52 protein-coding genes (1 of these 52 cut by a window edge) are annotated in these 57,535 nt (G+C 49.7%); 28 read left to right on the plus strand and 24 right to left on the minus strand.

The genetic code is table 11. The features are described from left to right. Window positions 1–86 precede the first annotated feature (86 nt). Window positions 87–1,670 (minus strand): sigma 54-interacting transcriptional regulator, encoded by a 1,584-nt coding sequence (locus tag O4H49_RS18160; protein ID WP_269424862.1) that lies wholly within the window; start codon window positions 1,668–1,670, stop codon window positions 87–89. A gap of 224 nt (window positions 1,671–1,894) precedes the next feature. Between O4H49_RS18160 and O4H49_RS18165 the strand changes: the two genes are divergently transcribed. The 3 genes from O4H49_RS18165 (at window position 1,895) to O4H49_RS18175 (ending at window position 7,039) form a co-directional block, all read left to right on the plus strand. Further along, a complete protein-coding gene (locus O4H49_RS18165) occupies window positions 1,895–3,127 on the plus strand; it encodes a methionine gamma-lyase (protein WP_269424863.1) in 1,233 nt (410 codons plus the stop codon). 67 nt (window positions 3,128–3,194) lie between these two features. Further along, window positions 3,195–5,567, plus strand: a complete 2,373-nt coding sequence (locus O4H49_RS18170) for a transketolase (protein WP_269424864.1) — start codon at window positions 3,195–3,197, stop codon at window positions 5,565–5,567. An 86-nt stretch (window positions 5,568–5,653) separates the two neighbouring features. Beyond that, window positions 5,654–7,039, plus strand: coding sequence for a tetratricopeptide repeat protein (locus O4H49_RS18175; protein ID WP_269424865.1), 1,386 nt, complete (start codon window positions 5,654–5,656; stop codon window positions 7,037–7,039). A gap of 22 nt (window positions 7,040–7,061) precedes the next feature. Here O4H49_RS18175 and eda read toward each other — a convergent pair whose 3' ends face one another. From eda to O4H49_RS18220, 9 genes are all read right to left on the minus strand, one after another. After that, on the minus strand, window positions 7,062–7,709 hold the full coding sequence (gene eda / locus O4H49_RS18180) for a bifunctional 4-hydroxy-2-oxoglutarate aldolase/2-dehydro-3-deoxy-phosphogluconate aldolase (protein WP_269424866.1): 648 nt from the start codon (window positions 7,707–7,709) through the stop codon (window positions 7,062–7,064). A 33-nt stretch (window positions 7,710–7,742) separates the two neighbouring features. Beyond that, the gene (locus tag O4H49_RS18185) at window positions 7,743–8,675 is read right to left on the minus strand and encodes a sugar kinase (protein ID WP_269424867.1); all 933 of its coding nucleotides are present in this window, start codon (window positions 8,673–8,675) and stop codon (window positions 7,743–7,745) included. Window positions 8,676–8,858: 183 nt separating this feature from the next. Beyond that, the gene (locus O4H49_RS18190; RefSeq protein WP_269424868.1) at window positions 8,859–10,649 is read right to left on the minus strand and encodes an IlvD/Edd family dehydratase; all 1,791 of its coding nucleotides are present in this window, start codon (window positions 10,647–10,649) and stop codon (window positions 8,859–8,861) included. A 50-nt stretch (window positions 10,650–10,699) separates the two neighbouring features. After that, window positions 10,700–11,491, minus strand: coding sequence for an SDR family NAD(P)-dependent oxidoreductase (locus tag O4H49_RS18195; protein ID WP_269424869.1), 792 nt, complete (start codon window positions 11,489–11,491; stop codon window positions 10,700–10,702). Between the two features lie 11 nt (window positions 11,492–11,502). Beyond that, on the minus strand, window positions 11,503–12,381 hold the full coding sequence (locus O4H49_RS18200) for an SMP-30/gluconolactonase/LRE family protein (protein WP_269424870.1): 879 nt from the start codon (window positions 12,379–12,381) through the stop codon (window positions 11,503–11,505). Window positions 12,382–12,391: 10 nt separating this feature from the next. Next, window positions 12,392–13,516, minus strand: a complete 1,125-nt coding sequence (locus tag O4H49_RS18205; protein ID WP_269424871.1) for an ABC transporter ATP-binding protein — start codon at window positions 13,514–13,516, stop codon at window positions 12,392–12,394. Window positions 13,517–13,529: 13 nt separating this feature from the next. Beyond that, window positions 13,530–14,417 carry a carbohydrate ABC transporter permease gene (locus O4H49_RS18210; protein ID WP_269424872.1) on the minus strand — a complete coding sequence of 296 codons (888 nt, stop codon included), beginning with the start codon at window positions 14,415–14,417 and terminating at the stop codon, window positions 13,530–13,532. Then, window positions 14,410–15,318 (minus strand): carbohydrate ABC transporter permease, encoded by a 909-nt coding sequence (locus tag O4H49_RS18215; protein WP_419715240.1) that lies wholly within the window; start codon window positions 15,316–15,318, stop codon window positions 14,410–14,412. The genes O4H49_RS18210 and O4H49_RS18215 overlap by 8 nt, the downstream gene beginning before the upstream one ends. A gap of 175 nt (window positions 15,319–15,493) precedes the next feature. Beyond that, complete coding sequence (locus tag O4H49_RS18220) at window positions 15,494–16,756, minus strand: ABC transporter substrate-binding protein (protein ID WP_269424873.1); 1,263 nt, start codon at window positions 16,754–16,756, stop codon at window positions 15,494–15,496. 245 nt (window positions 16,757–17,001) lie between these two features. Here O4H49_RS18220 and O4H49_RS18225 point away from each other — a divergent pair, with 245 nt between their 5' ends. Together O4H49_RS18225 and O4H49_RS18230 are read left to right on the plus strand one after the other, a co-directional pair. After that, entirely contained in the window at window positions 17,002–17,769 is a 768-nt protein-coding gene (locus O4H49_RS18225; protein WP_269424874.1) for a response regulator, read from the plus strand. After that, window positions 17,766–19,292, plus strand: coding sequence for a sensor histidine kinase (locus O4H49_RS18230; protein WP_269424875.1), 1,527 nt, complete (start codon window positions 17,766–17,768; stop codon window positions 19,290–19,292). The genes O4H49_RS18225 and O4H49_RS18230 overlap by 4 nt, the downstream gene beginning before the upstream one ends. A gap of 103 nt (window positions 19,293–19,395) precedes the next feature. Here O4H49_RS18230 and mdoH read toward each other — a convergent pair whose 3' ends face one another. After that, a complete protein-coding gene (gene mdoH / locus O4H49_RS18235; protein WP_269424876.1) occupies window positions 19,396–21,243 on the minus strand; it encodes a glucans biosynthesis glucosyltransferase MdoH in 1,848 nt (615 codons plus the stop codon). 14 nt (window positions 21,244–21,257) lie between these two features. Continuing rightward, window positions 21,258–22,808, minus strand: coding sequence for a glucan biosynthesis protein (locus tag O4H49_RS18240; protein WP_269424877.1), 1,551 nt, complete (start codon window positions 22,806–22,808; stop codon window positions 21,258–21,260). A 308-nt stretch (window positions 22,809–23,116) separates the two neighbouring features. Here O4H49_RS18240 and O4H49_RS18245 point away from each other — a divergent pair, with 308 nt between their 5' ends. From O4H49_RS18245 to O4H49_RS18255, 3 genes are all read left to right on the plus strand, one after another. Beyond that, complete coding sequence (locus O4H49_RS18245) at window positions 23,117–24,379, plus strand: OpgC family protein (protein WP_269424878.1); 1,263 nt, start codon at window positions 23,117–23,119, stop codon at window positions 24,377–24,379. 74 nt (window positions 24,380–24,453) lie between these two features. Next, entirely contained in the window at window positions 24,454–25,371 is a 918-nt protein-coding gene (locus tag O4H49_RS18250) for an alpha/beta hydrolase (RefSeq protein ID WP_269424879.1), read from the plus strand. 196 nt (window positions 25,372–25,567) lie between these two features. Then, window positions 25,568–26,899 (plus strand): NAD(P)/FAD-dependent oxidoreductase, encoded by a 1,332-nt coding sequence (locus O4H49_RS18255; protein WP_269424880.1) that lies wholly within the window; start codon window positions 25,568–25,570, stop codon window positions 26,897–26,899. Between the two features lie 80 nt (window positions 26,900–26,979). Here O4H49_RS18255 and O4H49_RS18260 read toward each other — a convergent pair whose 3' ends face one another. Continuing rightward, the gene (locus tag O4H49_RS18260; protein ID WP_269424881.1) at window positions 26,980–28,317 is read right to left on the minus strand and encodes a tetratricopeptide repeat protein; all 1,338 of its coding nucleotides are present in this window, start codon (window positions 28,315–28,317) and stop codon (window positions 26,980–26,982) included. Between the two features lie 315 nt (window positions 28,318–28,632). On the opposite strand from O4H49_RS18260, the gene O4H49_RS18265 reads away from it, so the two are divergent. Next, window positions 28,633–29,796, plus strand: a complete 1,164-nt coding sequence (locus tag O4H49_RS18265) for a YeeE/YedE family protein (protein WP_269424882.1) — start codon at window positions 28,633–28,635, stop codon at window positions 29,794–29,796. A gap of 27 nt (window positions 29,797–29,823) precedes the next feature. Here O4H49_RS18265 and O4H49_RS18270 read toward each other — a convergent pair whose 3' ends face one another. Then, window positions 29,824–30,789 carry a lipid II:glycine glycyltransferase FemX gene (locus O4H49_RS18270; protein WP_269424883.1) on the minus strand — a complete coding sequence of 322 codons (966 nt, stop codon included), beginning with the start codon at window positions 30,787–30,789 and terminating at the stop codon, window positions 29,824–29,826. Window positions 30,790–30,922: 133 nt separating this feature from the next. On the opposite strand from O4H49_RS18270, the gene O4H49_RS18275 reads away from it, so the two are divergent. Continuing rightward, entirely contained in the window at window positions 30,923–31,342 is a 420-nt protein-coding gene (locus tag O4H49_RS18275) for a PilZ domain-containing protein (protein ID WP_269424884.1), read from the plus strand. A gap of 37 nt (window positions 31,343–31,379) precedes the next feature. On the opposite strand, the gene O4H49_RS18280 is transcribed toward O4H49_RS18275, so the two are convergent. Both O4H49_RS18280 and O4H49_RS18285 read right to left on the minus strand, forming a co-directional pair. After that, window positions 31,380–33,380 (minus strand): hydantoinase/oxoprolinase family protein, encoded by a 2,001-nt coding sequence (locus O4H49_RS18280; protein WP_269424885.1) that lies wholly within the window; start codon window positions 33,378–33,380, stop codon window positions 31,380–31,382. A 124-nt stretch (window positions 33,381–33,504) separates the two neighbouring features. Next, window positions 33,505–34,410 (minus strand): DMT family transporter, encoded by a 906-nt coding sequence (locus O4H49_RS18285; protein ID WP_269424886.1) that lies wholly within the window; start codon window positions 34,408–34,410, stop codon window positions 33,505–33,507. Between the two features lie 154 nt (window positions 34,411–34,564). Here O4H49_RS18285 and O4H49_RS18290 point away from each other — a divergent pair, with 154 nt between their 5' ends. Beyond that, window positions 34,565–35,026 (plus strand): Lrp/AsnC family transcriptional regulator, encoded by a 462-nt coding sequence (locus tag O4H49_RS18290; protein WP_269424887.1) that lies wholly within the window; start codon window positions 34,565–34,567, stop codon window positions 35,024–35,026. Between the two features lie 60 nt (window positions 35,027–35,086). Here O4H49_RS18290 and O4H49_RS18295 read toward each other — a convergent pair whose 3' ends face one another. From O4H49_RS18295 to eutB, 5 genes are all read right to left on the minus strand, one after another. Continuing rightward, the gene (locus O4H49_RS18295; protein ID WP_269424888.1) at window positions 35,087–35,725 is read right to left on the minus strand and encodes a GDSL-type esterase/lipase family protein; all 639 of its coding nucleotides are present in this window, start codon (window positions 35,723–35,725) and stop codon (window positions 35,087–35,089) included. 266 nt (window positions 35,726–35,991) lie between these two features. Next, entirely contained in the window at window positions 35,992–36,762 is a 771-nt protein-coding gene (locus tag O4H49_RS18300) for a class I SAM-dependent methyltransferase (RefSeq protein ID WP_269424889.1), read from the minus strand. Next, complete coding sequence (locus tag O4H49_RS18305) at window positions 36,759–37,781, minus strand: D-cysteine desulfhydrase family protein (protein WP_269424890.1); 1,023 nt, start codon at window positions 37,779–37,781, stop codon at window positions 36,759–36,761. Before O4H49_RS18305 ends, O4H49_RS18300 begins: the two co-directional genes overlap by 4 nt. Window positions 37,782–37,936: 155 nt before the next feature. After that, window positions 37,937–38,461 carry an inorganic diphosphatase gene (gene ppa, locus O4H49_RS18310; protein WP_020593863.1) on the minus strand — a complete coding sequence of 175 codons (525 nt, stop codon included), beginning with the start codon at window positions 38,459–38,461 and terminating at the stop codon, window positions 37,937–37,939. Between the two features lie 201 nt (window positions 38,462–38,662). Then, entirely contained in the window at window positions 38,663–39,694 is a 1,032-nt protein-coding gene (gene eutB / locus O4H49_RS18315; RefSeq protein ID WP_269424891.1) for a hydroxyectoine utilization dehydratase EutB, read from the minus strand. A 187-nt stretch (window positions 39,695–39,881) separates the two neighbouring features. Here eutB and O4H49_RS18320 point away from each other — a divergent pair, with 187 nt between their 5' ends. Genes O4H49_RS18320 through O4H49_RS18330 form a run of 3 tightly spaced genes read left to right on the plus strand, consistent with a single transcriptional unit; the run spans window position 39,882 to window position 42,679 of the window. Next, on the plus strand, window positions 39,882–41,000 hold the full coding sequence (locus O4H49_RS18320) for an aminotransferase class I/II-fold pyridoxal phosphate-dependent enzyme (RefSeq protein WP_269424892.1): 1,119 nt from the start codon (window positions 39,882–39,884) through the stop codon (window positions 40,998–41,000). A gap of 42 nt (window positions 41,001–41,042) precedes the next feature. Continuing rightward, window positions 41,043–41,666, plus strand: a complete 624-nt coding sequence (locus tag O4H49_RS18325) for a helix-turn-helix transcriptional regulator (RefSeq protein ID WP_269424893.1) — start codon at window positions 41,043–41,045, stop codon at window positions 41,664–41,666. 53 nt (window positions 41,667–41,719) lie between these two features. Further along, window positions 41,720–42,679 carry an ornithine cyclodeaminase family protein gene (locus O4H49_RS18330; protein WP_269424894.1) on the plus strand — a complete coding sequence of 320 codons (960 nt, stop codon included), beginning with the start codon at window positions 41,720–41,722 and terminating at the stop codon, window positions 42,677–42,679. A gap of 2 nt (window positions 42,680–42,681) precedes the next feature. Here the strand turns inward: O4H49_RS18330 and O4H49_RS18335 are convergent, their stop codons facing one another. Beyond that, the gene (locus tag O4H49_RS18335; RefSeq protein ID WP_269424895.1) at window positions 42,682–43,368 is read right to left on the minus strand and encodes a cupin domain-containing protein; all 687 of its coding nucleotides are present in this window, start codon (window positions 43,366–43,368) and stop codon (window positions 42,682–42,684) included. Window positions 43,369–43,493: 125 nt separating this feature from the next. On the opposite strand from O4H49_RS18335, the gene O4H49_RS18340 reads away from it, so the two are divergent. The 8 genes from O4H49_RS18340 (at window position 43,494) to O4H49_RS18375 (ending at window position 51,470) form a co-directional block, all read left to right on the plus strand. Then, window positions 43,494–44,045 carry a TetR/AcrR family transcriptional regulator gene (locus tag O4H49_RS18340; protein ID WP_269424896.1) on the plus strand — a complete coding sequence of 184 codons (552 nt, stop codon included), beginning with the start codon at window positions 43,494–43,496 and terminating at the stop codon, window positions 44,043–44,045. 320 nt (window positions 44,046–44,365) lie between these two features. Beyond that, window positions 44,366–45,007, plus strand: a complete 642-nt coding sequence (locus O4H49_RS18345; RefSeq protein WP_269424897.1) for a hypothetical protein — start codon at window positions 44,366–44,368, stop codon at window positions 45,005–45,007. Then, on the plus strand, window positions 45,000–46,259 hold the full coding sequence (locus O4H49_RS18350) for a DUF4350 domain-containing protein (RefSeq protein WP_269424898.1): 1,260 nt from the start codon (window positions 45,000–45,002) through the stop codon (window positions 46,257–46,259). Before O4H49_RS18345 ends, O4H49_RS18350 begins: the two co-directional genes overlap by 8 nt. After that, window positions 46,246–47,202: an AAA family ATPase gene (locus tag O4H49_RS18355; RefSeq protein ID WP_269424899.1), complete on the plus strand. Its 957-nt coding sequence runs from the start codon at window positions 46,246–46,248 to the stop codon at window positions 47,200–47,202. Before O4H49_RS18350 ends, O4H49_RS18355 begins: the two co-directional genes overlap by 14 nt. Continuing rightward, entirely contained in the window at window positions 47,202–48,518 is a 1,317-nt protein-coding gene (locus tag O4H49_RS18360) for a DUF58 domain-containing protein (RefSeq protein ID WP_269424900.1), read from the plus strand. Before O4H49_RS18355 ends, O4H49_RS18360 begins: the two co-directional genes overlap by 1 nt. Window positions 48,519–48,536: 18 nt before the next feature. Then, on the plus strand, window positions 48,537–49,544 hold the full coding sequence (locus tag O4H49_RS18365) for a stage II sporulation protein M (protein WP_269424901.1): 1,008 nt from the start codon (window positions 48,537–48,539) through the stop codon (window positions 49,542–49,544). Beyond that, a complete protein-coding gene (locus O4H49_RS18370) occupies window positions 49,529–50,569 on the plus strand; it encodes an RDD family protein (RefSeq protein ID WP_269424902.1) in 1,041 nt (346 codons plus the stop codon). The genes O4H49_RS18365 and O4H49_RS18370 overlap by 16 nt, the downstream gene beginning before the upstream one ends. 130 nt (window positions 50,570–50,699) lie before the next feature. Then, window positions 50,700–51,470 (plus strand): hypothetical protein, encoded by a 771-nt coding sequence (locus tag O4H49_RS18375; protein ID WP_269424903.1) that lies wholly within the window; start codon window positions 50,700–50,702, stop codon window positions 51,468–51,470. A 61-nt stretch (window positions 51,471–51,531) separates the two neighbouring features. Here the strand turns inward: O4H49_RS18375 and O4H49_RS18380 are convergent, their stop codons facing one another. Both O4H49_RS18380 and O4H49_RS18385 read right to left on the minus strand, forming a co-directional pair. After that, window positions 51,532–51,960 (minus strand): DUF1801 domain-containing protein, encoded by a 429-nt coding sequence (locus tag O4H49_RS18380; RefSeq protein WP_269424904.1) that lies wholly within the window; start codon window positions 51,958–51,960, stop codon window positions 51,532–51,534. A gap of 67 nt (window positions 51,961–52,027) precedes the next feature. Beyond that, window positions 52,028–52,771, minus strand: a complete 744-nt coding sequence (locus tag O4H49_RS18385; protein ID WP_269424905.1) for a pyridoxine 5'-phosphate synthase — start codon at window positions 52,769–52,771, stop codon at window positions 52,028–52,030. A 104-nt stretch (window positions 52,772–52,875) separates the two neighbouring features. Between O4H49_RS18385 and O4H49_RS18390 the strand changes: the two genes are divergently transcribed. The 6 genes from O4H49_RS18390 to O4H49_RS18415 form a co-directional block, all read left to right on the plus strand. Further along, the gene (locus tag O4H49_RS18390) at window positions 52,876–54,252 is read left to right on the plus strand and encodes a PLP-dependent aminotransferase family protein (RefSeq protein WP_269424906.1); all 1,377 of its coding nucleotides are present in this window, start codon (window positions 52,876–52,878) and stop codon (window positions 54,250–54,252) included. Between the two features lie 94 nt (window positions 54,253–54,346). Further along, window positions 54,347–54,961, plus strand: coding sequence for an HD domain-containing protein (locus O4H49_RS18395; RefSeq protein ID WP_269424907.1), 615 nt, complete (start codon window positions 54,347–54,349; stop codon window positions 54,959–54,961). A gap of 62 nt (window positions 54,962–55,023) precedes the next feature. Next, a complete protein-coding gene (locus O4H49_RS18400; protein WP_269424908.1) occupies window positions 55,024–55,476 on the plus strand; it encodes an ArsR/SmtB family transcription factor in 453 nt (150 codons plus the stop codon). Beyond that, window positions 55,477–55,983 carry an SRPBCC family protein gene (locus O4H49_RS18405; protein ID WP_269424909.1) on the plus strand — a complete coding sequence of 169 codons (507 nt, stop codon included), beginning with the start codon at window positions 55,477–55,479 and terminating at the stop codon, window positions 55,981–55,983. 85 nt (window positions 55,984–56,068) lie between these two features. Continuing rightward, window positions 56,069–56,986: a LysR substrate-binding domain-containing protein gene (locus O4H49_RS18410; RefSeq protein ID WP_269424910.1), complete on the plus strand. Its 918-nt coding sequence runs from the start codon at window positions 56,069–56,071 to the stop codon at window positions 56,984–56,986. A gap of 244 nt (window positions 56,987–57,230) precedes the next feature. Beyond that, window positions 57,231–57,535, plus strand: the start of a protein-coding gene (locus O4H49_RS18415) for a substrate-binding periplasmic protein (protein ID WP_269424911.1). The gene runs 445 nt beyond the window's last position; the window shows 305 of its 750 coding nt (coding positions 1–305); it begins with the start codon at window positions 57,231–57,233; its stop codon lies beyond the right edge, outside the window.

Consider the following 57,535-nt stretch of genomic DNA (forward strand, 5'->3'; position numbering starts at 1 on the left):
CCCATGAAACACCTCCTCCCGAAAGTGAATCATAGAATACCGCTTTTGGGAATCCCGAAACCGATTCAGATCAAAAGCAAAACGCTTTAATTCCGTGAAAGATCGGTTTGTATCCCGTATTTTCTCAATTTATCAGCAACTGTCGTGTGGGAAACTCCGAGGGCGCGTGCAAGCTTGCGGCTGCTTGGGTAACGCGGATAAAGTTCAGTAAAAAGATGTTTTTCAAAGTTTTCCAAAGCCAGCTTATAGCTGGTGCCAAGCTGCATGTGAGGGCCTTGTGCAAGCGAAGGCGGTGAGGGAATTTGTAGCGGCAGTTCCAGATCAACAGCTGACAGATGTTCTTTTTCACAAAGCGATACTGCCCTGAACAGGGCGTTTTCCATCTGCCTGATATTCCCGGGCCAGGAATAGGCACGAAGCTGATCCATTAGCGATAGCGATAAAGCCGGTGTCCGACAACCGATCTGGCGGGAAGCGCGTTTAGTAAAGTGGCTGGCAAGCAGGGGGATATCACCAGCCCGATCACGTAACGGCGGGAGGGTGATTGACAGCACATTGAGACGATAATACAGGTCCTCACGGAAAGTGCCCTTTGTAACCATCTCTTCCAGATTGCGGTTTGTTGCACTGATGGTCCGGACATCAACCTTGATTTCTTTCGTACCTCCAACACGCATAAAACTGCCGTCTTGCAGGAACCGCAACAGTTTGGCCTGAAGATAAGGGGTAAGTTCTCCTATTTCATCCAGAAAAACTGTTCCAGTGTGGGCAAGTTCCAACAGTCCGGGCTTGCCGCCTTTTGTTGCAGAGGTGAAAGCACCCGGAGCATAGCCAAACAGCTCGCTTTCGGCCAGATTTTCAGGCAAGGCAGCACAGTTTAGGGCAAGAAAGGAATTCCTGTTTCGAAGACTTGATTCATGGCAGGCCCGGGCAAAAAGTTCTTTTCCGGTTCCGGTTTCTCCAAGAATCAATAAGGGTGCATCAACTTTGGACAGTCGTACAGCCCGATCCTTGATATGGAGGAATGCAGGTGTTTCTCCGAGTATAGCCGAAAAATCTTTAACAGCCTGCTTGGTATCAAGGGCACTGAAGGTTCGACCCAATCTGGCAGGTCGCTGAAAAACCAGAACACTTCCAGATATCTGGATATTCTGGTTTTCCTGGGCTTTGATTGGCTCTGCATGGAGCAGGAAATTTTCACCACCCAGCTGCATTTCGATCTCAGCTATTTGAAAAGCTGATTTTTGCAACAGATGAGCGAGAGGTTGCGAGAGAAGTTGATCCAGAGGCCTGCCTCTCAGATCCAGTTCTGTTTTATTGACTATCTTTTGGGCTGCATCATTGGCCTGGGTTATCTCGCCCTTTGTGTCGATGGCAATAACCGGGTCTGGCAAACTGGAAAGTACGGCGTGCAATTGTAAACGGCGGCGCTCAGTCGGCAGAAGATCAATCGGCATGATCTGGTGGACACCAGGGACAGCCGTTATTGCCGTTGCTAATTCAGGTGGCAAGGATGATGAAGGGTGTGTCCGGTCAAGGGATGGCAAATCTATATATATATGGTTCGTTGTGACTTCAAGATTACGTAAATCCAGACCTTGGGCAACAAGGACAGAGAGAACTTCCTGAGTGATTCCCAAACGATTATCGGTTCGTATTTCTATTCGCATGTAAATATATCCTTACGTACGTAATTATTTACATCATGTTATTCTCTGAAATTCAATAGATTTATTGCCAGATACGAATTGGTCACCACAGCACATGTAAGTTAAATCTTACATCAAAATCTCTATTTTTGTTTTATCTATTTGATTTTAAATAATAAATTATCTGGCATGGTTGTTGCTTTCGAAAGGGGCAAAAGACACTTCACTCTGGGAGCCAAATTCAAATGACTGATCTTAAAGGCAAAAAAGGTTTTGCGACACGCGCCATCCACCATGGTTATAATCCGCTGGACCACCAGGGGGCGTTGAACCCTCCGGTTTATATGACCTCGACTTTTGCCTTTGAGTCTGCGGCCCAGGGTGGCCGGCGTTTTGCCGAAGAAGAAGCCGGCTATATCTATTCGCGCATTTCCAACCCGACATTGGCTCTGCTGGAAGAGCGCATGGCTATTTTAGAGGGGGGCGAGGCAGCTCTTGTAACCTCTTCGGGTATGGGGGCGATCACTTCTGTGTTCTGGACTCTGGTCAAGCCTGGCGATGAAATCATTGTTGATCGTACGCTCTACGGCTGTACTTTTTCCTATTTCCGTCATGGGCTCGAACGCTTTGGCGTGACGACCCGTCATGTTGATCTGACTGATCCTGCCAAACTGGCGGTTGCAATCAGTGACAAGACCCGGATTGTCTATTTTGAAACCCCAGCGAACCCGAACATGCGGGTTGTGGATATTGCCGCGATTTCTGAAATTGCTCACAGCAAATCAGCAACGGTGGTTGTTGACAACACCTATTGCAGTCCTTATCTGCAGCGCCCGCTAGAGCTGGGGGCTGACCTTGTGGTGCATTCTGCGACCAAATATCTTGGAGGCCATGGTGATCTGACGGCGGGTGCTGTTGTGGGTACTGCAGAAGCCATGCACGACATCAGACTGATTGGCCTCAAGGATATGACGGGCGCTGTGTTGTCACCTCAGGATGCCCAGCTAATCCTGCGCGGGATCAAGACGCTTAATCTGCGGATGGATAGACACTGTGCCAGCGCTATGACGGTCGCTCGCTATCTGGAAGCTCACCCTCTGGTCAGCCGGGTGTTCTATCCTGGCCTGAAAAGTTTTGAGCAATATGATATTGCGCAAAAACAGATGGAAAAATCTGGCGGTATGATTGCCTTTGAACTCAACGGTGGTCTGGAAACCGGTCGTAAAATGATCGACGGATGCCAGATGATTGTGCGTGCCGTCAGTCTTGGAGATGCGGAAACCCTGATCCAGCATCCTGCCACGATGACCCATTCAACCTACACGGCCGAAGAACGGCAGGAATACGATATCACTGATAGCCTTGTCCGGTTGTCAGTTGGTCTGGAAGAAGTCGAGGACATTCTTGCTGATCTGGAAATGGCACTTGATGTAGCTGGTGGAAGCAACAAAGTCAGCATGATGGCGCGGAGTGCCTGATTGCAGACAGGTTTGATGCTGTTCGTCAGCATAACCAAACAGGATATAAAAAAACAGGGGCAGGATAATGCAGGCTGTATTGGCAGAAAACCAGACGATGCTTGAAGACACTTTGGATGGTGAAAACAAGCAGATACTGGCACTTCAGGAAATAGAAAAGAAAATCCGCTGGCTCGCCAGCTGGATGATCCATCATGCCAATCACCTGCGGCAAAGCCGCGATGGCCTGAAAGTGGGAGGGCATCAGGCGAGTTGTGCATCAATCACCACGATTATGACGGCCCTGTACATGCACGAGCTGCGGACCCAGGACCGCGTGGCTGTGAAGCCTCATGCCAGCCCGGTACTGCATGCGATCCAGTATCTTCTTGGTAATCAGACCCGCGAGAAGATGGAAAATTTCCGCGCTTTTGCCGGCGCACAGTCCTATCCTTCACGGACCAAAGACGGAAGCATGATCGATTTTTCTACCGGGTCGGTTGGCCTGGGAGCCGCGATCACCAACTTTGCCGCCCTGACCCAGGACTATCTGCGGTACAAGGATATTATCCCTTCGAACGAAGCACCGGGAAGGATGATTGCCCTGGTTGGTGACGCAGAGCTGGATGAGGGAAATATTTACGAAGCCCTGCTGGATACCTGGAAACATGACATCCGCAATATCTGGTGGATCATTGACTACAACCGCCAAAGCCTTGATGGCATGGTCAATGAAGACCTGTTTCGTATTATCGGACGTTTTTTCCGCGCTGCAGGCTGGAACGTGATTACTCTGAAATATGGAAAGCTTCAGAGAGCTGCTTTTACACGCCCCGGCGGCAAGGCGCTTCGCCGGTGGATCAATGCCTGTCCAAACGATATCTATTCTGCTCTGACATTTCAGGGGGCAGCCGCCTGGCGTAAACAGATCATGCAGGATCTGCCTGACGAGACTGATCTACAACAGTTGATCGCCAGTTATCCTGATGCAGATCTGGAGCGGTTGATGACCAATCTGGGTGGACACTGTATGGAAACGTTGCTCGAAGCGTTTCAGTCGGTTCCTGATGACAAACCGACAACTTTTGTCTGCTATACTGTCAAGGGTTATGGATTGCCGCTGCAAGGGCACAAAGACAATCATGCAGGCCTGATGAACCTTCCTCAGTTCGCTGAATTCCAGAAATCCTGTGGTGTTGCTTCGGGGCAGGAGTGGGACCATTTTGCTGGTTTGAGCGGTGATCTTGAGATTATCAGGCAGATCATTGAGGACGCGTCTCTTGTAAGTGACGGATCGCGTCATAAAAGTGCCCGCAAAGTACAACTGCCTGAAACACTGCCTTTTACGGCGGCCGAGAAAGCCTCAACTCAGGAAACCTTTGGCCGTATTCTCAATGATCTGGCCAAGGCAGGTGGTGACCTTGCTGACCGGATTGTTACGACATCACCGGATGTGACTGTATCCACCAACCTTGGTGGCTGGGTAAACCAGCGCGGGCTTTTTGGCCGGAAACAGAAGAACGATGCTTTCCGGGCCAATAAGGTTCCTTCAATGCAGAAATGGGATCGGCATCAGGCTGGTCAGCATGTGGAACTCGGGATCGCCGAGAATAATCTTTTCCTCAATCTGGCGGCTCTTGGCCTTTCCGGCAGTTTGTTTGGTGAACGCCTTCTGCCAATAGGAACACTTTACGATCCCTTTATCTCTCGTGGGCTAGATGCCCTTAACTATGCCTGTTATCAGGATGCCCGTTTTATGCTTGTGGCCACCCCATCGGGGATTACGCTGGCACCTGAGGGCGGAGCACATCAGTCTATTTCAACACCGATGATCGGGATGGGCCAACCGGGATTGACGTCGTTTGAACCGGCCTTTGCTGATGAAGTTGCCGAAATTATGGGATGGAGCTTTGCCCATATGCAGGATGAGGCAAATGGCGGTTCGGTTTATCTTCGTCTGTCGACCCGGCAGATTGAACAGCCCACGCGAACGCTGGATGATGAAACTCGCAAAGCGATTGTCAGTGGTGGTTATTGGCTGGTCCCCCCGGCAAAAGGGTCAGGCAAGGCACTGGTCTATACAGGTGCTCTGGCTCCGGAGGCGCTCAAGGCCTTTGAGGCATTGAAGACAGATTTTCCGGAAATGGGATTGCTTTCCGTGACCTCGACAGATCGTCTGTATAATGAATGGCAGGATCTCGAGCGGTTGCGTTTGAAAGGTGAAGACGAAGGTCGGATGGCCCATATCGAAAATCTGCTTGAACCTCTGGCCTCTGATGCACGTCTGGTTACAGTGATCGATGGCCACCCGGCGGCACTGGCCTGGATGGGCGGGGTACGGGGGCATGCTGTAGCCCCCTTGGGGATCAACTCGTTTGGTCAGTGCGGGGATCTGATTGATCTGTTCGATCATTACCAGATTGATGACAACTGGATCAGCAAAGCAGCACGGCGCCACTAACCCGACACAATTGATTGTTAGGTAAAAGCGAAAACGGATTTGATGTAAACGCAGACCCGAATGTCAGGCAAACAAGAGAGAAAACGATGTCATTGAGTGATTGCAGAGGTATTCCCGTTTCCTATGGAAATCCGGATGCGATAAAGGCTTTGGAAGAGGCGCACCTCTGTACCATGACGTTCTTCGGTGATCCTATTTCCATGATCACCAAAACCCTTGAAGAGCATCCTGATTTTGTCATGGGGCATTGTTTCAAGGCAGCTTGGCTGACACAAACGCTGGAAACCCGGATCTATCGACGGATGTTGTCCTCTCTCGAAGCTGCCGAGGCCCTCTGGGACAAGGCAAATGAGCGTGAGCGCGGACATATAAAGGCGGTCCGTGCCTGGGTTGATGGTGATTTTTTTGCTGCAGTTCAGCATTGGGAAGCCGTTCTGACCCGGTATCCTCTTGATCTTCTTGCTCTACAGCTGGTTCATCTGGCAGATGTCCTTTTGGGTGATGTCGTTGGACAACGCGATTGTGTTGCCCGCGTCTTTGCCCTCTGGGATGAAGATATGCCTGGCTATGAGTTCGTGCTGGGCTTCTATTCTTTCGGACTGGAAGAAAACAGCGACTACCTCCAGGCAGAGGAAATGGGGCGACTGTCCCTGGCGATCCGTCCTGACAATCCTTATGCAGTGCATTCTGTCTCCCACGTTATGGAGATGCAGGGGCGACAGGCTGGCGGGATCAGCTTTATGCGAGAGAGGGCACCGAGCTGGTCACGCAGTCATTTTGCCAACCATCTCTGGTGGCATCTGTCCCTGTTTCATCTGGATGTGGGGCAGGTCGACCGGGTGCTTGATATCTATGATAACAATCTGCGGACACAAAACCAGACAGCAGACAAATACGAAGAGCTAGATGCTGCAGCCCTGTTGTGGCGGCTCAAGCTTCTTGGCGTGGATGTGGGGGACCGCTGGACTTCACTTGCTGACAAGTGGGAACCGAGTGCTGAAGATACGCTTTATGCCTTTAATGACGTTCATGCGATGATGACCTTTGTATCTGATGGTCGAACTGAGGCCGCACAGAGGTTGCTCAATGCCAATGAGCGTTACATTGGTCATGCGACAGATGCCAATGTGGCAATGAGCAGGGAAATTGGTTTGCCGTTCTGTCTGGCTTTGCAGGATTTTGAACAGGAAAACTATGGCAGTTGTGTCGATCGCCTTCTGGCGGTTCGCTATATGACCCATCGTCTTGGCGGCAGTCATGCCCAGAGGGATATTATCGGCTGGACCTTGCTTGAGGCTGCTTTGCGGGCCAGGCGTTTTGATCTGGCACTTGCCCTGGCAAATGAGCGCTGTGCGTTGAAGAAAACCTCGGTACAGAACTGGACCTATGTGGCCCGGGCCCACAAGGGGCTGGGACATGTCAACCGGGCTGCACGCGCCGAAGCACGCGCTCTGTCCCTGACAACGGGGTAGTAGGGGGACAACAGGCTGAAGATCAGCTGTTTGCTTTGCTCAGACTGCTTTCGACCAGTTTCGTGATCTCATCCCATTTTTTATCTGCGACCAGATTTTTTGGAGCCAGCCAGCTGCCGCCAACACAGATAACATTGGGTTGGGACAAAAATGTTTGCAGGTTATCCAGAGACACACCGCCAGTAGGACAGAAGCGGACATCTGAAATCGGTGCATGCAGGGATTTCAGCATGTCGATCCCGCCAACGACTGTGGCGGGGAAAAGTTTCTGAATTTTGAAACCCTGCTCCCGCAACACAAGAACTTCAGAAGGGGTGGCTGCTGCCGGAACATAGGGCAGATCAGCATCTATAGCTGCCTGGCTCAGGCGCGGGGTGGTGCCCGGGCTCAGAGCATAGCTTGCCCCGGCGCTTTTGACCTGTTCAAATTGGGCTGGTTCCAGCAGAGTTCCCGCCCCAAGGGCAAGCTCGGGTAAAGCCCTGGCAATTTTTTCTATCGCGGAAAGAGCCGCCTGACTGCGTAAGGTCACCTCGATTGCGGTGCATCCTCCGGCGAAAAGGGCCTGGGCAAGCGATACTGCTTCTTCCGAGCTTTCAATGACCAGAACAGGTAGAATAACGGCCTTTTCCAGCGTTGTTGAGAGATAACTGTAGTGGGCTTCATTGGACATTGGACTTGCCTGTTGGTTCGTGCAGATAGAAGATTAGATTGAGGGCACCGTTATAGGAACAATAGCCCCTTGCTGGGCAATGACCTGTCGTGCGATCTCTCCCGCAGTTGCTGCTGAAACACCGATCTCTTTACCTGAGAGCCTGGCCCAGAGATATCCGGCGTTAAAGCTGTCTCCGGCAGCGGTTGTATCTTTTATGACTGACGCTGTTTCAACAGGGAAAATCTGTACATCACCATCAGTATAGATAGTTACGCTTTCAGAGCCGTTTTTGAGAACAATCTCGTGCACCCCCAGTTTTGATATCCGCTGGATTGACTGGTCGGTATTCTCCAGGCCAAAGAGCAGTTTCTCATCGTCATGGGACGGCAAAGCCAGATCACACAGACTATAGGCCTGATTCAATACATACTTTGCTTCATCACTGTCTTGCCACAGCCGGGGGCGGTAATTGCTGTCAAAAGCTATCTTACCACCTTTTGCGCGGAAATCGCGACAAAGCTGGAAGAGTTCTTCTCGGCCTTCCGGATAAAGGATAGCAAGCGTAATGCCAGAAAAACAGAGCCAGTCTTTCTGCATCAACCCGGCTTTAAGCTGCTCGGAGAAGGCTGTCTGAAAAAGCTGCCGGGCTGGAGCCTGTGCCCGCCAGTACAGGAAACTTCGTTCGCCCTTTTCATCCGTCTGGATCATATAGAGACCGGGAACCGCACCTGGAATTTTCTCGATCAGATCAGTACCAACACCGGCTGCAGCGAAGGTGTCGATCATCTCGCAGCTAAGCGAATCATCGCCAAGGGCGGTGATGTAGCTGACTTCCATATTTCCCCTGGCACACTGAGCCAGATAATAGGCGGTATTATAGGTATCTCCACCAAAACGCTTTTTAAAAAGTTCATTTTGTTGAGAAGATTCTTCCGCGCGGAAAAGTTCGACCATACACTCGCCGATAATTCCGATTGATGTCATGGGGACGGGTTCCTTGTTGAAGTCGGCCTGTTTTATTGCTCCGTCCAGGTATTCTTAATATTATCGGGACACAGTTGGTGACAACATTTTGATCTTTTGCACTATTCGGCATGCCTCCAGGAGAGGTTCTTCTGATCAACTCATCAATAATGAAGCAACTGGTGAAGCGGTGGCAAAGATAAGCTAGTGAGAATGCCTGGGCAAGCCCTTGTTATCGATAATGCGCAGGTGTAGGGTGGCTGGTTCAAGGCAGGCTCCGCTGGAAAGCTGACCGACCATAGAGCGATAGATTTCCTGCCATGGGGTCTGGTTATCTAGCTCAGGCAAGACCAGTTCTGCCTGTCGTTTTGCCAGTTCCTCGTCGCTGATCATCATATCGACTTTGCGATTATTCAGATCTACGCGGATACGATCCCCGGTTTTAAGCAGGGCCAGACCACCGCCAACTGCAGCTTCAGGTGACGCGTTGAGGATGGAGGGACTGCCGGATGTACCACTCTGGCGTCCATCACCTGCACAGGGCAAAGAGGTAATGCCCTGTTTTACCAGACTGTCCGGCGGCAGCATGTTGACCACTTCAGCAGAACCGGGATAGCCCACAGGGCCACAGTTTCTTATAAAAAGAATGGAATTGGCTGTAACGCCCAGATCAGGGTCGTTGATTCTGCTGTGATAGTCCTCTGATCCTTCGAACACGATAGCATCGCCCATAAACACATTTGGATGTTCGGGATCTTCGAGATAGCGTTTTCGAAAAGCCCCGTCTATCGCCGATGTTTTCATGACGGCGTTTTCAAACAGGTTGCCACTGAGAACCATAAGACCCGCGGACTGTAACAAGGGCTCATCTGCAGCCCGGATTACTTCACGGTCGTGGGTAAAGGCTTCCCGGCAGTTTTCACCAATGGTCTTTCCGTTGACTGTCAGCGGTTCCTCATGGATCAGACCAGCTGCAATCAATTCGGCCAGGACAGCAGGAACACCACCGGCCTTGTGAAAGCCTTCGCCGAGGAAACGCCCGACGGGCTGACAGTCCACAATCATCGGAACGTTATAGCCAACCCTTTGCCAATCCTCCATATCAAGATCGACACCCATATGGCGGGCAATGGCAATAAGATGTGGCGGGCAGTTGGTTGATGCCCCGAGGGAGGACGCGAGAACAATAGCGTTTTCAAAAGCTTCTTTGGTCATGATCTCGGACGGGGTGAGGTCTTCCCACACCATCTCGACGATCCGTTTTCCGGTGTGATAGGAAATCTGGCCACGTTCACGGTAAGGCGCAGGAATGGAAGCACAGCCAGGCAGGGACATGCCCAGTGCCTCGGCCAGGCAGTTCATGGAAAGCGCCGTTCCCATGGTGTTGCAATGCCCGATAGACGGGGCAGAGGCTGCCGCCAGTTCCATAAATCCTTCGTAATCAAGCTCACCCGCCGCAAGTTGCTGACGGGCCTCCCAGATAATACTGCCAGATCCGACGGTACGACCTTTATGGTATCCATCCAGCATCGGGCCACCGGAAAGGACGATTGCCGGCATGTTTACTGTGGCAGCGGCCATAAGGCAGGCCGGGGTTGTCTTGTCACAGCCCGTGGTCAGAACCACACCATCGAGAGGATAACCGTGAAGAACCTCGACCAGACCAAGATAGGCCAGGTTCCGATCCAGCGCAGCCGTTGGCCTTTTACCGGTTTCCTGGATTGGATGAACCGGAAACTCCAGCGGAATACCTCCGGCATCACGGATGCCTTCTTTGACCCGGATCGCCAGATCCTGATGATGACGGTTACAGGGTGTAAGGTCTGACCCGGTTTGGGCGATGCCTATGATCGGCTTGCCGGATTGCAGCTCTTCACGAGTCAATCCGAAGTTCAGATAACGCTCGAGATAGAGGGCCGACATGCCGGGATCTTCGACATCATCAAACCATTTTTTACTGCGAAGCTGTTCTTTGGTAATCGGATTGCGGGTCATGTCATACTCTGTTTATCGGCGTAGAGGGCTTCGATGTCGGGTTGGTCTGTTTAATTATCAGCAATCCGGTTACGGCCAATCAGGGGATACTGTTCGACCTCCAGTACCGTGCCGGTGACGGGAGCAGATTTGTCTGACAACCAGAAGACGGCATGCTGGGCTACCTGTTCAGGCAAGAGGATCATTCCTGTCGGGGCGGAAAGCGGTGAAAGATCATCCAGCCAGTTTTCCGGGCGGCCTTCTGCCAGTTGCAGTTTGTGTTCGTTTTCTGTGTAAGTCCAGCCGACATTCAGCTGGTTTACCCTGATTTTTTCTGGTCCGAAGGCATCACCGAGATTCCGGGTCATGGTCTGCAGTCCGCCCTTGGAGGTGGAATAGATCAAGAGGTCCGGTTGACCACAGTGTGCGTTGATAGATCCAATATTGACGATACTGCCACAGCCCAGCTTGCGAAAATTTTCCATGCAGGCCTGTATCATCAGCATCGGTGCCCGCAGATTGATTGCCATAACCTGCTCAAAAGCCTCGGCAGTCAGGCTGTCGATGTTGTGTCTGGGGGAAATTCCCGCGTTATTGACCAGACCATCAACTTTGCCAAAACGCTTGAGAGCTGTTGCAACCAGTTTGGCAGGGAAGGCGGGATCGGCTATATCGCCGGACAGGCCTGCGACGCGATCTAGGCCATAGCCCTTACCCAGTTCATCAATCGCTGTTTCAACCAGTTGTTCACGTAAACCATGCAAGAAGACTGACCCACCTTCTTTCAGGATTTCTTCTGCAATCTTTCGCCCAATGCCACTGCTGGATCCGGTTACCAATATACTTTTGTTTTTCAGTATCATATCTGGATTTTCTAATCTTTATAATTAACGGATGTTTCGGGAATTCCTGCAATGTCGAGATCCAGTTTGAACAGGGCTCCGGCATCCGGATTGTGCGATATTTCCTCAGGCGTCAGTCTTGTGGAGGCAGAGGTGATATAAAGTGTTTTAAGGTCCTTACCGCCAAAGCAAACCGAGGTTGGTCGTTGAACCGGCAGCTCCAGCTTGCGCTCGATTGTGCCGTCGGGCTGATAGCGGGTGATCGCCCAGCCATCCCATTGTGCGTTCCATAAGCAGCCTTCGCTATCAATGGTCATGCCATCAGGATATCCGTCGGATTCTGACAGTTGTGCGAAAACTTCGGGTTTGCTGTTGATACCGTATTCTTCATCGTACCTTGCTGTCATGATCCTGCGAGAGGGAGAGTCTGCAAAGTAGATCCGCTCACCCGCGGGGCTAAAGGCGGGGCCATTGAAGACAACGAAAGCTCCATCCTGTTGCAGGATCTGCCCGCGGGTATAGCGCCAACACCTGCCGAGAGGCGACGTTTCCTTGAGGTGTTTGGTTCCGAAAAAGAAATTGCCATAACGATCTGCTTTTCCGTCGTTCATCAGACACTCGGTACTGGCAAGACTTGGCGCAAGCGGTGATACAATCCCGCTGTCCATGTCAATGAGGGAAAGTCCCTGTCCCAGGGCGGCAATAAGTCCCCCATCATCACAAAGAGCGATGGAACCTGCTGGAGCGGGCAAGGCAAGGCTGTGCGTAGTCTTTCCGTCCGCACTTTTACGGTATAGTCTGGCATTTTCGATATCCAGCCAATAGAGGCAATTGTCCCTGAAGTCCCAGAGGGGAGATTCTCCCAGCAGGGCCGGGCCTTCCCAAATTTTTTCAACAGCACAGCTTTGCATTTATCGAGACCTATATCCGCATTTCGCTTTTCGGGTCAAACAAACTGGCTTTGCCCATATCGACCATAAAGGCCATCGTCTCGCCAGGATTTGACGTGTTGTAGGGATTGACACGGGCAATAACCTCCCGGCCACCCAGTTCAATATAGGTTAGCGTATCTGCCCCGGTTGGTTCCAGTACTTCCACCTGACAATCAAATGGCTGAAGCCTTTTGTTCTGGGTCATCTCTGCATCAGAGCGATGGGTCAGGGTTTCCGGGCGAATGCCAAGGATGACCTCTCGTCCGATCCATTCGCCGATACTTTGCAGATCATCCGGAAGAGCAAGGAAAACAGAACTGCGTTCCCCACGGGCTGTCCGTTCAATAGAAACACCAAGACGATCGTTTTCACTGACAACTGTTGCCGGGATAAAGTTCATGGCCGGGGAACCGACAAAACCTGCGACATACATATTTGCCGGGCGTTCATAGACTTCCTGCGGGCTGGCAAATTGCTGGATCTCGCCTTCACGCAGGATGGCAATCCGGCTGGCCAGGGTCATGGCCTCGATCTGGTCGTGGGTAACATAGACCATGGTTGTGCCAAGACGCTGATGCAGCTTTTTGATTTCTGTCCGCATCTCGACCCGCAACTTGGCATCAAGGTTGGAGAGAGGCTCATCAAACAGGAATATTTCGGGTTTACGCACCAATGCACGGCCCATTGCCACACGTTGGCGCTGTCCTCCGGACAGCTGGGCCGGTTTCCGGTCGCGGAGATGATCGATTTGCAACATACGCGCGGCTTCATCGACGCGTCTCTCCCGGTCTTCTTTGGTAACCTTGCGCATTTCCAGACCGAAACCGATGTTCCGTTCAACGGTCATGTTTGGATAGAGCGCATAGCTCTGGAATACCATGGCAATATCACGATCTTTGGGGTGGACGTCGTTGACCACCTTGTTATTGATCAGAATTTCACCGTCTGTAATGGTGTCCAGCCCGGCAATCATGTTCAACAGAGTCGATTTGCCACAGCCGGAAGGGCCGAGGAGAACAAGAAATTCACCGTTTTCCAGTTCCAGATCAATGCCTTTGAGAACATCGACGGCACCATAGGATTTCTTGACGTTTTGAATGGTCAGGGTCGCCATGAGAGTTTTCTCCTTACCCTTTGACTGAACCGGCGGTCAAACCACGAACGAAGTAGCGCCCGGCCAGGACATAGACGGCCAGTGTCGGAGCAGCCGTTATCAGGGCTGCCGCCATATCGACGTTGTAGCGTTTGACACCGGTTGTGGTGTTAACAAGATTGTTGAGAGCAACAGTGACGGGCTGACCACCACCTGTTGTGAAAGAGGCACCAAACAGGAAGTCATTCCAGATCTGGGTAAACTGCCATATGATTGTCACCACTATAATCGGCGGGGAAAGCGGTAGAAGGATGCGCCAGAATATGGTGAAGAAACCAGCACCATCAATGGTCGCCGCTTTGATCAGATCATCGGGAATGCTGACATAGTAGTTTCTGAAAAACAGCACGGTGAAGGGCAGTCCATAGACGATGTGAACGAGAACCAGTCCGGGAACCGTGTTGGCCAACCCCAGAAAACCCAAAGACTGGGCCATGGGCAACAACACCACCTGGAAGGGGATGAAACAGCCAAACAGGATCATGGCAAAGACCATGTTGGCGCCGCGAAACTTGAACTTTGTCAGGGCATAGCCGGTAAGAGCACCAAGAACGGTTGAGATCAGGACCGCAGGAATGGTCATCATGACCGAATTCCAGAAATAGGGTTTCAGACCGGTGCAGCTGACGCCGATACAGGCTTCACTCCAGGCATAGCGCCAGGATTCCAGATTGATTTCGGCCGGCAGGGATAACAAGGTGCCGTTGCGGATCTCGTCCAGATCCTTGAAGGATGTCGAAAGCACGACAATCAGCGGCAGAATGTAATAGGCGCCAAAGCTGATCAGCAAGAAATAGAGGCCAAAGCGGCCAGCGCTGCGCCAGGGGCTGTTGCCGCCGGGCAGGGACGCAATATCAGCCATGTTTCCGCTCCCTCAGTTCTGAATAAAGATAGGGGATGACGATTGCCATTACAGTGGCCAGCATCATCATGGCAGAGGCGGCACCAAGGCCGATCTGGTTGCGGCGAAAGGTCATTTCATACATAAAGTTTGCTGGCATGATCGAGCTGTTCCCCGGACCACCGCCGGTCAGGGCTACAACGAGGTCAAAGCTTTTGACAGCCATATGTGCCAGGATAAAGAAACTGCTGAGAAAAACCGGGCGCAGGGTTGGCAGAATGATCACAAGATAAATGCGTGAAAGGGATGCTCCGTCCAGATAGGCTGCCTTGATGATCTCGCTGTCTACGCCGCGCAAAGCTGCCAGAAACAACGCCATGACAAAACCCGATGATTGCCAGACAGCGGCAATGACAAGGGTGTAGATCGCCATGTCGCTGTTGATCAGCCAGTCAAAGGAAAAACTCTCCCAACCCCAGGAATGAAACATTTTTTCCAGCCCGAGACCCGGGTTGAGGATCCATTTCCAGGCTGTACCGGTGATGATAAAGGAAATCGCCATGGGATAGAGATAAACGGTACGCAGCAGCCCCTCGGCACGAACACGCTGATCCAGCGCAACCGCGAGAAGACACCCCAGTACGATGGCAATCAGGATGAACAGTCCCCCGAAAACCAGCAGGTTTTCCATGGCAACATGCCAGGTCGACATTTTCCAGAGCCGGACATACTGATAGATACCATCAAAGGAATAGGTCGGCAGCATCTTTGACTTGGTAAAAGAGACATATCCGGTCCAGGCAATGAAGCCATAGACAAAAAATATGATCAGGGCAAAGGTTGGTGCGACCACCAGTTTCGCCACATTCCAGCGCAGCCAGTCCGCGAGCGGCCGTTTGGCAGGTAGAGATTTTTCAGTCATGGAGTTTGTCATCATTTCCAGAATATTCACCCGAACCAGGGAAGGAATATTCAATATCTCAGGATCATGCGGCAGAGGGAAGAACAGCCCGTATCAACCGATCCTGTCTTGTCGGGAGAAACTGTAACTGCGAGGCGGTACAGAACAGGTCGTACCGCCTCTGTCCAGCTATAGCTTACTCGGCCAGTTCAATAGCCTCGGCCAGGCGCTCTACGGCAGCCTCTGATGTCATGTCAGAGTTGAAGTGTTCCGTAACAACATCAAGCACAGCCCCGCGAATGGCCCCGGCAGCTGCTATTTCATGAGCGACCGAACCAACAAGCTCGCCACCTTCAGAAGAAGCCTGAAGGTCAATCATGGATTTAACAGCACATTCATCAAATTTATCGCTGTTAACGCCCATCCGGGCTGGAATGGAACCTTTGTAAAGGTTGAAGGTTTCCTGGAACTTCTCTCCAAGGATCAGGCGTGCCAGAAGTTCCTGGCCGGCGTTGTCATCCGCACTGGTTACCTTGAACATGGCAAAGCTGTCAGAGTTCAGAATGTAGCCACCGTTTGAAGGTGTCGGGATGCAGAGGAAGTCAACGCCCGGTTTTTTACCCGCAGCAACAAACTCGCCTTTGGCCCAGTCGCCCATAATCTGCATCGCTGCTTCTCCGCGCATAACCATCCCTGTTGCCAGGTTCCAGTCACGTCCCGGAAAATCGGCATCCACATAACCGCGCATCTTGCGCATCTGGTCAAAGACCTTCTTCATGGTGTCCGATTTCAAGGTTTCCGGGTCTTTTTCCACAAAAGCCTTGTTAAAGAACTCTGCACCGCCCAAACCTAGCGCCACAGTTTCGAATATTGTCGCATCCTGCCAGGGTTGACCGCCGTGAGCGAGCGGCGTAATCCCTGCGGCCATCAGTTTATCAGCAATGGCGTTGAACTCGTCCCAAGTACGCGGGGGTTCAGCATCAACCTTCGCCAGTACTTCAGGATTGGCCCAGATCCAGTCAACACGGTGGATATTGACGGGAACAGCAACGTATTTTCCGTCATATTTTACGATGTCCTGAAGCAGTGGCGGCAGGACATTATCCCATCCTTCTGCCTCGCCTACGGCTGTCAGATCGCCTAACGCGCCTGTTGCAGCCCATTCATGAATGTTTGGTCCCTTGATCTGAACAGCTGCAGGAGGATTGCCGGAAAGAACACGCGAGCGCAAAACAGCAGCCTGGGCATCTCCACCACCGCCAGCAACAGGTGCATCAATCCACTTGCCGCCGTTGGCTTCGAAGTCTTCTTTCAGTGCTTGTACAGCTTTGGCTTCACCACCTGAAGTCCAGTAATGCAGAACTTCTGCCTGTGGCTGGGCATGTGCTGTTGCAGCACCCAGCAGCAATGTACTGACCAGTGCTGTCGTCATAGTCAATTTATGTGTCAATGTTTTCATCCCGATTTCCTCCCCGAGCTTTTGTTGACAAAGAACCGAACTACGTCCCATAGATTATTGTTAGCTGTTCAGGCCGTAGCGGTTTCGATAGTTATAGTTAAACCCCGGGAGTGCCAGTTAAGCGATCTTTTTAGGGTAACAGAAGATTGCAGTCTGAACTGATTGTTACAAACGGATACATTAAGGTAATAAAAAAGTTTTGTTACAGTCTTTTCCCGCACATGCGAAATTAAACAGGACAAAAGATGGAAAAGGTCAAACATCTTCTGATTGTTGATGATGATGCCGAAATCCGGGAGCTCCTAACCGGATTCCTGACCCAGCGGGGTTATCGGGTCTCGGTGGCTGGATCGGGGAACGAGATGCGTCGCGAACTATCCCGCTGGTCGATTGACCTTATTATTCTGGATATCATGCTGCCCGGTGAGGATGGTCTGAGCCTCTGTCGATCTGTGCGGGAAAGCTCGACAGTTCCCATCATCATGCTAACAGCCGTCACAGGGGATGCAGATCGGATTGTCGGACTTGAAGTCGGGGCGGATGATTATCTCGAGAAACCCTTTAATCCCCGAGAGCTTCTCGCCCGGATGAAAGCCATCTTCCGGCGGGTATCCGGAGGAGCCAGTGATGGTGAAGAGGAACTGTCTGGCCCAGTAAAAAATCGACAGTTCAGATTTGCCGGATGGCAACTGCATGAAGGCAAGCGGGAAGTGCGATCCCCTGAAAAGTTTATTGTGCATTTGTCATCTGGGGAATTTGCGCTTCTTGTCGCTTTTCTTGAGCGTCCACAAACCGTCCTGACGAGAGATGATCTGATCAATGCTACAAGGGGAGTGGAGGCTATCGCTTTTGATCGAAGTATTGATATACAAATCAGTAGATTAAGGAGAAAACTTGAAGTTGATTCTGATAAGCCGAGATTAATAAAAACAGTGCGTGGGCAAGGGTACATTTTTGCAGAGCAGGTCAAACAGTCTTCTGAAACTGTTCCCCATCAGGATCAACGGTCTTGAACAATAAATGGCATTGGCTTTTGAACTGGGCGCCAGAGCGGATCAGGGTACGGATACTGCTGTTCGGATTTTTTTGTGGGTTTCTCGCAAGCTCATTTGCTGCAGGTGGTATTGGGGCAATCATTAACAGGAGGGCAGAAATCGCGGAAGCCACCTGGATTGGACCTGTGATCGCCCGCGCGTTTGAAGAATTATCCCGGATGCCTGAAGAACGAAGATCTATAGCGGCTAATAACTTTAACCGCAGCAATTCTGTTCTGTTTAATTATTATTCGCGTGAAAAAATTCCCGATAATAACAGCGAGTATTTTATTGATCTGACCCGGGAATCTATTATATCGCTCTATCCCAATATCCGGCTGGGGATGGATGGGGCACACCCCAGATCAAAACTGTTATTGCCAGATTATCCACCGGAAGACCTCACAGCACATTTAACATTTCTGACCTCAGCGATCGCCCGACATGACCGGCCAGCTTCGTTATATTTACGGCTGTCGAATGGGGATCAACTGGTTGTAAACAGCCCCGTTTACTGGCGTGAACGGGTAACCGAGGTGCAATGGTTGCTGATTTTGCTGGGCGGCATGTCATTTTCGGCAGTGCTCTTTATTCTGGGTATTCGTTATCTGCTTTATTCCTTTCGCTATCTTGGAGCCATCGGGACAGGCAGCAAGATAGGGCGTACAGAGGAAAGCAATATCAATAAGGATAGCCCGCTCTATAATTTCTGGCCTAAAGAAGCCAGAGAGATTGTAGATCAACTGTATAGAGAACAGGAAGAAAAGACCGAAGCAATCGAGGAACGCACCCGAATGCTTACCGCCATTTCTCATGACTTGAGAACGCCAGCAACGCGTCTGCGCTTGAGGGCCGAGTTTATTGAGGAAGAGGACCTGCGCAACAAAATTCTGGCGGACCTGGATCTAATGTTGTCCATGACCAAAGATGCGATTGATTTTCTAAAAGGCGGGCTGGAAGCAGAAGAGCTGGAGCAGTTTGATATTGTATCAATGGTTCAGAGTATTTGTGATGATTTTTCAGATGTGGGCATGCCTGTAACCTTTTTGCCCATAGAATATCCTACCTTGCGAACATCAGGCACTGTTTTCAGTCGACATGAAAAAACTGTATCACTCGACGGACTTCTCAAAGGTTATATGGTCGGACGTCCACGGGCGTTGAAGCGGGCGATAACCAATCTGGTGGCCAATGCAGTAAAGTACGGCTTTCAGGCAAAGGTTGGCTTGACCATTGAACCCGGCCTTATTCTGATTGAGGTGAATGATCGTGGCCCGGGCATCCCCGAAGCAGAGATGGATAATGTCCTCAAGCCTTTTTACAGGCTAGAGAAATCGAGAAACAGAGAAACGGGAGGGAGCGGTCTCGGGTTGAGTATCGTCAAAAGTGTTGCGGACTCACATCGCGGGGAACTCGAGCTTGCAAACCAGCCGGTTCAGGGCCTTTCTGTTAAGCTTTTATTGCCACGTTCTCTTGATCCTGACGTCTCTTTTGCTCCTTGATAATCGGCGAGTAACCAGGGCTTGTTTAACGCATAAAACGAAAGGCCGGGGCACACTGTTGTGTCCCGGCCTTTCGCTGTTCAATTTTCTACTGTCTAAGGTTTTATTCAGCTGCTTTTGGCAAATAACGGGTTTCGTCGACAAGCGGTGATGGCTGGATAAAGCGCGAGAACAGGATAGGCAGTTCTTCCGGTGGACGTGTTTCTTCAGGAATGAGCAACAAGCCCTGGTTCAGGAGGAAAAGACCGATTTTCTCCTGGCCAAAAGCAACTGCCAGCGGAGCACTAATGATCAGCCCCGTCAGGATCGGTGCAAGCCAGGGTAAGAGTTCTGGAGCCTGAAGATAATATACGGCACCAAGTCCCAAGGCAGCCAGAAGATGTGCACTGTGTTGTTTAAAGGCCTCGCTCCAGGGGATATTTCGTCCGCTTCTGCTCTGGGCATTCCACTGTACTGTTTTCCCAAGAAGCAGGGCCGTGATGATACGGACATGGAAAATCATTACAACAGGCGCTGTGATTGCCGAGAAAGTCATTTCCAGCAAACAGCTCAGGGTTAGTCGGATAACACCGCCATAGGCTTTGGCATCACGATAACCGATAATCAAGGCGAAAATCTTTGGCATAAAAAGCATGCCCATCACGACAGCAAAAAGCGAAAGTGGCGTCATAATGTAATTTTGCAGCACTGGCCATTCAAAGGGGAGTTCGATAACAGGGCCCAATGGCATGGTTCTTTCAGCCACCAACAGGGCACTGAGAACCAGCAGAAGCATCCAGAGGTACGAGGAGGCATAACTCATAACACCCATGAGCATATGGAGCCTGCTGATCGGCTTCAGACCTTTGGTACCAAGAAGTCTGGTATGCTGGAAATTACCCTGACACCAGCGTTGGTCGCGAATGATATGATCCAGAATGTTGGTCGGGATCTGTTCGTAACTGCCTTTGCCTTCAGGAAAAATCCAGACGTCGTATCCGGCACGGCGCAACCATGCTGCTTCGACAAAATCGTGGCTCAGGATGTCCCCTGACAAAGGACCTTTGCCGGAAAGTGTTGGCAGATCACAATGTTCTATGAAGGGCTTCAGACGCAGAATTGCATTATGTCCCCAATAGTTTCCGTCATTGAGGGTCCAGTAGCTCAAACCAGTCGAGAAAAGCTCTCCTGTCAGACGGATATTGAACTGGGTCAGACGACCAAACAGGGTTTTTTGCCCCATAGCGCGCGGTTGTGCCTGTATCAGGCCTGCATTTGGATTGTTATCCAACATTCTGGTCAGGTTGAGAATGGTCTCTCCCGACATGATACTGTCCGCATCAAGAACCAGCATATAATCATAGTCTGCCCCCCAACGATCACAAAAATCCTTGAGATTGCCGACTTTTCTGTGAGTGTTTTTTTCACGACGGCGATAATGGAACCTGCCTTGCAGGGCGTAACGATGCAGAAGTTCCTGGGCCAGAACGTTTTCCTGTTCGGCAATCTCGTCTTTGGTTGTGTCACTGAGGATAAAAAAATTGTAATTGTTGCCATGACCTGTGGCGAGAACCGAACGCAGTGTCTGCTCCATACCTTGAAAAACCATTTCGGGATCTTCATTGTAGATCGGCATGACAATCGCGGTTCGACCGACAGGGCATGCTTTTGTATCAAGCCCGGCAGCTACCGGTGAGACTTTCCTTGCTGCATTGCCTGGAAAGAAAAGGCGAAAGGCAAATCCGATTGTCGACGTCCAGAAGGACTGGGCAATCCAGATAAAAGCGATTGTAGAAAGGAGAATATAGCCCCCTTCCAGCAGACTCAGCCCGTTTTCGAACAGATTGATCGTCAGGTTTGTACTGAGAATACCAACCGTCAAAAAGAGCAGGGCGACAAGAAACAACCGTCTTCTCACCCGCATGGCCGAGAGGTTTTTGTCATCAGATATAGCGATATCTTCGGGGTTCATTATTGTATCCTGCATCAGACGGGTTTGCCTGTATAAAGGTAAGTCCAGGTTTCGGTTAGTGCTCTGTCACCCAGCTTGAGATACCCTCTGATGTCGCAAGGACGATTTTCAGGGGGGCTCAGATTAAAAGAAACCCGCCATTGATTATTAACAGGGTTCTTCTGGCACTGCATGTCGTATATTTTACCATCTTGACAGGTGAAAATGGCTTCTATTGGGCTGTCTGCAGCAAGAGTGTCGAGGTCCGCTCCTTCAAACTCTACAATAAAGTATCGCGCTTCTTCATGGTTCCCATAAGAAAAGCCTGGACGGTTGGCCGGGCCTTCTCGTGTGCTCAGGGTCCGACCAACTGGAGGCCACTGGGGCGAGTCAAGAAAACTTGTCAGTCGATAGGAATACTGATGGGATTGACCAGCTTTGAGCCGGGTATCTGATACCCAGTAACAAACGATATTATCGGTTGTCTCCAGGTCCGAATTAATTTCAACCAGTTCGACATGTCCTTTGCCCCAATCGCCTTTGGGTTCAATCCAGATACTTGGTCGTAACTGATATCTTGAATCCAGGTCATGATAGCTATCGTAGGAGCGATCGCGTTGACAAAGACCAAACCCTTTGGTTCCGGCATCTAAAAAGGACGAGATTGTTGGGCTGCGTCTACGGGCGAGGGGGCGCCACAACCATTCATTTTGGCTGTTGTGAATCATCAGGCCGTCTGAATCATGAACCTCTGGTCGATAATCATCCAGTTTTCTGGAATTCTCACCATATAAATACATGCTGGTTAATGGCGCGAGGCCAAGCTTGTTGATGTCTTTTCTGGCAAAAAGGGAAACTTCAACATCGATAGTTGTCTCATCGCCTGGAGTAACAACAAAGCGATAGGCTCCGGTGATACTTGGACTATCCAGCAATGCCATGATAACCAGTTCATTCGAACCTGATACTGGCTTTTCAATCCAGAATCCGCGAAAATCAGGAAACTCTTCCCCCGATTTTTCCGCTGTATCGATCGCAAGTCCTCGAATAGACAGGCCATATTGTTGCCCGCGCCCAAGTACCCGAAAGTAATTAGAACCCAGAAAAGAAATCAGTTCGTCATAATATTCGCTGTTCAACTGGTGATGGACACGAAATCCGGCGAAGTGAAGATTGTCAAAATCCTTGGCTGTCGGCTGTTCACCTTCGTACCAGAACATCCCCGGCTGAAGGGTTTGATCTTTTTCCTTGCCGTTTTCCTGAAGCGTAATATTCACAGTGTGATGAAACCAGGGTCCCCCTGGATGAAAGAACTGCATCTGGAAGGGACCACCATCGTTCCACAATGGCGCCTTTGGGTTGTAATAGATTTTCGAAAACTGTTCGACAGACATTTTCTTCCAAAAATCACTGATGCGATCATCAGGTTTTTCATAGGTCGATTTTGCCAGAGTCGCAGCTTTTTCCTGTATATCCGAAAAACGGGTAAGGCCAGCTGCCCCCGCCGCGCTCTCAGCAAGAATTCCAGGCAAAAATCCCGTACAAGTCAGGGCCATAGTTGATAGAAGAAAATCTCTGCGTTTCATCTGTTACAGTACTTCAGGAAAGTTAGAATTCGACATCGTTTGTCGTCGAACAGGAATTTGCTCTAAAGTAGAAAATCTTCAAGGGGAATCTTTGTGTCATCTCACTTTTATTTCACTTTTTTGTCTTTTTATGCGGTACGTAAAAACAAACCCGGTCTTGACAGTACTTTTAACTGTTTAAAGTGAGCGGGAATAAACAAGACTCATCACAAGTTCGCGAACAGGTTTTACTATAGATTCCATTGCTCAAATGACATTTTAGCTATAGAGGAGTGGAACAATTATTAAGGAAACCGGGTTACCAGCGCATGTCACAAGAAATATCCGATAAAATCAGGCCTGAACTGCTTGGAGTTCTTCCCAGCGGAAAAAGAGAGCGAGATCCGCGACTCGACTTCTTTCGCGGACTGGCAATGCTTTTCATATTCATTGCCCATATCCCGGAAAACTATTGGTCACGTTTTATACCCGGCAGGTTTGGACCAAGTGATGCCACAGAGATGTTTGTCTTCTGTTCCGGTTTTGCTGCAGCGATCGCTTTTGGTGGAACATTCCGCCGATCCGGATTTGGAACCGGAACCGCACGTATCATTATCCGGTGTGTTCAGATTTTCTTTGCCCACCTGGGTCTGTTCTTCGCCGTAGCAGCCGTTAGCGCTTATGGCGACGCCGAGATATTTGGGGGCGATTACATCAACAAGATGAACCTGGGGTTTTTCTTTGATCATACGGGTGAGGCTTTAATCGGACTTTTCACACTGACATATGTTCCCAACTATTTTGACATCATGCCGATGTACATTGGCGTGCTGGCCATGGTGCCGATTGTTATGTTCCTTGCCCGGTTCAACCCGTGGCTCGCAGCAGCGTTTTCGCTCGGCCTATATATTGCGACCTGGATCTGGGATCTTGGTTTCTCAGCCGAACCATTTTCAGACCGGGAATGGTTCTTTAATCCTCTGGCCTGGCAAGTTCTGTTCTTTTCCGGATTTGCGATTTCTTCTGGCTGGGTAAAAACTCCGAAACCAAATAAAGTATTACTTACTGTCTGTGTGGTTTTTATATTGGTCCTGGTACCCTTCAGTAACTGGTCGATTATCTATGGATTTCCTGATCTGATCTCCAGCAACCCGGATTTCAGTATGGATAAAATCCGCCTGGAACATTTACGGGTTGGTTATGCCAAAACCAATTTTGGCCTGTTGCGGTGGGCACAGTTCTTTGCCCTGGCCTACATTTGCGCCTCTATGCTCAAAGGACGGGAACATATTCTGAAAAGCCGCTATCTGCGTCCCATCATCGTAACAGGACAACAGGCTCTACCCGTTTTTATTTTGAGCATGACCCTGTCCTGGATCGGTGGGATGGTTCTGGACCTTGTTGGTCGTGATGCAGTGGGGCTGCCTTTGGTAAATATCTCGGGGTTGATTATACTAATTGTCTTTGCTTATGCCATGTCCTGGATCAAAGCAGCCCCCTGGACAAAAAAAACTGCACCCGTTGCAGTCGATAATTCTCAGGAAACTGTTTCCACAAGCAGTCGAGTTGAGAAAACATTGGCCGCGCATTAATCTGCGGATAAGGCAAGCGACCTTGTTTTGGAGTAGGTGTTCGATCTGGAATCTGGGGGAAGGGGGAGAGTAATATGAATATCTCGTTTAACAGGATGTTATTGCTCTCCTTCTGTCTGGCCTTGCTCAAAACTGAAGCTGTGGCACAAGGGCGCGTTGACTATAACAGAACAATTGCTCTTGAATCCCTTGAAACGCCTTTGGATTATTCAATCTATCTGCCAGAAGCCTATTGTAATAACGAAGGGGCTCCCTATCCAGTACTCTATCTTTTACATGGCTATGGCGGCGGACATCACGACTGGCCCAAAGTGGGTAATATTACAAGCACGCTTGACCGATTAATCACTGATCAGATCATCCCGCCTTTAATCGTTATCATGCCTGCTGCTGCGAAATCCTGGTATGTGAATTCCCCTAAGCACGGCAACTATGAAACCGCCATTCTCTATGAGTTACCGGAAGCAATTGAGGCAGAATTTCCTGTGCAGGCGAACAAGGGCGGGCGGGTTGTTGCCGGATTGTCTATGGGTGGATATGGCGCGTTGCGAATGGCCTATCTTGAGCCTGATCGTTTTGCCGCTGTAGCTGCGCTAAGCCCGGCCATCTTTCCAAATGCCACTGGCGACGATGACTTTCGCCCGATCCAGATAAAACTGTTTAGCGGTGTTTTTGGTGATCCCTTTATTGTCGAAAAGTTCAATCAGAAAAATATCTTTTCCCTGATAGAAAACACCCCCAATCCTCCGGCTACTTTTTTAACTGTTGGCGACGATGATTCCTTCGGGCTCTATGATGGAACCTATGCATTCTACAAGTTGATGCGAGAGCAAAAAAAACCGGTAGAGCTCAGAGTGACCGATGGCAATCACAGCTGGAAACTTTGGTCCAGAGAAATTGAAACCGCGCTTTTGTTTCTTTCTAAAAAGCTGGAGAGACAGGATAGTTCTTCATTCGCGTCAGAAAAACCGCTCGATCCATTCTGCCTTTGAATACACTAAAAAAACCATCAATTACATTGCCGTGAAATAAAACATCAAATAAGCGTAAAAATCAGTATAAAAATACTGTTTCAGCGGTTAATAAAACATGTTATTTAATGCAGCCGCTGTGCAATCCTATGAGCCCTGTTGGAAATCATAGAGAGACAGCTTTATTTTTTGTGTGTTTTGGTCTTAAGAAGCAGTGATGGTCGTTACCAATAAAACCCCCGTTACCTATAGGGATAAACTTCCCGATGAAGTAGATGTCGTGGTAATCGGTGCGGGTATTATCGGGATTTCGATTGCCTATTTTCTGGGGCGCCAGGGAAAATCTGTTCTTGTCTGTGAAAAGGGTCGTGTCGCGGGTGAACAGTCCTGCCGGAATTGGGGCTGGGTGCGTCAGCAAGGCCGCGATAGCTCTGAACTTCCCATTATGAAAGAAAGCCTGCAAATATGGAAAAGGCTGTCATCAGAGATTGGTGAAGACCTGGGTTTTCATCAAGGCGGGTGCCTTTATCTGGCAGATAATGATCACCAGCAACATGAAAATGAATCCTGGCTTTCTGTCGCCCGGGAACATGAGCTTGATACACAGCTTTTAACCGCGAATGAAACAGCAAGACTGCTCGGGCAGGAACAGGCCCGATGGAAGGGAGCGCTTTATACACCGAGTGATGGTCGGGCAGAACCTTTTATTGCTGTGCCAAAGCTGGCGCGGGCAGCCAAAAAACTTGGCGTCAGGATCATCGAGAACTGTGCTGTAAGAGCATTGGATATTTCTGCAGGAAAGATTTCAGGCGTGATAACCGAGCAGGGACGGGTGCGTGCAAGACAGGTTGTTTCTGCTGCTGGCGCCTGGTCATCTCTCTTGGCTGGATACCATAATATTGTTTTGCCGCAACTCAGGGTAAAAAACTGTGTTGCCAGAACCTCCCGGGTCGACGGTTTTTTCTCGGGTAATGCCGTGTCTGACAAGATTGCTTTTCGACGGCGGCAAGACGGTGGCTATACAGTCGCCCTAGCCGATCACATGACACACCATATTGTTCCCGATAGCTTCCGGTATCTTCCCAAATTCATTCCGCTGATGAAAAAGTCCCTAAAAGATATCAGCCTGAGAATAGACGAGAGCTTCTTTAGCGATTATGGACGCCGAAAATCCTGGAATGAAGAAAAAATATCACCTTTTGAGCGGAACAGGATCCTCGATCCCAAACCTGATCCGGAATTACACAGAAAGCTAAGACAAAGGCTCAGTGATTACGTCCCTGCTTTGGCCAAGGTAACTTTTCTTGAAAGTTGGGCGGGAATGATCGAGACATCACCAGATGTCCTGCCAATTATTTCAAAGGTAGACAACCTGCTTGGGCTGATTATTGTTGCGGGCTTGAGCGGACATGGCTTTGGTATTGGCCCAGGAATTGGACGGGTTGTCGCAGACATGGCAGCAGATCGCCCCACGGGGCATGATTTAACACGCTTTAGATTGAGCCGGTTTCATGATGGTTCCCCCATTATCCCCGGGCCATCTCTTTAGTTCTTTTCCACGTAAAAAAGGAAGAGATGCCTGTTTCAGGAAGTCATTTCCATGACTTTATTCTGGTGGTAATCCCTGGATTATATTTCGGCAAAATCTGCTTCTATGCGCGCCGCTCTATTCAGGGCCCATATGTTATCAGGTCTGTCCTGAAGGCGTTTTTCCAAAAGTTCCCGTGCAGTATCATGACGGTTCGAACGTATGGCAGCATCAATGAGCAATCGGTGAAAGACATCTCGCTGGGCATGACTGCCACCGATCTGTTGCAACTGGTCGAATACAGGCAATAAAAGATCCACACACTTCCCGTCCTGCCCGACTTTGCTGGCCTTGATGGCCTTGGCAAGCGGCATGCCGATATGCCGGAAAACGGCCTGTGCTGTTCCGTCACCCTGACTTTTTTGTTCCATTGTTTCGATGAAACTGTCCGCCGCTAGTTTGTTACCAGCACCAAGAATTGCCAGCAGATAATGGGCATCAGCAAAAGCAAGGCTGTGATCATTGACGTGAGTTGCTGATAAACGGGCCATTTCTTCCCATCTATGTCCGACATCAACGCCTTCGAGTTCCAGTCGGTAAAGCAGGGAAACTCCATTGCTGATATCCCTGAAATCATCTGTATGATCCTTGCGTATATAATTATCATAAAGGTGAAGAACCTCGTCTTTATGACCCAGCTCTAGATGAAACAGCGCCATATGCCAGTACATATGAAAGGAAAAATTATTGCAGTTGTCCCAACGATCCTGAAACTGGGAAAGCCAATTCAGGCCCTCTTGAGGGCGAGAAGACATCTCGAGCACGTGACCAACAGCATGCGTTCCCCAGGCATCATCCGGTTCTAACTCGACAGCCTGCTTGCCTATTTTCTCGGCTTCGCTGTAAGCCCCGGTTTCTTCCAGCCCAAAACAGTGACAACCAAGAATAAATCCATAATCCCGGTCATTCTCAGACCAGGCTCTGAGCACTTTTGTTGTTGAGGAACGCATGGCTTTACTTTGGCCGCGAATAAACTGACAGGCATGGGTCAACTTTACCGTCAAGGCATCAAGCGGGTATTTGCAAAGCAGGTTATCCAGCCTGGATATAGAAAGGTCGAGATGACCACTGCACCAATCTTCCAAGGCTTTAAGGAGCTCACTTTCGCGCTGGGTGGCACCTCTTTCGCGCAAGCTCAGTTTTGCTTTAAACAGAGATTCCAGAGCGACAGGATCTGCTGAGGCCTTTGCCAGCATCTTGTAGAAAAAACCTTTGGCAATCAAAGCTATGAGCAGTTGAGGGTCTGTTTCAAGTGTCGTTCCGAGTGCCTCTGGGGTCTTTTTGGAATGTGCCAAAAAGAGAGAAACCGTATTGTCGAATTGGTCTACAGCGAGCTGGCTTAAAGCGGTTACTTCATGACCACGGCAATCAAACAGCACAGGAAACCTCCAGATAAAGCAATGAAATTCTTAAATCTCATATGGCACGAGCTGCCCACTGATTTCCAGTGATGAAAATGTGTTGAGACCCGGCAGAGAGCGGGGTTGTGATCATCGTGATTTGCCTTGCTCACCGCAAACATGAGGATTTCCCGACGATAGTTCCTGAAACTCTGATCTTCGGGTCTAAAGCGGCACACAGCATTCTGACAAGATTGTGAAAGGAGGTTAACCGGTTTTCAGGCTTATAGTGATCAATACGGGCCACTCTTTATAAAAAAGCTCGGTTGTTTATTGTACGGGGAAAGCATGTTTATGCAGAAAAACTCAACACTTGCTTTCAACAGATTCCTACCTCTTGCCTGCTCGCTAGGGGCGGTCGTCTATCTCGGCATTTTCATCAATGAGCGCGCTGGCCTCGCAGCCGGGATCGGGATTGCTTTGGGTATCTGTCTTTATCACGCTGCTTTTGGTTTCACATCGGCTTGGCGACGTTTTCTAACAGAGAGGTGGGGCGCGGGGTTGAAGGCTCAGGTGATAATGTTAGCGGTTGTGGTGACCTTGTTTTTTCCGACACTCGATTCTGGTCATATTTGGGGGCAGAGTGTTTATGGTTTTGTCGCCCCAGCCGGAACCGGTGTCATTGTCGGTGCCTTCCTTTTTGGCATTGGCATGCAAATCGCCAGTGGCTGTGCCAGTGGAACTCTCTTTACTGTGGGCGGCGGCAGCTTGCGGATGGTTGTTACTTTATTCGCCTTTATGATGGGCTCTGTCCTGGCAACACTCAATTTACCGTTCTGGCATGAATTACCCAAACTGGCTCCGATTTCAATGATTTCTCTCTGGGGATGGAAGCTGGCTCTGGCTTTTCATCTCGTGCTTTTTTGGGGACTTTATCAACTCGTGAAAAAAATGGAGAAAAAGGAAGAACCTTCGACCGGTCATCTGGCCGAGCCAGAAACAACTGGATTTTTACAGAGGATTGTTCAGGGACCCTGGCCTCTGGTCCTTGGGGCAGTCGGTCTGGCTGTATTGAACTTTGTTATGCTTGCGACCTTGGGGCACCCTTGGGGAATTACCTCAGGGATTACCTTCTGGGGTGGAAAACTGGTTACCTTTCTTGGCGCGGATTTGTCTTCGGTGCCTTATTGGAGTGGACAGACAGAGGCACTCCAGGGATCTCTGTTTAATAATGATGCATCATCCAGCAATATTGGCATTGTTCTTGGGGCTATGAGCGCGGCTGTACTGGCGGGAAAATTTGGGAAGAACCAGAACTTGTCAGCCCGCGGTATTATTACAGCCCTGATTGGTGGCGTGTTGCTTGGATATGGTGCCCGTCTGGCCTATGGCTGCAATATCGGGGCATTTTTTAGTGGTGTGGCTTCAGGGAGCCTGCATGGCTGGGTCTGGCTGGTCGCTGCTCTTGCCGGAAATATGGTTGGTATCCGGGTCGTTAAGATTTTTTCCTTACGCTGAGCTTATGCCAAAGTCTCTCTTGAAATATCAGGTGTAGCTGCCGACCAGCGTAAATTCTTCTCCTCCGATACCTCTTTTAAACGTGGTGACGCCTGCAGCATCCTGTGGGTTGATCCCCCCCAGATCCAGCCAGTTAACCTGTCGTTTTTTTAGTTCCATTATACTGTGCCAAATAAGAAAATTATGGGCTCTTTTTCCCCGACCTGCCGGGCTGTTCCAGCCAACGAGATAGGTTGCACCGGCTTCGTGTAAAAAAATCAGCACGGCACCAATCGGGGTGTTGCCGTCCAGGGCACGTAACAGCAACATGTCATCACGATCTTTAGTGAAGCGTTTCAGGTGGGCAACCAGTGCCGGGCTTGGTCCCCTGAACTCTTTCAAGAGTTTGTCTGTCTCACTTAATTTCAAGAGCCAGTTGAGATGCTTGCCCTCTGTATCAATTTCAAGAGTCAGTCCTTTTTTCAGAGATTGATTGAGAGGATTGCGCCAGTTCGACTTCAGGTTGGCGCGCAAAACCTCTTCTTCCTGGGAAAGATCGAGCCAGATAGAGCTGTACCCCTCTGTATCGATGCGCTTGAAACCAGCTTCTTCCAGGAGGTGCCGGTTTTCTGACGTATCCGGCAATTCCGGTAAAAAATAGGTAAAACGCCACGGGCGGGCAGGATACCGGGTTCTTATTTCCTTCCAGAAAACCTCATAAACGCAATCGGGCAAAGCTTGTTCCAGCCAGAGTGGTCCACGATAGAGTCGAACCTTCTGGAACAGCCCCATTAGTCTCTGTTCCAGAACCTGACAGATACCGACAATACGGCCTTTATATGAAATGGTGGCAAACTGTCCCGTCATGCGTTCTGTAATGAGGATTGCCTGTGCGTAAGGCCAGCTTTGTAACAGGTTGGATTTTCCTGATTTTCGAACTAGCTCCCGCCATTGCCTGACTGAAATCTTGTTCCATTGTATTTCTACTGAATTTTCTTGGCTGTAATCAGGCATTACTTTTCCGCTATTTACGAGCTTCGCTTTATTATCCATAATAGGTAAGTATGGGATTTGTAAATGATTTCCGAGCGATTTCGTGCTATTCCTATAACTTGACAGATTCAATTATTACAGGGCTTTCAGCGTAATGGCCAAGGTTGTTGCCGTATATAACAAAGAACGAAGACGGGATCACCGTCGCGCTGTAAAAATGGCAGCGATACTGAAGGGATTTGATGCCAGAATCAAAGGTGTCATGGTCACTATTCGGGATATCAGTCCCGGTGGAGTTGGCCTGACGGGAGAAGAGCCAGATCTTTCCGATTTTAATGATATGGATGTTATTCTGAATCAGGCGGGGGAAAAGATTGATCTCAGTACCCTTGATCTGAAAGTTGGTGATATTACCACACTTGAGATCCTTTTGACGACAGATGAGCCTTTTGTCATCGATGTCGAGATCAGACGGGCAGATAACGCTTCAGGTAACCTTGGGGCACGGTTTGTTAATATCGGCAATCGGGCATTTAGTACGCTTGAGAAAATTGTTTTGGGACGCATCCGTTAAGATTATCCCTTTTTATTGTGACTGAGATTACAAGCTATCAGGCCGCCAGAACCGGGCGGCCTTTTGCTATGGCAACGATACGGCTTTCAATGAAAAGCTTGTCACCTCCTGCATCAAGGATGATTTTGTCTTTGCGGGTTATATTGACTTTTACTTCAGCCGCACCACAGGCAAGAGCCAGATCCCGTACTTGCTGATCTGCAGTGTCGGTGGCAAAAGTCGCTGCAAGTTCCAGATCGGTAAAATCTTTCTGGGCGCCGCTAATATGAACGCGATAACGGCCTTTTTCAGGTGACGAAATCAAGGCTTTGACATTTTGAACGACCCCGCCAGCAACGGCACCAACAGCATTGGTTACCTCGGCATGCTCTGGCACCGAGAGCCTGGTGTTGAGGCGTTTGGCAACATCTGGATAATACGTGGCTGCCGGGGCTCCAATGGCGACTATAGGCCGTCCAAGCTGAAGACTGAAGTTGATCAGGGGTGACTTTTTTTCGGCCTGTTTGTCACGCAGAGCATTGTCGATCAGGTTTTGTCCAAGTTGCTGCTCTTTACTGAGAGGTGGATAACCTTCTTCGGACATGGCAGATTCAAGAATGGTTGTTCCCGAACGGGTGACGGTTTTTTCGTAAATTTTTTCGGCCAGTTCTTTTACCGTGACATTCCGGAAAATGTTCTCTCGGTTGGCGAAACGAAGGAAAAGCTGAGCAGAGAGTTCTGCCCCCTTAACGTCCCATGATTGATGACGATTTAACAAATGGCTGGCATCACTGGGGGTTAGGCCCGAATAGATAACCAGCCCACGATCAACAAGCCGCTGTAGGGGCGGGATCATGGCAGGTCTTTCGGCCAATTCATTCAAAGCGACAGGACCATCTTTCAGGAGAGTCCAGATCTCTGCCTCCATGCGGGAGAGGCTGGTTTCGCCCGTGTCGAGCTTGCGAAGGCGCAGAACAAAACGTCCATCTGTCGGACGAATACGGTCTGACTTCAATTGCTTCTGCATGACATCGAGAACTTCTGGACACTGCAGAGCCAGCAAGCTGATCGGTTGAACCCGTCTGGGACCAACAGTAAGCTTGGCCTTGCCCAATTCAAGGGTCACTTCACTGTCACCCCCGAGGCCGAAGGTGTGAACGGCCACAGCCTCGACCATTGTACGCCATCCTCCAACCAGAGCACCCTGATCATTCAAGAGAGGTTGTCCGTCTTCAAGAATTGCAATGTCCGTTGTTGTTCCCCCCATGTCGACCACGAAAACATCTTTTTCCCCCGAGAGAAAATGTGCTCCGACAACAGAGGCGGCGGGACCGGAAAGAATGGTTTCTACTGGTCGGTTAAGCGCAGTTTCAGCTGTAATAAGCGATCCATCCCCCTTGACGACCATTAAAGGTGCTTTGATATTTTTTTGTTCCAGCATGGTGCCAACAGCCAGGATCAACTGTTGAAGCTGAGGAATCAGACGGGCATTGAGAACAGCGGTCAAAGCACGGCGAGGGGCGTCAAGACTGGAGGTGAGTTCATGCGCGCAGGTCACAGGCAATCCTGTTTCTTCGCGAATTAGCGTTCTTACAGTTTCTTCATGGGCTGCATTTCGTACTGAAAAATAACCCGCCACGGCAAAGGCAGCTACCTTTGGGCCTTGTTCCTGTACCGTTTTCCTGACGAGTTCAATATCCAGTGGAGCTTGCTCATCCCCCATAGACGTATGACCGCCCCGAACAAAAACATAAGGATTTTTGCCGATGGCTTCGCCAAGATTGGAGCGCATCAGAGAACCTTCATCGTAACCGATCATGATAAGGCACACGGGACTGCCATGAGATTCAACAATCGCATTGGTGGCCAGGGTTGTCGAAAGGGAAACCATCCGGATTTCCTCACCGCTCCCAGGCAAGATGGCATCTACGGCCTTGCATATACCAATAGAAAGATCGTGTTTTGTTGTCAGGGACTTGGAGGTTTTGAGGACACCGTCTTCTTCAGTGAAAAGAACAGCATCGGTGTAGGTTCCCCCGGTATCAATCCCCAGCAGCATTATCAATCCTTTCACTTGCCCGACAGGTAACGATTCGCATAAAGCAGTGGCAAAGTCCTAGCAAATAACCCGGATAATTACTGTACTAAAAACGACGAGGACCCAAGACGCAGAAAGATAAAAACTATTTTTTCCATTTTATAAGGCCCAGCGCGCCAACCATGCCGATGGTAACAACACAAACCCCGGCAAACTCCAGTACTGAAAGACTTTCGCCAAGGATTGGATAGGCAAGCAGGACAGCTATACCGGGAACCAGTGCGGCAAAGACCGCACCACGGGCGGCCCCCAACAGCGAGACGGCCTTGGTATAGAACAGCAAGGCTAGAAAAGCAGAACCAACACCCTGAAAAAGCGCCTGAAAAATAACCTCGTTTCCCGGAGCGGTAAATATTTTGGGTTCGCCAAGGGTAAAATATAACGGCAGATAGAGAATCATGGAAATGACGGCAACAAGGGCTGTTGCATGCAAAGGGTCAGCCTTGAAATATTTGCTGCCGACGGTGTAACAGGCCCAACAGGCTCCTCCAGCCACAAACAGTAGATCTCCGACCCATTGATCTTGTCTCTGGCTCGAGATCAGGGCCTGTCCTCCCAAAAGCGCAACGCCAAGGATAATCACGATCAGGCCGATAATCCGGGTGCGATCCGGGCGATCACCTAAAATCAGCCAGCTGCCGATTGTCGAGATTGTCATCATAGAGCTGGGGGCGATAATTCCCATGTGGCTGGCCGGAGCATAGGTCATACCAGCAACAGTAATCAGCATGTAGGGAACGCCAGCACCAAAGGCGAGAATGAGTGCACCAATCCAACCGATCCCCCGCACGCCCCGCTTTATAATCAGTGGCAGCAGGAGAACTCCTGCCACGCCAAAACGCAGGGCCGTGATGTCGTAGGCGGTCAAGGTCTGTTCCCTGAGGCCCAGGCTGGACACCACGGGCCAGGCACCCCAGAGAAGTGCGGCAAGCAAACCATAACAGATCCCGGGCACAGCCGGATTGTTTTCGACCTTTAGACTGGCGAACATAGTATTATACCTGAAGTTAGCGGGAAGGGCTTTGCCCAGAGCAGAACAGGAAGTAGGTTAGGATAGATTGATTGAGGATATACTGCATTAGACATCAAGTTCGGGTATAAATTATGCAAAATATCGATATTCTGAGGGTAAAATCGGTGATGCCATGGAAATAGATGGTTTTGATCGTTCTATTTTGCGGTGCCTGCAGCAGAGTACCCGTTTTACCTCTGAGCAAATCGCCGAGAAAGTTGGCCTCTCGGCAACAGCCTGTCAACGCCGGATCAAACGCTTGCGTGATACTGGGGCAATTGAACGGGAAGTCGCTGTATTATCCCCGGGGGCTGTGGGAAATCAACTGACGCTGTTGGTTCAGATTGTTGTCAAACGGGGACGCTCAGATGTTATCGATGCCTTTAAACGCGACATGCAGGCTCTTCCCGAAGTACAGCAATGTTATTATGTGACCGGATCTTTCGACTTTATTATGATTGTGACAGCTTCGGATATTACCGAGTATGAGCATTTCACTCGACGGGCATTTTTTGACAATCCGTGTATTCAGGAATTTACCACGACGGTGGTAATGGAGCGGGTAAAGGTCGGTCTGGAATATCCCGTAAAGTAATTCCTTTACCTTCAGGCCCACTGTTTTTTTGAACATAAAGGTATTCGGGACATATATGGATTACGTCCCCCAAAATTCATTCCACTCGGATGATACTGATAAAACCTTTGCCATTGCCTGATATCCCTTTGCATTGGAATGCAGGCCGTCGTTTTCGTTTAAACCGGCCAGATATTCCGGACTGTTTTGCAAGAGAGAGAACAGGTCGATATAAGGGATTTTTTCTTCAACACAGACGTGTTGATAGCCTTCGGAGCCAGTCGCGAGGGTTTGGTTGTTAAAATAAAACATCATATTTGTCAGAGGCGAGAGTACCGGCATTTTTGTTTCTTCTACCGGTGTTGGCCCCAGAGCCAGAACCGGGGCCACTTCTCTGAGGCGCAGAGCCAACTCGCGGAATTGTTTGAAGGCCCGATGGGGCGGTGTTCTCGGCAGATTGCCATCCAGAGTTGCGAAATCATTTGATCCTGAGGCAAAGACAATCCCGATATCTGTAGAATTGCCAAGCCGTGCCAAACACTCTTCGACCGCCCGTTTTGCGATTTCCCGAATGGTTTGTCCTCTGACACCAAGATTATAATGAATGAAATCCCTGCCCCTTTTGCTTTCCAGTAAAGCGAGGCGGCCGGGCAGCCCCAGCTTTTCACTGTCGCCCATGCCTTCCATAACGGAAGCACCAACAAAACATATCCGCTTCATAAGGTATTCTTCATAGACTTGACACTCGATACGCTTAAATCGCTCATTTCATTTCTCTGCCATAAAAACATAAATATCTCAAAATTTATAACTCACAACAGTAGCTTACAATTTTTTATACATATAAACGGCTGGATCACATCTACACGCATCGTTGAGGCCCTGAGCAAACCACGGAATAACACCTGTGGTTTCGACTTAAATCATTGTGAGATCTTGATCCTTGGTTAGCTCTACCACCTCCACCATTAGAATTTTGGCGACATTTAGAATTTCCAGATCAACAATCTTGTTTTTCGCTGATCATTCAACTGAATGACCTGGTGCGGGGGATGGTCAGGAACATCGAAAGAATTACTGATCAACAAAGCGCCGCTTTTCAATTCACGGGCTGCTTTCTCATATACTCTTGGCATCGGTTCGGGTGAGAGGAAGCAGTAGATGACATCCTGAGATGAAAAATCCATCTGCCAATAGTCCCCATATCGACAGGTGATGTTTGGCGATCTGCTTATCTTTTGCCAAAGCCAGGAGATCACATAGGGGACTGGTGCATTTTCAACACCTGTGAACTGCCCTCGTGGATGTTTCCTGGCCAGATACATGAGCGTACCACCAATGCCACTGCCAATATCGACAAAAGAAAAACCCTCCTTGTCCGGCAACAGCTCTGAAAGTCCTTCCCAGGTTTTTCTATTGGTCAGGTAGAGGGGAACGCGCTCGCTGCCCACATTCCAGAACACAGCCAGACAAAGGATAAAGGCAACAAGATATACCCAGGCAGGAAGGGCTAATCCACTGGCGATAAAAAGAGCCAGGGGGAAGAAAAAATTGATAAAACTCCACCAGACGGGCAGTGAAAAAAGACCCACTCCCAAAATAGCGGCAAGCGTTCCCCAAAGAACCGGAAGCAGCCATAATCCCACGCCTGTTTGCGTCAGAAGTGGAACGGTTTTCCAGAAAAAAAGAGCGAGCCCGGCTGCAACAATCTGGGTTAATAATGCTTTTGGAGCTGGCTTTCGGAAGAAGGCTCTCATAGGTTCTGTTCTGTGGCTCGGGGCGTAAAGAGCGAAGGATAAGCTCCAATTGCCTGTGCACCGCCTGTGTGAAGAAAAATCACGTTATCCGATTTTTGGAAACGCTTTTGGCGGATATGATCAATAAGGCCGGCAAAGGCTTTGGCACTATAGACCGGATCCAGCAAAATGCCTTCTGTCCGTGCCAGAAGTTCCATGGCCTCCTGTCCTGCCTGAGTAGGCAAGCCATAGCTTGTGCCACCATAGCCTGTAATCACCTCAAGATCATGATCAGGATCCCAGCGTTCAAAACGGCCCAGTTTTTCCAAAACTCTGGGGACGATTCCCTTTATTGCTTCGGTTACAGGTCCGGCTTTGCCATCAACTTCAATCCCGATAACGGGGAAGGGACGCTTGGCGCTGATCAATCCGGCGATCAGACCTGCCTGTGTTCCGCCGCTCGAAGTCGCATGATAGATGGAACAGGGAGAAAGCTTCAACTGGCGACATTGTTCGAGAAGTTCCATTGTTGCTGTCGCATAGCCAAGAGCGCCGGTTGCATTGGAGCCGCCAACCGGAATGATATAAGGCACTTTCCCACTGGATTTCAGCTTATCAGCCAGATCTTCCATCACCTGATCCCGATCTGTTCCTGCAGGATGAAGCGACACCTTTGCCCCCAGAAGATAATCAAGCGCCATATTTCCGGAAGTCTGATAGGCGGGGTCAGCCCAGTCAACGTTTCTGACCAGAACGAGATGACAATCCAGTCCGAAACGGGCTGCTGCCGCAGCGGTTTGCCGGACATGATTTGATTGCACTCCCCCGGCAGTGATAATGCTGTCAGCTCCCTTTTCCAGAGCATCGGCAATCAGAAATTCAAGTTTTCGGGTTTTGTTGCCCCCTCCGGCCAAGCCAGTACAGTCATCGCGCTTTATCAGTATTCGTGGACCACCCAACAGATCGGACAAACGATCAAGAGGCTGCAAAGGGGTCGGAAGAAAAGCGAGAGAGATGGAGGGGTTGAATTCGGTCAACATGGCGAACCCGTTAATTGGAAAGAAACAGGTTCATTGTTAGCCGGGAAGAGGGGGGGTGTAAACATAATCCCCATATGTTTACCAACTGTCCAAAAACAACAAAGGGAGCCAAGACAGGCTCCCTTTATCAAATCAACAGATTGAATATTGCTTAGTTATTTCGCAGCGTTATCAATCGCCTGCTGGATCATCTTGGCAGCAACATCTGCGCCTTCCCAGCCTTTGACCTTAACCCACTTGCCGCTTTCCAGATCTTTATAATGTTCAAAGAAATGACCGATCTGGGCAATGAGGTTTTCAGGAAGATCTGTGTATTCCTTGATGTTCTTGTAATTTGGATCCAGCTTGGTCACAGGAACAGCGAGGATCTTTTCGTCCTGGCCAGCTTCGTCTTCCATTACCAGGACCCCGACCGGACGGACACGAATGACAGCGCCGGGAAGGATCGGCAGCGAGCCAACCACGAGAACGTCTGCAGGATCACCATCATCAGAAAGGGTATGCGGCACAAACCCGTAGTTACAGGGATAGTGCATCGGTGTGTGAAGGAAACGATCCACCTCAATCGCACCGGACTCTTTGTCCAGTTCGTATTTGACCGAAGAGTGAAGTGGAACTTCAATAACGACATTTACATCCCAAGGGGCGTCTTTGCCGATTGATACCTTGTTAATGTCCATAAGACTTCTCCTAATAGCGTAGACCAAACCCTTGAAGGGGTCGGAAACCCGGGCTGCCAGCTATGTCAGACGAAGAGAAGGCAGCCGTTAAAAATCGGCCTATTAGGAGCCATGAAATCGCCGTTAACTCAAGTTCTTTTCGCACACGCGGTAAAGATTGTTGGTCGAGACCAGAAAAAGCGGTTGAAACAGGCCGAGAGGTTAATCAGTTAGCGCTTTGATCACCTTGTCTGTGGAGATATTCCGACCACTGAGAACTACGGCAATTTTTTTGCCTTTGATATCCCCAATTTTGCCATCACACAGCGCTGCAATAACCGTTGCACTTCCGCCTTCGATCACCAGACCCTCGTTTTCAAAAGTGTACCGCAAAGCGGGGGCCAGAGATGCCTCGCTAACCAGAACGGCTTCGTCCATGTAGTCTCTGATGTAGGGGAATGTATAGCGGTTATCCAGACCAATAGACCCGCCAAGGGCATCTGCCAGACTGGGGTGTTCGTCAACATTGACCGGCTTGCCAGCTTCAAGACTGCGGACCATACCCGGTTCTATTTCCATTGAGACACCAATAATCCGGGTATAGGAAGAAATTGATTTTGTTGCCAGGGCAATACCTGCGAGTAATCCACCGCCGGATAGGGGGGCCATAATGATTTCACAGTCTGGCATATCCTGCATGATCTCAAGACCGATCGTCCCCTGTCCGGTAATAATCGCCAGATCATCAAAAGCGGAAATCCAGACCAATCCCTTTTCACGGATCAAACGTTCGGCCTCTTCCTGGGCTTCATCCTGGCTGTTTCCCGCAACATGGACGTTAGCCCCATAGGATCTGATTGCTTCAACCTTGTTTTCAGGCACCAGAGTTGAAAGGCAAATCGTTGCCGCAATCCCCGTTTCTTGGGCAACCCGGGCGACCGCCCGCCCATGATTGCCACTGGAAACAGTAATGATGCCGCGTTTTCTTTCTTCTGCACTCAGTTGGAGAATGCGGTTTGCCGCTCCCCTGATTTTAAAGCTGCCGGTGTTCTGGAGATTTTCCAGCTTCAACCAGACTTCAGCGCCAGTCTGTTGCGAGAGAGCCCGGGAGTAAATCAAAGGTGTTCTGATGATATAGGGGGCAATCCTTTTGCTGGCCTGAAGCACATCAGCGGCAGAAACAGGACCTGTAAAAGCACCTTTGGTCAGAGATTTGTGAGCGGGGATAACAGGGCTCGAAATGGTACGGGGCATTATCTGGTTATCCTGTTGTCTGTCGTGATTGGTTGGTCAGGATACTAAAACACGAAATATACTTATTGTCCAATATAGACTTTATCGTCTAATTAATTTGTGTTACAGCTTTTAAGAAATCAAAAACAGCTCGGCTTTTTTCATTCAAACAAAAGCCTGAGAAGCTTTATGGGAAAGGTATTATTCCGTGCAGATCGAAGAATTCTCTCTGGAACGCATCCAGTCTCTCTATGAAAATATTGTCGAATACAATCTTTCGGATAGCGGGGTTCATCCTTACTCCTTGCGTGAGCTTCTGAGCGAGACTGAACAGCAACAGCTGCTTGATATCGAGCTGGGATACGGCTGGACCAATGGCGCGGTAGAGCTGCGTCAGACGATCAGTGCACTTTATCAGGGGCGGGACGAAGACAGTGTGATTGTGACCAACGGTTCTGCCGAAGCCAATTTCCTCATGGTTATGTCAGTGCTGGAGCCGGGGGATGAACTGATTGTTTTTGTTCCCAATTATCTCCAGATCTGGGGTTGGGCCAGATCTTTGGGGGTCGTGGTCAAGGAGGTGGTTCTGCGGGAAGAGCTGGACTGGACACCGGACCTTGATGATTTGAAAAAAGTGATTTCCTCCAAAACTAAAATGATCACTATCTGTCATCCCAACAACCCGACTGGGAGCTTATTGAGCGCCAAAGCCATGACTGATCTGGTCCAGGTTGCCCGGGATCACGACCTTTATCTGCATGCTGATGAAGTCTATAAGGGATCCGAACTGGACGGTCCGGAAACCCCAAGTTTTGCTGATCTGTACGAAAAATCGATTGTCACCAATGGACTTTCGAAAGCCATGGCTTTACCGGGATTGCGCCTCGGCTGGCTGGTCGGCCCGAAAGACGTTATCTACAAGGCCTGGCAACGCAAGGACTACACCTCGATCACAACCAGTGCTGTCAGCGAATTTGTCGCCCAGATTGCGCTGCAACCGGACTGTCGGGCCCGCATTCTCAATCGCAGCAAACGTATCCTCAAGGAAAATCTGGCATTGCTTTCTAGCTGGGTGGAACGCAATGGCAACAGGTTTTCGTTCGTGCCGCCTAAAGCTGGCGGTATGGCTTTCGTTCGTTATGCCCAGCCGATCAATTCGACCAAGCTGGTTCACCGCCTGCGCGAAGAACGCAGTATTCTGTTGCTTCCGGGGGATGTTTACGGACTGGATGGTTATTTCCGTGTCGGTATCGGGGCACCGGCAGAACATCTGGAGGTGGGGCTGGAGCGTTTATCTGATTTTGTCAAAAGCGAACTTGAAGATTAAATTCTGCCTTGATGCCTGAAGACAAATAAAGGTTTCTTGCCTATGACCCCGGAATTGCAACGCTATAGCGATGTTTGTGATGCCATTGCCAAATTGTTTCAGCCTTATGTCGAGGTTGTTCTGCACGATCTGGAAAGCGAAACTGCTGCCTATATTGCCAATAATTTTTCTCATAGGGAACTGGGAGAGCCCTCTCTGTTGCACGAGATAGACTTTCGCGGCGGAGAGGCTGTGATCGGTCCCTATGAGAAGGTGAACTGGGATGGTCGCCGGATCAAATCAATCAGTGTGGTCGTGCGTAACGACAAGGCCAAAGCGATCGGTGTTCTCTGCATCAATATGGATGTCTCGCACTTTCATCAGTTACAGCAGGTGATGGAGTTACTGTCTTCTGTTCCTCAAAATACCGAGAAACCTGAAGCGCTTTTCAAGGAAGACTGGCACGAACGGATCAATGAATTCATTCTGAGCTGGACCTGGGAACGCGGGGTGACCGTAGAGACCCTGTCACGTCAGCAAAAACGTGAACTGGTAGAGGATCTGGCAGGGCAGGGAGGTTTCAGTGGCAAGAATTCAGCCAACTATGTGGCGCGGATTCTCAATCTGGGGCGGGCGACCATCTACAACTACCTCAAGGATCAGAAAGAAAAATCCAGGCTCAGCTAGCCTTGCTTCCCAGAGAAAAACCGGAATATCAAACAATAACAGTTCGGATTGCCATGCAGATCATCGAAAGAAACCTGATTGAACAAAAGTTGAATTTGCCGAAAATCTTTCAGGCTCTGAAACAAGGTTTTATCGATTTTTCGGCAGGCCTGGTTACAGTCCCCCCTGTTGGGCATCTCGGCTTCGACAATCCACCCGGTGATTGCCATATCAAGTATGGCTGGATCAAAGGCGATCCACATTTTGTTGTCAAAATTTCCAGCGGGTTTTATGAAAATCCCAAACAGGGTTTACCCAGTAGTACCGGGATGATGCTGGTTTTTTCTGCAACCACCGGACAACCCGTTGCCTTGCTCAATGATGGGGGACTTCTTACGGACGTCCGAACCGCCTTGGCGGGGGTGCTGGCGACAGAGACACTGAGCCGCCCTGACAGCCGGGTTGCCGCCATTGTCGGTACGGGAATTCAGGCACGTTTGCTGGCCGAATATCTGGATGAGCTGTCTCGTTTTGATCGTTTTGTCATCTGGGGGCGCAATGAAGAAAATCTGAACCGCTGTGTCCAGGATCTTCTTGCCAAGGGTCTGAATGTTGTTGCAGAACCGGATCTTCAGCAACTCTGTGCAAAAGCGGACAGCATCCTCACAGTTACCCCGTCGGAAATCCCCTTGCTCAAGACCGACTGGATCAGACCGGGCACGCATATTACAGCCATCGGTGCGGATGCAGAGGGCAAGCAGGAACTCGACAGCGAGATCTTTGCCCGGGCACAACAGATTATTGTGGATTCAAGAGCGCAGTGCTGTCATCACGGTGAAATATCCCATGCTTACAAAGCGGGATTGATTTCTGCAGACCGGATCACAGAACTGGGAACCTTTCTGTCCTCAGATAAACCCTTTGTACGGGAGCCGGCGGCGATCACAATTGCCGATCTGACGGGTGTTGCCGTACAGGATATCGTGATTGCCAAATCAGTTTATCAGGCAATTACACAACAAGCCGTCCGATAGATCTAAACAGCAGGGGCCTCAATACGCTGTGAAAGATGATCTGACTTGCAGAAGAATGCAGTGTCTTCCAGGCAGTCAAAACCCAATTCCGTGCCTTCAGGGAAGCGAAACCATGTACCAGCTGGATAGATATCTCCGGTCTCTCCAGATTTTTGCAACTCGCCGGACAGCAGCAGAAATTCCATACCCCCTGTCGGGGCCTGCCGTGTAATTTTACTGCCCTTTTGCCAGCGTTCCATTTTGACGACTTCACTGCCAAAGCTATGCAAATCGAGGACAGTTTGCCCCGGAATGCTGCCGGGTTTCCAATCCGCCTTGGTTGTGTCGATGGCAAGCTGTGTCTGATCACCAGGATCAAATTGCCAGAGTTTGACAAAGATGGTGCAACCCGAGACGGTATGGGGGGAATGGCTGGTGCCGACCGGGTTGCGCACATAGGTACCAGCCGGGAAGTCGCCATACTGATCAGAAAAAACCCCCTCAAGAACCAGATACTCTTCTCCACCATCATGCCTGTGCTCGGGAAAGAACTTGTCCGGAGCAAAGCGGACGATGGTTGTTGCCCGGGCAACTTCATCACCAATACGATCGAGCATAAAACGTTCCACACCAGGTGCCGGTGATGGCGAGCTTTGCCGGAGTTCTGGTGTAATAATCACGGCTTGTGAAAAATCGGCATTTAGTCGCATTGCTGTCCTCGGAACTGATGCTTGGAATTTATCAATCTATGCATATATAGCCTTTGGAATGTCATTTAAGGCTTTAAAGGTACTGTTCAAGAGGCTATCTATCAATCAGTAGACAAGAGGGCGAGATGAACAATACTTCAGAAACAGCCACAAAAATCATGGATGCGGCAGAAGGGTATATCCGTACCCGGGGCTATAACGCTTTCAGCTTCAGGGATATTGCCGCTGATGTCGGGATCAAGACCGCCAGCATTCACTATCATTTTCCCACCAAAGGTGATCTTGGAGCTGCAGTAGCCGAGCGCTATACGGAAAGGTTTATGACAAACCTTGGGCCGGCAGGTGAGGGGAGTGCAAGCCAGCAGCTTCACCGCTATGTTGATGCTTTTCGGACTGCTCTGGCACTTGAGGACAAGATGTGTCTTTGCGGCATGCTGGGGGCTGAATTATCTTCGCTGCCTGAAAATGTCGTACAACTCTCCCGGGCGTTTTTTACAAAAAACCTTTCCTGGTTAACAGCTGTCTTCCTGCGCGATGAAAAGCTAAGGCTGACCTCGATTGACGCCCAAAGAAAATCTCTTAAACTTCTTGCCTTGCTTGAGGGCGGGTTAATTCTCTCACGAAACCTGGAGGGGGTAAAAACTTTCGACCAGCTCACAGAGGATATTTTTGAGTAAGCGGACCTCTATCGGCACAGAAAAACCGTAGACAGATTTCCTATGGCTGTGTCATGGTTGCATTTGTTCCCGTCAGGGTTCGGGGTACCGCGGTTCCTGCTGATAACAAAAGCTGGAAATCCACCATTAAAAGATAAAGTACCTGGTGTTGTGTGGGGGATTAATTTCCAGTGCTGTTTTCTGGAGAAAATGACAGGATCAAGGGCGGGTTTTGCATGTTAGGCAAAACGGTCTTTTTTTACGTGTGTTTTACCTTGTTTGTTTTTCAGATTATTTTCACGTCTCAGGTAAATGCCTCTTCACAAGCTATTGGAGATGCTTTGAAAGACATTTATTCTGAACAGGAATATCAGAAAGATCTACCGCTTCAGGATCATGTCGGAACAAGCAACCAAAAACCGGCCACTCCGGAAATACAACCAGCCAAACCGAAAGAAAAACCGGAACCAAGAGATCTGTCAGCCCTGGAGTTTCTGGGACAGATTATCCTGATTGGCTTTGCTGTTCTGGTCGGGATTCTTCTGATCAAGGCACTGGGGAATTACCTGATTGATCGCAAACGTCGGCCACAGAAACAAAAGCTGACAGAAGAACAGACACCATCCTATTCCCGCTTGGCCACCATATCAGAAGAACTCAGTGCAGAGACACTGGATTATGTGGATAGTCTGGCACAAAAAGGAGAGTTCGAAGCTGCAATCAGGGCGCTGCTGTTTTGTTGTTTCAAACACATCAGGGACAGTTATCAGGCTGTACTTCCTCCCGCATTGACAAACCGCGAAATTCTGGCTCTGGGCTGGCTCCATCCAGATATATCCCGACAGCTTGCCGTTATCGTCGGTACGGAAGAGCTGACGCAGTTTGGTGGACGCTCGGCAGGGATATCCGAGTTTAACAAATGTCGTGAGGCTTTTATGCTTTTTGTTCAACCCGGAGCTAAAGGGGGAACAACGCATGGATGACCGGATCTTTTCGTCTCGTACACTGCTGTGGCTGGTGCTGATCGGTATTCTTTCGTTTGCCGGTGCTTTTGTCGCTTCGCTCTATCAGGACAAGATAATCCACCTCAGCTCAATCGGTACCAACTCCTATTCACAGTCGGCCATCGGCCATAATGCCTTTAGTAGCTTGATGAAAAAGATGGATTACCGGGTTCGCACCAGTCGGAAAACCTGGGACAGAGCCGGCTATGCAGATGTTACCCTGCTGATTGAACCAGAAGATACCATGGGTGTAGAGGCTGTGCTCGAAGAGTTTTATGGTGCCGGAACTCTGGTTGTTTTGCCCAAATGGCATGCCTACCCCGACCCGGAAAATGAAAAATGGGTGCGCTCTGCCAGATTGAAATCCGACGGCGAAGTTGAAAATATTCTCCAGATTTTTTCTGATCGCATCGAATTGATCCGAGGGGCACCAGAGGATGTTCTTGAAAACTTTACCTGGGATAAAGATATTCTGACATTTTCCCAACAGCCCTGGATACAGGCGCCACAACTGATCCAGGGCAGTGATGATATCTTGCGACCACTGGTCTATAGCGACAAAGGCATTCTTCTGGCTGAATTTATTCAACCCAATGGTCTTCTGGACGGAATTGATAAAACCTGGATACTCAGTGATCCGGATATTCTCTCCAACCACGGGCTGGATAATGGCGGGAATGCTTATTTGGCAATCGGTATTATTGATGTCCTTACCGGAAACGGTCTTGGTGGTGTCGTGATCGACGAAACATCCCACGGTTATGTCAGCGAACCCAGTCTCTGGCGCAGGATGTTCGAATTTCCTTTTGCCGTTGTCACCTTGTTACTGGTTGCGACTGTCGGGCTCTTGGGCTGGTCCAGTATTTCACGTTTTGGTCCGCCGCAAATAACTGAAAAAAGTTACCAATCAGGCAAGGGATTCCTGATCGACAACACTGCAGATCTGCTGGCTTTTGGCGGGCACGGTGCCTTGATGCTAAAGCACTACGCCGAGCGTTCACTGCAAACAGTCGCTCTGGGGCTGCACGCTCCCAAAGATCTGGAAGAGTATGAATTGTTGCAGTGGCTTGATCGTGTTGGACAGGCGCGTGGATCAGATCTCATCAGCCACGAAATCATAAGAAATGCCCATTCTATCACCGAGGCTCCGGTGTTTGAGGTCATGCAGGCACTCAAGGCGGCCCGGGATATTCATCGTTGGAAACAGGAGATGTTGCATGGAACTGGATGAACTCCGGACCATCAGTGAAAGTCTGAAAAATGAAGTACGCCGCACCATCGTTGGACAGGAAGGGGCGCTTGATCTGATGATGGTCAGCCTCCTGTGCAAGGGGCATCTGTTGCTTGAAGGCGTTCCGGGGACAGGAAAGACTTTGCTTGTGCGATCTTTCTCAAAAGCCCTGAGCCTTAACTTTGGTCGTATCCAGTTCACACCTGATCTTATGCCAGGTGATGTGCTGGGAACAAACCTGTTCAATTTTCAGAGCAACGAGTTTTCGCTTACCAAGGGACCGATTTTCACCGATCTTCTGCTGGCAGACGAAATCAACCGGACCCCACCCAAAACCCAATCAGCGCTGCTGGAGGCGATGAGTGAACGTTCAGTGACCATTGACGGTACCAGCCATGATCTCGGCCCCGGATTTCTGGTCATCGCGACACAGAACCCGATTGAACAACAGGGGACCTATCCGCTGCCGGAAGCACAGCTTGACCGTTTCATGTTCAAATACATCCTGAGTTATCCTAGCCGCGATGAAGAGAGGGCGATTGTCGCCCGTCACGGGCATCAGACCTCCATGCCGGCTCTTGATGAGTTTGGCATCAGAAGTGTCGCTAACCTGGATAAGCTTGAGGAAATGCGAAAGCTCGTGTCTTCTGTCAAGATCAGTTCAGAACTCATTGACTATATTGTCGAAGTTGTTCGTGGGACACGTGAACATCCTTCCCTTCAATTTGGAGGATCTCCCCGTGCAGCAACCATGATTGCCGCTGCCTCGCGTGCCTATGCCGCGCTTCAGGGACGGGATTATGTCATTCCTGATGACGTAAAATTTGTTGCTGTGCCTGGGTTGCATCATCGGGTGGTTCTCTCTCCAAGTGCTGAAATTGAAGGTATTCGCACCACTCGTGTCATAGAGGAAATCCTCGAGCAAACGGCTGCGCCAAGATAATGCGACCTACTCTGCGAGCCGCTTTTCTTGTAGGTTTGGGAATTCCCCTCAGTCTCGTGCTTATTGTCGGGAATGAAGGTCTCTGGCTGTTTGGCGTGCTCTATCTCTTTTTTGTTCTGTTACTGATTGGTTTCGACAGCCTGAACATGGTTTTGCCCTCCCGCCTGAACCTGCAGCAGGATATCCCTTCTTTGTTGCATGCCGGGGGCGATGACTATGCCTATTTCAAACTCACGGTTGATACGACGCAACGTGCTTTTGGCCTTGATGCTCTGCTGGAAGTCGATGAGACTTATCTGAAACGCCCTGATCCCGCATATATCTCCCGTCTGGAACGCAGCGTGCCTGTTGATCTGGCATTCCCTTTACGCGTCAAGCGTCGAGGAAGTTGTCAACTCTCGCGTCTTTGGCTGCGATGGTATAGTCCCTGGGGACTGGTCGAACGTAAAACAGTCTGGGATCTGAAGAAAACCGTTACGATTATTCCCAATATTACTGCGGTTAAAAGCGCAGCGCTGCAACTGAGCAGCCGGGATGCCTTTCATGGTATAAAGGTCCAGAAACAGCAGGGCGATGGCACCGAGTTTGATGCTTTGCGAGAATATGTTCCCGGTTTTGATCTGCGATCCGTCGACTGGAAACATTCCGCCCGACATCGCAAGCTCGTCTGCAAGGAATTCCAGGTCGAACGTAACCACAATGTCATTCTGGCTTTCGATACCGGACACCTGATGTGTCGACCTCTTGATGGCTTGCCACAGCTTGATCACATGATCAATGCTGGGTTGCTTTTGGGCTATATGGCCTTGCGGGGCGGGGACCGGGTTGGTCTTTACGGGTTTAACTCGCGCATCCAGATGTTTGCTGAGCCCCTCGGCGGCAGTCGGGCTTTCCATCATCTGCAAGCCAATTGTGCCCGGCTTGAATACCAGCATGACGAAACAAACTTTACCCTGGGGTTGGCGAACCTGCTTGGTAAATTGCCCCGCCGTTCCCTGATTGTGATCTACACGGATTTTGTCGATACTGTCACCGCCGAGCTGATGATCGAAAATATTACCCGGCTGGCCAAACGTCATCTGATCCTGTTTGTTACACTTTCTGACCGGGAGTTGATGAATATCTCTCAACTTCGTCCCGGCTCAGTGACAGATATTGCCCGTTCTGTTATCGCGGATGATTTTCTGCGTGAACGCCGGATTGTTTTTGAAAGACTGCGTCGTCTGGGAGTGCACTGTCTTGAGGCACCAGCCGCCTCTGTTAGTGCAGCTTTGGTCGAACGCTATCTCGAGATCAAACAACAGGAACTGATATGATAATGGGAAGATCAGGGAATGTCTGAGTTTACCTTGAAAAGTTCGCGCTTTCGGGCAGAACGGGAAAGTTCCTGGCGGGAACTTCAGACGCTTGTTGAACGGGTTGAAAAGCAGGGGTTAACGTCACTTTCGGCAGAAGAACTCACCCGCTTGCCAAATCTCTACCGCTTTACCTTGTCTTCCCTGTCGGTTGCCCGAGGCGTTTCACTTGATCGCAACCTCCTGGAATATCTAGAACTTCTATCAACGCGGGCCTATTTCTGTATTTACGGCGTCAGGGCCAGTTTTGGCGGGGAGATCATCAAATTTCTGGTCGAGGATTTTCCAGCTGCTGTCTGGCAAGCACGCTGGCGTGTCCTGGGAACAACGCTGATTTTCTGTCTTGCGGCTTTCCTGGCCTTTTATCTGACAAGCGGGAATGAAGAGTGGTACTACACCTTTGTTTCTGATGGCATGTCCAGCGGGCGCACACCGGCCACGACAACAGAAGATCTGCGCAAAGCCCTTTATGACGGTGCTGATGCAGAAGCATCGGCACTTAACCAGTTTGCCTCCTATCTTTTTTCCAACAATGTTTCCGTTGGCATGCTTTCTTTTGCTCTGGGTTTTGCCCTTGGCGTACCGACAGTTATGCTTATTTTTTATAATGGCGCTGTTTTGGGAGCTTTTGTTGCTCTTTACGTTGGCAGGGGCCTTGGGCTGGACATTGCCGCCTGGTTATCCATCCACGGCACAACTGAACTGCTGGCAATTATTCTCTGTGGTGCCGCCGGACTTGGCCTTGCCAAGGGAATCATCTCCCCAGGACGGGAAAGTCGTCTCGCCAACCTCGCGATAGAAGGTCGGGAAGCAGGAAAGCTGGTGATCGGCTGTGTCCTGATGTTGCTGATAGCCGCCATCCTTGAAGCTTTCGGTCGACAGTGGATTACAGATATTAGCCTGCGCCTTGGTATCGGTGGCAGCATGTTTCTGTTCTGGACGGGGTACTTCGGATATCTGGGGAGAAAAGCATGTCTAGAGCGCTAGAACCCGGCAAGGTTTCTCCAGCTCGCATTCCCGGTTCAGGGACGCCGACTGAGGGGAAAAAGACAAAACAGAAACTCGATAATGTCTGGCGGAACACCGTCACGCCCGAAGGAGTGCCGGTCCGGATGGAACTGGCATCGCGTGGAGATCGTCTCGGGGCTGTGCTTATTGATCTGCTGCTCCTATACGGTGCACCGATCCTCTTGTTTTTAACCCTTCTGTTCTCAGGAGCTTTTTTTTATTTACCGGACGGAGAGAATTTCGGAGCCACCTTATTTGCCCTGATCAGAGTGTTGCTTTTTCTCTGGTATAATTTCTATTTTATCTTTTTTGAAATTCGCTGGCAGGGCAGAACACCGGGCAAGAGGCTTCTGGGGCTAAGGGTCGTTGACCGGCGCGGGGGGCAGTTAACTTCAGGGGCCATATTCGCGCGAAACCTGATGCGCGAGCTGGAACTGTTTCTGCCGCTATCCCTTCTATTTGTCCCTACTGGAGACGCTGCCCAAGCCTTGATTGCCCTGTTAAGTCTGGTCTGGGTCGGTGTTTTTCTCTGCATTCCTTTTTTCAACAAGGACAGGATGCGGGTCGGTGATATGATTGCAGGAACCTGGGTTGTTCGCATTCCAAAGACGGTCCTGATGGAAGATATTGTACAGAGTAATACACCTGTTGCTGATAGCAAAAGGAACAGGTCTTCATCGTCTCATGAAGCCTATTCCTTTACTGATACCCAAGTTGATGCCTACGGTATCTACGAACTGCAAACGCTGGAGGAAATTCTGCGTAAACCGGCAGTAACAGCGAAAACCATCCAGGAAGTCGCTGAACGCATTCGCAAGAAGATCAAATGGCAGGCAGAGCCTGCAGGCGATCAGGGGATTAACCGTTTTCTCAGCAAGTCATCCCGCTTTCGCGTGGAGGAAGATCGCGCCTTCCTTGAGGCTTATTACGCCGCTTTACGTCGGAGACTTGAAAATAGGATGCTTTTTGGTCAACGCAAGGAAAACAAACACCAGAAAGACTGATCCTGCCTTGAGTCATAAAGACGTCATGGAAAGGCAATCCCTTTTCCTTGAAATATTCTGTACTACTCCGTATTATTTTTACGTTTATTTGAGGCAATAAATACAACTCAATTATCCTGAGGGGGAAAATATGGCAATCGTTGAAGATGTTACCGGGCACGAGTTCCGGATTGGTGATACAATAAGCAAGACCTTTTCGGTTTATTTAAAGAACTTTGTGCCTTTAACCTTAATCGTTCTCGTTCTTTCGGTACCAAGTCTCCTGCTTTCCTGGTATTTTGGTCACTTTGATCAAGCAGCCCTACAGGCCGAGCTGATGACAAATGGCTTTGGCATCAGCTATTTCCTACCCGTACTCGTCTCTATGCTGACGATGTACCTGGTTGCAGCCTCCGTCACCTATGGTGTTTTCCAAAGCCTGAGCGGAGGCACTGTTGTTTTTGGAGAATGTCTGTCAAAGGGTCTCTCCCGCATCGTTCCGGTAATTCTGGTTGGTATTCTCGCAACAATTGTTATCGCTATCGGGATGGTTCTCTTGGTTGTTCCAGGAATAATGGCGACCGTAGCCCTGATTGTTGTTCTTCCTGTTGCCGTGATTGAAAATCCTGGAGCAATTGCGAGTCTGAAACGAAGCGCTGAACTGACATCAGGTAACCGCTGGATGATTTTTGGCCTGATTCTTATTCTCGGGGTAGCTGTTGGGGCCATTGGCTGGGTTATCGGACTGGTTAGTGCGAATCTGTTTCTCTCAGGGCTCAGTGTCGTCGCGATTTTGATCGGGGCAGTCTTTAATGTTGTTGCAGGTACATTCTTCCAGGTACTTTATGCCGTGGTATATAATAACCTGAGAGTATCCAAAGAAGGCATCTCTACCTCGCAAATCGCGTCAGTTTTTGATTGATCCAGGTTAAGGGCAATTAAATTTCAAAAAGCCGGAAAGGTCATCTTTCCGGCTTTTTGTTTTACGAAGACTGGTTTGTTTTCTTATCGTGGTGATAGGTCAACGCCATGGCAAGGCAGTGCTTTAAAGCTTGCACCGGAATATCATCTTCCGCGTAAAAAAGAATACAGCGATTGCCTTCATAGGTCATGATTTCAGGATAGAGTGCCCTGAAACGATCCACGAGATCTGTCTGGCAATGAAAATAGAGGCCACAGCTGCCATTAGACGACTTGATCTGGTCAAGGCGAATTGTTGTGCCGCTTTTGCTCCTGCTTGTCAGAAAGCTCGGCTGGCCCCATTTGAGAGTTTCTTCAAGCGGTCCGACGACACTGTTGGCCAAAGCTGTTTCGTAAATGAGTTCGCGAAGAAACAACAGCCGATCTTTAACAGATTCTGGATAGGCGTCATAAACCGCCTGCATTTTTTCGGGAACAGGAAAATTGGACATAAACTTATATTCAGATATCAGATAAGTCGAGTATATCTTCCCCACAAGTCTGCGACCAGTTTTCAGATCAGGATTTTCTGGCAATCTCTTTCAGGTAGGCTTTGATTGCGCCGTCCATGCCATAGATGAGGGCATCGGCAGTCAGGGCATGACCTATAGAGACTTCGTCGACCCAGGGGATCGCCCTGAGGAAATGGGCCAGATTATCAAGATTGAGGTCATGTCCGGCATTTACGCCCAATCCGGCTTTTCGCGCGACTTCTGCTGTATTTTTATAAAGAGACAAAACCTGTTCACGGTCATCGCGGAAGAAGCATTCAAAGTAGGGGCCTGTATAAAGTTCTATCCGATCAGCCCTGATTTCTGCTGCAGCAAGTGCCATTTCAGGTACATGATCCACAAAAACCGAGACCCGGGCCTTCTGTGCGTGCAGGCGGGCAACAATTTCTGTCAACCACTCTCTCTGCGCCGGAATATCCCAACCGTGATCAGATGTTTTCTGATCGGGGTGATCCGGCACCAAAGTGACCTGATCCGGTTTTGTTTCGGCGACAAGATCCATAAAATCTTCGGTGGGGTAGCCTTCAATATTAAATTCGACCGGGCTGCTATAATCCCGCTTGAGCATGTCAGCCAGTTCATAGACATCTGACCTGCGGGTATGGCGTTCATCCGGACGAGGGTGCACCGTGATGCCACCAGCTCCGGCATGGAGGGCAATACGGGCCATACCTGTCACACTCGGATAATCAACATCCCGCTGATTGCGAAGCAAAGCAACTTTGTTCAGATTGATGCTCAGGACTGTCATAATGGCCTCGTTATTGTTACCGTAACAATATTTATTGTTGCTGTTCTTGTTTGAATAATGTTCTTATTATCAATGCAGTCAACAAAAATATTGTTAGGGTAACAATGTGGATTCCTGAGAATCTTGACCCGGATCTGTCCTGCTATCGGGCCATAACTGAATGCCTTGTCCAGGATGTTACGTCAGGTAAACTGGCCGATGGGGACAAGCTCCCGCCGATGCGTGAACTGGCCGATCATCTCGGGGTGACTGTTGGAACAGTCTTGCGTGCCTATAACCTTGCCGAACAGCGGGGCATTCTGGTCAAACAGACCGGACGTGGCAGCTTTGTCCGCAAAGGCAAGACCGAAGCCTGGCAAAAACAACAGTTGCTGGATGAAACAGGGACTGTAGATCTAAGCCGCAACGCCCCGCCTTTTATCAATCTGGAAGCTCTGTTGCGTCGATCTTTGATGGAAATCAGTCGCGACAGTAACCTGGATGGTATGCTGGAATATGGGCAAAGCCAGGGGCTGGAGCGCCACCGTGAAATACTTTGTCAATGGCTGGGCGGGCGGGGCTTTACCGCAGATCCTTCGCGTATCATTATCACGGGTGGTGCTCAACAGGCATTAACCACGGCTCTGGGCGCCCTGACATCTCCGGGGGATACCGTGCTCGTCGAAGAGCTTTCCTATCCCGGGATCAAGAACTTCGCCCGTTTTTTCGGTATCAATCTTGTTCCTGTCGCTCTTGACGAAGGTGGTCTTCTGCCAGCTTCCGTAGAACAGGCCTGTTTACGGAATTCGGTCAAAGCGCTCTACTGCATGCCTTTTGCCCACAATCCAACGACAGCCACAATGTCGGAAGAACGACGGGCCGAGATCGCGGGAATGGCAGACCGTTATGGATTTTACGTCGTCGAGGATGATGTTAATCCCCGACCTTTTTCCAGTGCCTTCAAACCGATCGCTGCCCTTAATCCGGAACGGACCGTCTATATCAGCTCGCTATCAAAAACCATTTCTCCAGGTTTGCGGGTCGGGATTCTGATGCCTCCTGCGGCACTGCTGTCCCAGTTTCTTGCCGCCAGCCAGACCACCAGTTGGATGGCCCCTCCGCTGATGGCCGAGGTGGCCTGCCACTGGATCAAGGATGGTACAGCAACTGAACTGGAACGGCAGCGGGCAACGATAACGGCCAACCTGCTGGATCAGGCTGCACAGTCCCTTGCTGGCATTCCCTATCGTCATCATGTTGCAACATCGCATCTCTGGCTGCCGTTATCCGGACCTTGGAAGGCCGTGGAATTTGCAGAGGCTCTCTCCAGCCGCGGGGTCAGGGTGTCTCCCTCAGAACTCTTTGCCGTTGATCCGGTTTCAGCCCCCTCGGGTGTACGGATCAACCTGACAAATATCGGTGAGGAGCGACTGCACAAATCTCTGTCATCAATCGTTGAGCTTTGGAACAGCAAACCTCAAGCAACCAATTTTCAGATGTGATTCCTCTTGTTCCATATAATAATTGTATGGAGTGCCTGAATTTTTATGACTGTATAAACATCCAGGTTTAGTTATCTTTATGAAGCGATGATGTATGGCATTGAAAGGCGAGGCAGCAGTGATGGAAAAGGTATCCTTTACGAGATTACAGGATGGAACTGCAGAGGAATATGCCTTCCTGGAGCCGTTGGAAGAACAGTATTGCCACGATGTTGTGAACCGCCTGTTTGAGCATTTGCGCAAACTTGATGAATCCTTAGGTGGTTATCAGGTATCGCGTCTGGAACATTGCCTTCAATCGGCAACCCGCGCTCTGAGAGCAGGAGAAGACGACGACATGATTGTCGGCGCGCTGCTTCATGATATCGGTGATATTCTGGCTCCCTGTAATCACGATGAACTCGCCGCAGCTATTGTCCGCCCCTATCTGCGTGAAGAGGTCACCTGGATTGTCCAGTACCACGCAACTTTTCAGAAATTCTATTATGCAGACAAATTGGGGGGCGACAAAAATGCCCGCAATAAATTTACTGGCCACCCTTACTTTGACGCCTGCGTCCGCTTTTGCGAAGATTACGATGAAAACTGTTTTGATGGGACTTATGACAGCCTGGAACTGGAAGAATTCAGGCCTTATATGGAGCGTGTGTTTGCTCGAAAGCCTTGGGATCCTGAAGTTTTGAAGCCTCAACTTGAAAAGATCATTTAATTTCCTCTAGGGCGCCAATCCAATACTGGCACAAGCGGAACACATAACTGCCCCCTAATTGTTTGCAGCCCGTATTTTGCTTGACCTCTGCTGCTAATGCAATAAAATTAACCAAACGGTTAAGTTTATTGCGGGTTGAGATGGATAATTTAAGCGAGGTTTTTTTTGCGCTATCAGACCCGACACGGCGTTCAATCCTGAACCGTTTGTCTTCGGGTGAAGCCACAGTCGGGGAACTTGCGGCCCCTTTCACTATGTCTGCGCCAGCAATCACCAAGCACCTCAAAGTTCTTGAACGTGCTGGACTTGTTCATAAGGAAAGGGCAGGGCAGACCCTTCGTTGCACCCTGCAGCAGGCTCCATTGAAACAAGCGACGGATTGGCTTTCCTCTTATAGCCAATTTTGGGAAGAAAGCTTTGATCAACTTGACCAGTTTTTGCAGCAGGAAATCTCTGATGATATTTCCAGTAGCAATTCTGGCAAAAAGACCAGTACAAAAGCGGGAAATGATTAGATGTCAGACCATCTCAGTAAAGTAATGGCCGGGGACAGTCAGCCTGATAATGGCATCGCCTCAGATACCTCTTTTCAAACTCTGGAAATCAGCCGTCGTTTTTCAGCATCACGCGAAAGAGTATTCAGCGCCTTGAGCCAACCGGAGCTATTCCAGATCTGGTGGGGCCCAAAAGGCTGTCGTTGTACCATCTGTGAAATTGATTTCAGAGTTGGCGGTAAGTGGTTGACAATACTTGAAAGTACCCAGGATTGCCAAAACCATACAGTTGGGGGTGAATATCGTGAAATTCTGCCACCCGAACGGCTTGTTTTCAGTTGGGCCTGGCAACTGCCGGACGGTAATCAAGGGCATGAAACTGAAGTTTCGATCCAGCTGTACGATGAAGGTGATAAAACTCTTCTTAAACTCTATCAGAAGGTTTTCGAGAACGTTGAATCCTGTGAAAAACATCGCCACGGTTGGGAGAGTTCTTACGATTGTCTGGATCAGTATCTGGCAGACTAGAACAAAATATCCTGTTCAGTTTCAGTCTTTTACAATTCACTGTTTTATATGACTATACCTATAAAAATTGTATGAGACTGAAGTTATGCCCAGCCTGCGAAAACGCCTTCCATCCCTGAACGGTTTGCTTGCCTTTGAAGCTGCAGCAAAACACGAAAGCTTTACCGCGGCAGCGAAAGAGCTGGGCGTTCATCAACCGTCAATCTCGCGTCACATCTCCCTGCTTGAGGAGTTTATGGGCAGAAATCTCTTTGTACGCAGTAATAATCAACTGTCGTTGACAGAAGAGGGGCGGCGTCTGTGGCAAGCCGTCAATAGTGGACTGGGACTGATTGCCGATACAGCGGATGAACTGCGCGAGCCTCCTGATCAGGGTGTTGTTACTGTTGCCTGTTCTTTCGGCTTTGCCCATCAATGGTTACTGGCACGCTATGGCGTTCTGCGAAAAGCGGTTGCACCAGTAAAAGTCAAGCTCCTCACCACCGATCACCATATTGAATATGATCAGGAAGAAGCAGAAATTCTGGTAAGGTTTGGACAGGGTGACTGGCCTGACTGTTTTGCCAGGAAGTTGTTTGAGGAAGAGGTTTTCCCGGTCTGTTCACCAGACTTTCTCGCGCGACATCCAGATTTGAATAAGGTTGTTTCTCCGAATAAACTGGCAGAAATGCTCAAAAAACTGCCGCTGTTGCATTATGACACCGGGGGACAGGGATGGCTTACCTGGGATCTGTGGTTCAAAATGCAAAGTGTCTCATACCAGCCTCCTTCTGACGTCACCTATTACGAAAATTATCCTTTTCAGATCAGAGCAACTCTCGATGGTGAAGGCATCTCTCTGGGCTGGAGCTGCTTGGTCTCAGATCATTTGGCAAAGGGTGAGCTTGTATCCCTTTGCCAGCCGATAAAGCGGGAAAAGTGGGGGTATTATCTGATCTGTCGGAAAAATCTTGCGGCACGACCAAGTGTCAAGGCTGTCTTTGACTGGTTTTCCAAAGCCTGACTGATGTGCTCAATGATAATAAGGGGCTGATGCAGATTAAGCACGACCCCAGAAACCGGATAACAATACTGTAAGCTTGTGGTATTATGGAAATCAAAGGTCTGATGTTATAGAAAAATAACACGGCAAGTTCCTGAAAAAGATAACTATAATCAGGGGGCGGGGTCTTGGATTTGTGATTATTAACAAGTTTTTCTTTAATTTTAACGACAGCCATTTAATCAGATCAGCTCTTGTGCTGACCATGACTTCCTTCTGCATTCTCGCATCATCTTTTGCTTTTTCTCAGGATATAAAGCTGGTTACAGGGAAGGATTATCCTCCCTATGCGGCTCCAGATCTTCCCGAAGGTGGGGTCGTCACCGAGGTTGTATCAAGAGTTTTTGAAGCGACAGGCTATACTGTCAGCCTGAAATACTACCCCTGGAAACGAGGCCTTGCCATGGTCGAGGGGTTAAAGAGCGATGCCACATTTCCCTACGCGAAAACGGCAGAGCGAGAAAAAAACTTTTTGTACAGCCGCCCATTAAACGAACACACAGTCAGTAT

It is taken from the genome of Kiloniella laminariae (genome assembly GCF_027214005.1).
GTDB lineage: Bacteria > Pseudomonadota > Alphaproteobacteria > Kiloniellales > Kiloniellaceae > Kiloniella > Kiloniella laminariae_A.

Excerpts from the sequence above, each read along its gene's own strand:
- O4H49_RS18160 (WP_269424862.1), bottom strand. The coding sequence starts at position 1,670 with ATGCGAATAGAAATACGAACCGATAATCGTTTGGGAATCACTCAGGAA.
- O4H49_RS18165 (WP_269424863.1), top strand. The coding sequence starts at position 1,895 with ATGACTGATCTTAAAGGCAAAAAAGGTTTTGCGACACGCGCCATCCAC.
- O4H49_RS18170 (WP_269424864.1), top strand. The coding sequence starts at position 3,195 with ATGCAGGCTGTATTGGCAGAAAACCAGACGATGCTTGAAGACACTTTG.
- O4H49_RS18175 (WP_269424865.1), top strand. The coding sequence starts at position 5,654 with ATGTCATTGAGTGATTGCAGAGGTATTCCCGTTTCCTATGGAAATCCG.
- eda (WP_269424866.1), bottom strand. The coding sequence starts at position 7,709 with ATGTCCAATGAAGCCCACTACAGTTATCTCTCAACAACGCTGGAAAAG.
- O4H49_RS18185 (WP_269424867.1), bottom strand. The coding sequence starts at position 8,675 with ATGACATCAATCGGAATTATCGGCGAGTGTATGGTCGAACTTTTCCGC.
- O4H49_RS18190 (WP_269424868.1), bottom strand. The coding sequence starts at position 10,649 with ATGACCCGCAATCCGATTACCAAAGAACAGCTTCGCAGTAAAAAATGG.
- O4H49_RS18195 (WP_269424869.1), bottom strand. The coding sequence starts at position 11,491 with ATGATACTGAAAAACAAAAGTATATTGGTAACCGGATCCAGCAGTGGC.
- O4H49_RS18200 (WP_269424870.1), bottom strand. The coding sequence starts at position 12,381 with ATGCAAAGCTGTGCTGTTGAAAAAATTTGGGAAGGCCCGGCCCTGCTG.
- O4H49_RS18205 (WP_269424871.1), bottom strand. The coding sequence starts at position 13,516 with ATGGCGACCCTGACCATTCAAAACGTCAAGAAATCCTATGGTGCCGTC.
- O4H49_RS18210 (WP_269424872.1), bottom strand. The coding sequence starts at position 14,417 with ATGGCTGATATTGCGTCCCTGCCCGGCGGCAACAGCCCCTGGCGCAGC.
- O4H49_RS18215 (WP_419715240.1), bottom strand. The coding sequence starts at position 15,318 with ATGACTGAAAAATCTCTACCTGCCAAACGGCCGCTCGCGGACTGGCTG.
- O4H49_RS18220 (WP_269424873.1), bottom strand. The coding sequence starts at position 16,756 with ATGAAAACATTGACACATAAATTGACTATGACGACAGCACTGGTCAGT.
- O4H49_RS18225 (WP_269424874.1), top strand. The coding sequence starts at position 17,002 with ATGGAAAAGGTCAAACATCTTCTGATTGTTGATGATGATGCCGAAATC.
- mdoH (WP_269424876.1), bottom strand. The coding sequence starts at position 21,243 with ATGAACCCCGAAGATATCGCTATATCTGATGACAAAAACCTCTCGGCC.
- O4H49_RS18240 (WP_269424877.1), bottom strand. The coding sequence starts at position 22,808 with ATGAAACGCAGAGATTTTCTTCTATCAACTATGGCCCTGACTTGTACG.
- O4H49_RS18245 (WP_269424878.1), top strand. The coding sequence starts at position 23,117 with ATGTCACAAGAAATATCCGATAAAATCAGGCCTGAACTGCTTGGAGTT.
- O4H49_RS18250 (WP_269424879.1), top strand. The coding sequence starts at position 24,454 with ATGAATATCTCGTTTAACAGGATGTTATTGCTCTCCTTCTGTCTGGCC.
- O4H49_RS18255 (WP_269424880.1), top strand. The coding sequence starts at position 25,568 with ATGGTCGTTACCAATAAAACCCCCGTTACCTATAGGGATAAACTTCCC.
- O4H49_RS18265 (WP_269424882.1), top strand. The coding sequence starts at position 28,633 with ATGCAGAAAAACTCAACACTTGCTTTCAACAGATTCCTACCTCTTGCC.
- O4H49_RS18270 (WP_269424883.1), bottom strand. The coding sequence starts at position 30,789 with ATGCCTGATTACAGCCAAGAAAATTCAGTAGAAATACAATGGAACAAG.
- O4H49_RS18275 (WP_269424884.1), top strand. The coding sequence starts at position 30,923 with ATGGCCAAGGTTGTTGCCGTATATAACAAAGAACGAAGACGGGATCAC.
- O4H49_RS18280 (WP_269424885.1), bottom strand. The coding sequence starts at position 33,380 with ATGCTGCTGGGGATTGATACCGGGGGAACCTACACCGATGCTGTTCTT.
- O4H49_RS18285 (WP_269424886.1), bottom strand. The coding sequence starts at position 34,410 with ATGTTCGCCAGTCTAAAGGTCGAAAACAATCCGGCTGTGCCCGGGATC.
- O4H49_RS18290 (WP_269424887.1), top strand. The coding sequence starts at position 34,565 with ATGGAAATAGATGGTTTTGATCGTTCTATTTTGCGGTGCCTGCAGCAG.
- O4H49_RS18295 (WP_269424888.1), bottom strand. The coding sequence starts at position 35,725 with ATGAAGCGGATATGTTTTGTTGGTGCTTCCGTTATGGAAGGCATGGGC.
- O4H49_RS18300 (WP_269424889.1), bottom strand. The coding sequence starts at position 36,762 with ATGAGAGCCTTCTTCCGAAAGCCAGCTCCAAAAGCATTATTAACCCAG.
- O4H49_RS18305 (WP_269424890.1), bottom strand. The coding sequence starts at position 37,781 with ATGTTGACCGAATTCAACCCCTCCATCTCTCTCGCTTTTCTTCCGACC.
- ppa (WP_020593863.1), bottom strand. The coding sequence starts at position 38,461 with ATGGACATTAACAAGGTATCAATCGGCAAAGACGCCCCTTGGGATGTA.
- eutB (WP_269424891.1), bottom strand. The coding sequence starts at position 39,694 with ATGCCCCGTACCATTTCGAGCCCTGTTATCCCCGCTCACAAATCTCTG.
- O4H49_RS18325 (WP_269424893.1), top strand. The coding sequence starts at position 41,043 with ATGACCCCGGAATTGCAACGCTATAGCGATGTTTGTGATGCCATTGCC.
- O4H49_RS18330 (WP_269424894.1), top strand. The coding sequence starts at position 41,720 with ATGCAGATCATCGAAAGAAACCTGATTGAACAAAAGTTGAATTTGCCG.
- O4H49_RS18335 (WP_269424895.1), bottom strand. The coding sequence starts at position 43,368 with ATGCGACTAAATGCCGATTTTTCACAAGCCGTGATTATTACACCAGAA.
- O4H49_RS18340 (WP_269424896.1), top strand. The coding sequence starts at position 43,494 with ATGAACAATACTTCAGAAACAGCCACAAAAATCATGGATGCGGCAGAA.
- O4H49_RS18350 (WP_269424898.1), top strand. The coding sequence starts at position 45,000 with ATGGATGACCGGATCTTTTCGTCTCGTACACTGCTGTGGCTGGTGCTG.
- O4H49_RS18355 (WP_269424899.1), top strand. The coding sequence starts at position 46,246 with ATGGAACTGGATGAACTCCGGACCATCAGTGAAAGTCTGAAAAATGAA.
- O4H49_RS18360 (WP_269424900.1), top strand. The coding sequence starts at position 47,202 with ATGCGACCTACTCTGCGAGCCGCTTTTCTTGTAGGTTTGGGAATTCCC.
- O4H49_RS18365 (WP_269424901.1), top strand. The coding sequence starts at position 48,537 with ATGTCTGAGTTTACCTTGAAAAGTTCGCGCTTTCGGGCAGAACGGGAA.
- O4H49_RS18370 (WP_269424902.1), top strand. The coding sequence starts at position 49,529 with ATGTCTAGAGCGCTAGAACCCGGCAAGGTTTCTCCAGCTCGCATTCCC.
- O4H49_RS18375 (WP_269424903.1), top strand. The coding sequence starts at position 50,700 with ATGGCAATCGTTGAAGATGTTACCGGGCACGAGTTCCGGATTGGTGAT.
- O4H49_RS18380 (WP_269424904.1), bottom strand. The coding sequence starts at position 51,960 with ATGTCCAATTTTCCTGTTCCCGAAAAAATGCAGGCGGTTTATGACGCC.
- O4H49_RS18385 (WP_269424905.1), bottom strand. The coding sequence starts at position 52,771 with ATGACAGTCCTGAGCATCAATCTGAACAAAGTTGCTTTGCTTCGCAAT.
- O4H49_RS18390 (WP_269424906.1), top strand. The coding sequence starts at position 52,876 with ATGTGGATTCCTGAGAATCTTGACCCGGATCTGTCCTGCTATCGGGCC.
- O4H49_RS18395 (WP_269424907.1), top strand. The coding sequence starts at position 54,347 with ATGGCATTGAAAGGCGAGGCAGCAGTGATGGAAAAGGTATCCTTTACG.
- O4H49_RS18405 (WP_269424909.1), top strand. The coding sequence starts at position 55,477 with ATGTCAGACCATCTCAGTAAAGTAATGGCCGGGGACAGTCAGCCTGAT.
- O4H49_RS18410 (WP_269424910.1), top strand. The coding sequence starts at position 56,069 with ATGCCCAGCCTGCGAAAACGCCTTCCATCCCTGAACGGTTTGCTTGCC.